At 54.1% G+C, this 57671-nt stretch carries 42 protein-coding genes (1 of these 42 running past the window's edge); 13 read left to right on the forward strand and 29 right to left on the reverse strand.

Annotation, left to right across the window (positions count from 1 at the left end):
- Positions 1 to 180 precede the first annotated feature (180 nt).
- Both asr and ABSH60_RS00010 read left to right on the forward strand, forming a co-directional pair.
- A complete protein-coding gene (gene asr, locus ABSH60_RS00005) occupies positions 181 to 609 on the forward strand; it encodes an acid resistance repetitive basic protein Asr (protein ID WP_056770436.1) in 429 nt (142 codons plus the stop codon).
- Between the two features lie 345 nt (positions 610 to 954).
- A complete protein-coding gene (locus ABSH60_RS00010) occupies positions 955 to 1827 on the forward strand; it encodes a serine protease (RefSeq protein WP_217203631.1) in 873 nt (290 codons plus the stop codon).
- Between the two features lie 87 nt (positions 1828 to 1914).
- On the opposite strand, the gene hrpA is transcribed toward ABSH60_RS00010, so the two are convergent.
- Positions 1915 to 5790, reverse strand: coding sequence for an ATP-dependent RNA helicase HrpA (hrpA, locus tag ABSH60_RS00015; RefSeq protein WP_390972143.1), 3876 nt, complete (start codon positions 5788 to 5790; stop codon positions 1915 to 1917).
- Positions 5791 to 6093: 303 nt separating this feature from the next.
- On the opposite strand from hrpA, the gene ABSH60_RS00020 reads away from it, so the two are divergent.
- Positions 6094 to 6711: an FMN-dependent NADH-azoreductase gene (locus ABSH60_RS00020; protein ID WP_056770427.1), complete on the forward strand. Its 618-nt coding sequence runs from the start codon at positions 6094 to 6096 to the stop codon at positions 6709 to 6711.
- Positions 6712 to 6849: 138 nt separating this feature from the next.
- Here ABSH60_RS00020 and ABSH60_RS00025 read toward each other — a convergent pair whose 3' ends face one another.
- The 3 genes from ABSH60_RS00025 to ABSH60_RS00035 are packed head-to-tail and all read right to left on the reverse strand — an operon-like array spanning position 6850 to position 10114.
- Complete coding sequence (locus ABSH60_RS00025) at positions 6850 to 7188, reverse strand: YdbL family protein (RefSeq protein ID WP_235533375.1); 339 nt, start codon at positions 7186 to 7188, stop codon at positions 6850 to 6852.
- 8 nt (positions 7189 to 7196) lie between these two features.
- Positions 7197 to 7391, reverse strand: a complete 195-nt coding sequence (locus tag ABSH60_RS00030) for a YnbE family lipoprotein (RefSeq protein ID WP_122095252.1) — start codon at positions 7389 to 7391, stop codon at positions 7197 to 7199.
- On the reverse strand, positions 7388 to 10114 hold the full coding sequence (locus tag ABSH60_RS00035; protein ID WP_390972146.1) for a YdbH family protein: 2727 nt from the start codon (positions 10112 to 10114) through the stop codon (positions 7388 to 7390). Before ABSH60_RS00035 ends, ABSH60_RS00030 begins: the two co-directional genes overlap by 4 nt.
- A gap of 236 nt (positions 10115 to 10350) precedes the next feature.
- Between ABSH60_RS00035 and ABSH60_RS00040 the strand changes: the two genes are divergently transcribed.
- Positions 10351 to 11343: a 2-hydroxyacid dehydrogenase gene (locus ABSH60_RS00040; protein WP_056770420.1), complete on the forward strand. Its 993-nt coding sequence runs from the start codon at positions 10351 to 10353 to the stop codon at positions 11341 to 11343.
- A gap of 80 nt (positions 11344 to 11423) precedes the next feature.
- Here the strand turns inward: ABSH60_RS00040 and ABSH60_RS00045 are convergent, their stop codons facing one another.
- The 5 genes from ABSH60_RS00045 to ABSH60_RS00065 all read right to left on the reverse strand — a co-directional run bounded on the left by ABSH60_RS00045 (position 11424) and on the right by ABSH60_RS00065 (position 16568).
- Entirely contained in the window at positions 11424 to 12353 is a 930-nt protein-coding gene (locus tag ABSH60_RS00045; protein WP_390972149.1) for a metallophosphoesterase, read from the reverse strand.
- 21 nt (positions 12354 to 12374) lie between these two features.
- Positions 12375 to 13190, reverse strand: a complete 816-nt coding sequence (locus tag ABSH60_RS00050; protein WP_122095627.1) for a carbohydrate ABC transporter permease — start codon at positions 13188 to 13190, stop codon at positions 12375 to 12377.
- Positions 13191 to 13201: 11 nt separating this feature from the next.
- Positions 13202 to 14113 (reverse strand): carbohydrate ABC transporter permease, encoded by a 912-nt coding sequence (locus ABSH60_RS00055; protein ID WP_056770412.1) that lies wholly within the window; start codon positions 14111 to 14113, stop codon positions 13202 to 13204.
- Positions 14114 to 14121: 8 nt separating this feature from the next.
- Complete coding sequence (locus ABSH60_RS00060; protein WP_390972151.1) at positions 14122 to 15402, reverse strand: extracellular solute-binding protein; 1281 nt, start codon at positions 15400 to 15402, stop codon at positions 14122 to 14124.
- A 65-nt stretch (positions 15403 to 15467) separates the two neighbouring features.
- Positions 15468 to 16568, reverse strand: coding sequence for an ATP-binding cassette domain-containing protein (locus ABSH60_RS00065; RefSeq protein ID WP_390972153.1), 1101 nt, complete (start codon positions 16566 to 16568; stop codon positions 15468 to 15470).
- A gap of 237 nt (positions 16569 to 16805) precedes the next feature.
- Between ABSH60_RS00065 and hslJ the strand changes: the two genes are divergently transcribed.
- Positions 16806 to 17228, forward strand: a complete 423-nt coding sequence (hslJ, locus tag ABSH60_RS00070; RefSeq protein WP_056770403.1) for a heat shock protein HslJ — start codon at positions 16806 to 16808, stop codon at positions 17226 to 17228.
- Positions 17229 to 17337: 109 nt separating this feature from the next.
- Here hslJ and ABSH60_RS00075 read toward each other — a convergent pair whose 3' ends face one another.
- Complete coding sequence (locus ABSH60_RS00075) at positions 17338 to 17622, reverse strand: DUF333 domain-containing protein (protein ID WP_056770399.1); 285 nt, start codon at positions 17620 to 17622, stop codon at positions 17338 to 17340.
- A gap of 304 nt (positions 17623 to 17926) precedes the next feature.
- On the opposite strand from ABSH60_RS00075, the gene nifJ reads away from it, so the two are divergent.
- The gene (gene nifJ / locus ABSH60_RS00080; RefSeq protein ID WP_390972156.1) at positions 17927 to 21451 is read left to right on the forward strand and encodes a pyruvate:ferredoxin (flavodoxin) oxidoreductase; all 3525 of its coding nucleotides are present in this window, start codon (positions 17927 to 17929) and stop codon (positions 21449 to 21451) included.
- A gap of 67 nt (positions 21452 to 21518) precedes the next feature.
- Here the strand turns inward: nifJ and ABSH60_RS00085 are convergent, their stop codons facing one another.
- The 7 genes from ABSH60_RS00085 to ABSH60_RS00115 form a co-directional block, all read right to left on the reverse strand.
- Entirely contained in the window at positions 21519 to 24176 is a 2658-nt protein-coding gene (locus ABSH60_RS00085; RefSeq protein ID WP_390972158.1) for a family 78 glycoside hydrolase catalytic domain, read from the reverse strand.
- A gap of 42 nt (positions 24177 to 24218) precedes the next feature.
- Entirely contained in the window at positions 24219 to 25517 is a 1299-nt protein-coding gene (locus tag ABSH60_RS00090; RefSeq protein WP_390972160.1) for an MFS transporter, read from the reverse strand.
- Between the two features lie 86 nt (positions 25518 to 25603).
- Positions 25604 to 26458 (reverse strand): helix-turn-helix domain-containing protein, encoded by an 855-nt coding sequence (locus ABSH60_RS00095; protein ID WP_217203635.1) that lies wholly within the window; start codon positions 26456 to 26458, stop codon positions 25604 to 25606.
- Positions 26459 to 27289: 831 nt separating this feature from the next.
- Positions 27290 to 28012 carry an FCD domain-containing protein gene (locus tag ABSH60_RS00100; RefSeq protein ID WP_390972162.1) on the reverse strand — a complete coding sequence of 241 codons (723 nt, stop codon included), beginning with the start codon at positions 28010 to 28012 and terminating at the stop codon, positions 27290 to 27292.
- 93 nt (positions 28013 to 28105) lie between these two features.
- Positions 28106 to 28882 carry an SDR family oxidoreductase gene (locus ABSH60_RS00105; protein ID WP_390972164.1) on the reverse strand — a complete coding sequence of 259 codons (777 nt, stop codon included), beginning with the start codon at positions 28880 to 28882 and terminating at the stop codon, positions 28106 to 28108.
- 13 nt (positions 28883 to 28895) lie between these two features.
- Positions 28896 to 31025 carry a heparinase II/III family protein gene (locus ABSH60_RS00110; protein ID WP_390972166.1) on the reverse strand — a complete coding sequence of 710 codons (2130 nt, stop codon included), beginning with the start codon at positions 31023 to 31025 and terminating at the stop codon, positions 28896 to 28898.
- The gene (locus ABSH60_RS00115) at positions 31022 to 32314 is read right to left on the reverse strand and encodes an alginate lyase family protein (protein WP_390975633.1); all 1293 of its coding nucleotides are present in this window, start codon (positions 32312 to 32314) and stop codon (positions 31022 to 31024) included. Before ABSH60_RS00115 ends, ABSH60_RS00110 begins: the two co-directional genes overlap by 4 nt.
- 291 nt (positions 32315 to 32605) lie before the next feature.
- On the opposite strand from ABSH60_RS00115, the gene ABSH60_RS00120 reads away from it, so the two are divergent.
- On the forward strand, positions 32606 to 34414 hold the full coding sequence (locus tag ABSH60_RS00120; protein WP_056770378.1) for a transporter: 1809 nt from the start codon (positions 32606 to 32608) through the stop codon (positions 34412 to 34414).
- Between the two features lie 80 nt (positions 34415 to 34494).
- On the opposite strand, the gene ABSH60_RS00125 is transcribed toward ABSH60_RS00120, so the two are convergent.
- Together ABSH60_RS00125 and ABSH60_RS00130 are read right to left on the reverse strand one after the other, a co-directional pair.
- Complete coding sequence (locus ABSH60_RS00125; RefSeq protein ID WP_056770375.1) at positions 34495 to 34722, reverse strand: YgdI/YgdR family lipoprotein; 228 nt, start codon at positions 34720 to 34722, stop codon at positions 34495 to 34497.
- A 33-nt stretch (positions 34723 to 34755) separates the two neighbouring features.
- On the reverse strand, positions 34756 to 34989 hold the full coding sequence (locus ABSH60_RS00130) for a YgdI/YgdR family lipoprotein (RefSeq protein ID WP_056770372.1): 234 nt from the start codon (positions 34987 to 34989) through the stop codon (positions 34756 to 34758).
- Positions 34990 to 35218: 229 nt separating this feature from the next.
- Between ABSH60_RS00130 and ttcA the strand changes: the two genes are divergently transcribed.
- Complete coding sequence (gene ttcA / locus ABSH60_RS00135) at positions 35219 to 36145, forward strand: tRNA 2-thiocytidine(32) synthetase TtcA (RefSeq protein ID WP_390972169.1); 927 nt, start codon at positions 35219 to 35221, stop codon at positions 36143 to 36145.
- A gap of 59 nt (positions 36146 to 36204) precedes the next feature.
- Here ttcA and ABSH60_RS00140 read toward each other — a convergent pair whose 3' ends face one another.
- The 3 genes from ABSH60_RS00140 to ABSH60_RS00150 form a co-directional block, all read right to left on the reverse strand.
- A complete protein-coding gene (locus tag ABSH60_RS00140; protein WP_390972171.1) occupies positions 36205 to 36882 on the reverse strand; it encodes a hypothetical protein in 678 nt (225 codons plus the stop codon).
- Between the two features lie 281 nt (positions 36883 to 37163).
- A complete protein-coding gene (gene zntB, locus ABSH60_RS00145; protein ID WP_056771922.1) occupies positions 37164 to 38147 on the reverse strand; it encodes a zinc transporter ZntB in 984 nt (327 codons plus the stop codon).
- 95 nt (positions 38148 to 38242) lie between these two features.
- A complete protein-coding gene (locus ABSH60_RS00150; protein ID WP_390972173.1) occupies positions 38243 to 39175 on the reverse strand; it encodes a LysR substrate-binding domain-containing protein in 933 nt (310 codons plus the stop codon).
- A gap of 101 nt (positions 39176 to 39276) precedes the next feature.
- Between ABSH60_RS00150 and ABSH60_RS00155 the strand changes: the two genes are divergently transcribed.
- Positions 39277 to 40482 carry an MFS transporter gene (locus ABSH60_RS00155; protein ID WP_390972175.1) on the forward strand — a complete coding sequence of 402 codons (1206 nt, stop codon included), beginning with the start codon at positions 39277 to 39279 and terminating at the stop codon, positions 40480 to 40482.
- Positions 40483 to 40552: 70 nt separating this feature from the next.
- Here ABSH60_RS00155 and ABSH60_RS00160 read toward each other — a convergent pair whose 3' ends face one another.
- Complete coding sequence (locus tag ABSH60_RS00160; protein ID WP_390972177.1) at positions 40553 to 42187, reverse strand: ABC transporter substrate-binding protein; 1635 nt, start codon at positions 42185 to 42187, stop codon at positions 40553 to 40555.
- A gap of 127 nt (positions 42188 to 42314) precedes the next feature.
- A complete protein-coding gene (ycjG, locus tag ABSH60_RS00165) occupies positions 42315 to 43292 on the reverse strand; it encodes an L-Ala-D/L-Glu epimerase (protein WP_056770353.1) in 978 nt (325 codons plus the stop codon).
- A 137-nt stretch (positions 43293 to 43429) separates the two neighbouring features.
- On the opposite strand from ycjG, the gene tpx reads away from it, so the two are divergent.
- Positions 43430 to 43933 carry a thiol peroxidase gene (tpx, locus tag ABSH60_RS00170; RefSeq protein WP_122095227.1) on the forward strand — a complete coding sequence of 168 codons (504 nt, stop codon included), beginning with the start codon at positions 43430 to 43432 and terminating at the stop codon, positions 43931 to 43933.
- 119 nt (positions 43934 to 44052) lie between these two features.
- On the opposite strand, the gene ABSH60_RS00175 is transcribed toward tpx, so the two are convergent.
- Positions 44053 to 49293: an RHS repeat-associated core domain-containing protein gene (locus ABSH60_RS00175; RefSeq protein ID WP_390972180.1), complete on the reverse strand. Its 5241-nt coding sequence runs from the start codon at positions 49291 to 49293 to the stop codon at positions 44053 to 44055.
- Between the two features lie 249 nt (positions 49294 to 49542).
- Positions 49543 to 51111 carry a transcriptional regulator TyrR gene (gene tyrR / locus ABSH60_RS00180; protein ID WP_390975636.1) on the reverse strand — a complete coding sequence of 523 codons (1569 nt, stop codon included), beginning with the start codon at positions 51109 to 51111 and terminating at the stop codon, positions 49543 to 49545.
- A gap of 257 nt (positions 51112 to 51368) precedes the next feature.
- Between tyrR and xthA the strand changes: the two genes are divergently transcribed.
- Together xthA and ABSH60_RS00190 are read left to right on the forward strand one after the other, a co-directional pair.
- Entirely contained in the window at positions 51369 to 52178 is an 810-nt protein-coding gene (gene xthA / locus ABSH60_RS00185) for an exodeoxyribonuclease III (protein ID WP_056771915.1), read from the forward strand.
- On the forward strand, positions 52178 to 52573 hold the full coding sequence (locus ABSH60_RS00190) for a pyrimidine (deoxy)nucleoside triphosphate diphosphatase (protein WP_390972182.1): 396 nt from the start codon (positions 52178 to 52180) through the stop codon (positions 52571 to 52573). The genes xthA and ABSH60_RS00190 overlap by 1 nt, the downstream gene beginning before the upstream one ends.
- Before the next feature lie 94 nt (positions 52574 to 52667).
- Here the strand turns inward: ABSH60_RS00190 and ABSH60_RS00195 are convergent, their stop codons facing one another.
- The 3 genes from ABSH60_RS00195 to ABSH60_RS00205 form a co-directional block, all read right to left on the reverse strand.
- On the reverse strand, positions 52668 to 52970 hold the full coding sequence (locus ABSH60_RS00195) for a DUF1496 domain-containing protein (RefSeq protein ID WP_390975638.1): 303 nt from the start codon (positions 52968 to 52970) through the stop codon (positions 52668 to 52670).
- Position 52971: 1 nt separating this feature from the next.
- Positions 52972 to 54921, reverse strand: a complete 1950-nt coding sequence (locus ABSH60_RS00200) for a DNA topoisomerase III (protein WP_390972184.1) — start codon at positions 54919 to 54921, stop codon at positions 52972 to 52974.
- A gap of 223 nt (positions 54922 to 55144) precedes the next feature.
- A complete protein-coding gene (locus ABSH60_RS00205; protein ID WP_056770338.1) occupies positions 55145 to 55696 on the reverse strand; it encodes an NAD(P)H nitroreductase in 552 nt (183 codons plus the stop codon).
- A gap of 190 nt (positions 55697 to 55886) precedes the next feature.
- On the opposite strand from ABSH60_RS00205, the gene sppA reads away from it, so the two are divergent.
- A protein-coding gene (gene sppA / locus ABSH60_RS00210; protein WP_056770334.1) for a signal peptide peptidase SppA crosses the window boundary here: on the forward strand, positions 55887 to 57671 show its 5' portion. Its footprint extends 69 nt past the window's final position; 1785 of the gene's 1854 nt are visible here — the first part of the coding sequence; it begins with the start codon at positions 55887 to 55889; its stop codon lies off the right edge, out of view.

Here is a 57671-nt window from a genome sequence, read left to right on the forward strand (position 1 = left end):
CTTAACCTAAAACCCCCACCGCCCCCACTAACTCCTTGATTTTATTAATCAGCCCCTCTGTACATTCCGTTACACGCCGATACCAATCACTCACGGACAACATGATCCCTTACGCCTATTATTCTTTCACCGGCCCCGCAGTGGGGTGGACACTTAAACAAAAATTCTGAGGAATTAAAGATGAAAAAAGTATTAGCTCTGGTTGTTGCCGCTGCAATGGGTCTGTCTTCTGTCGCTTTTGCTGCTGAAACTACAGCAACACCTGCACCTGCTGCTTCAACTACAACAGCAGCTCCGGCACCTGCTACCAAGCACGTTGCTAAACACAAAACTCACAAGAAAGTAGCCCAGAAAGCGCAGGCTGCTAAAAAACACAAAAAACACGCTAAGAAAGCAGCACCAGTGGCTCAGAAAGCGCAGGCCGCTAAAAAACACGTGAAACACGCTAAGAAAGCAGCGCCAGTTGCTCAGAAAGCGCAGGCTGCTAAGAAACACGTGAAACACGCTAAAAAAGCAGCGCCGGTTGCTCAGAAAGCGCAGGCTGCTAAAAAACACGTAAAACATGCTAAGAAAGCGGCTCCTGCTGCAAAAGCAACACCAGCTGCATAAGATGTACTAAGAAGTCTTTGTGAGCGTATCCACTCACCATTATCAAGACTGAAGAGTTAACACCCGGTTCGCCGGGTGTTTTTTTCTCCGGTTTCTATCTTGAGGTACTGATGGAAGATGCTGCGCCGCTACCTGTTCGAAATCACCCTGTGCTCTCTGATCCTCTGCGGTCTGATCACCTTGTTCTTCTACTTCTGAAGTGTTTATACCCGCGAAGATGACGCTCGTTATCTGCTCAAAAGATTGAATTATCATACAAAAATAGCCACCATCAATGATAACCGTCTATAATCGTTCAATAATAACGGGTTCTTGGGTTCTCCCTGTTTTCAAGGTCAGAATGTTATGCGCATCGCGTTACCGCTGTTTTTGTGCTTTTTCTGTTTTACCGCCAGTTCCCTTGTCCATGCAGACTCCCCGGATGATGCAGACGATGACGCACCTGCTATCTCTGTTAAAGAAAAAACTGCCCTGTTCTTTGGTCATGACCAGCGCCAGCCTGTGGCTGCCTCGTCGCACTGGCCCTGGCAGGCTATCGGACAGATAGAAACCGCCAGCGGTAATTTATGTACCGCGACCCTGATTTCAAAACACCTGGTGTTGACCGCCGGCCATTGCGTTCTCGCGCCTCCGGGCAACATCGATAAAGTCGTCGCCCTGCGTTTTATTTCCCATAATCAGAAATGGCGTTATCAGATCACCGCGTTGCAAACGCTGGTGGATCCTAAACTGGGTAAGAAACTCAAAGCCGATGGCGAAGGCTGGATTGTGCCACCGAAAGCGGCACCTTTTGATTTTGCGTTGATCCGCCTGACTGACGAGAAGCTGGCGTTGCCGATCAAACCCCTGCCGTTATGGAGTGGATCGCGCGACGATCTGACCGCCCTCCTTAAACAGGAAGGCCGGAAAGTGACGCAGGCAGGGTATCCGGAAGATCATCTGGATGATTTGTACGTCCATCAGGATTGTCAGGTCACCGGATGGGCGCAGCCAGGCGTGTTGTCGCACCGCTGTGACACGCTTCCGGGTGACAGCGGTTCGCCGTTATTGATAAAAAATGCCGACGGCTGGTCACTGGTGGCGATCCAAAGCTCGGCGCCCGCCGCGCAGGACCGCTATCTCGCCGATAACCGCGCACTGGCCGTTCCCGCCATCCGCGATGCCCTGAGCACGCTCTCTTCCGGGGTGATCAGCGCGAGCACAACGCCAGCGCCTTAAGCCAGACGCCAGACGCTCTGCGGAAATAAAAAAGCCGCCGGTTGTTCAACAGACAACCGGCGGCTTTTTATTGCACACGAAAATGAATTACACCAGCTGCTCCATGGTCTGCAAAATCCGTTTATCTGAGATCGGATACGGTGTACCGAGTTGCTGCGCAAAATAGCTGACGCGCAGTTCCTCTATCATCCAGCGCACTTCCTTCACGTCTTCACTCTGCTGGCGTACCGGCGGCAATTTATTCAGCCACTGCTGCCACTGTTTCTCAATACTCTCGACTTTCAGCATCTGCGCCCGGTCACGGTGCGGATCCATCGCCAGTTTGTCCATCCGGCGCTCGATAGCATTGAGATAACGCAGGGTATCCGGCAGACGTTTCCAGCCGTTTTGCGTCACGAAACCACGGTAAATCAGGCCGGACATCTGCGCTTTGATATCTGAAAGCGCCAGCGCCAGGCTGATATCAATACGTCCTTTCAGCCGTTTATTGATGTTGAAAACAGTCGTCAGGATCTGCTCGACCTGAATGGCAATCTGCACCACGGCTTCATTCAGGTTAGCGCGAACGTGCTCGTGTAATTTGGCGAAATCCTCTTCGCGCCACACCAGCCCGCCGGACTCAGCAATCAGCTTGTCGATGCCGCAGGAAATGCAGTCGTCGATCAGATCCAGCACTTTGCCGTACGGGTTGAAATACAGCCCCAGCTTGGCTTTATTCGGCAACTTATCGTGCAGATATTTGATGGGTGAAGGAATATTCAGCAACAGCAGGCGGCGCATTCCGCCCCACATTGCCTGTTGCTGTTCCAGTTCGCTGTCAAATAAACGGATGGCGATACTGTCTTTTTCATCAACAATCGCCGGGTAGGCTTTCACCTCATACCCGCCGCGCTTCTGTTCGTAACGCTCGGGCAGCGTGCCAAAACTCCAGACATGCAAGTCACGCTGTTCGATACCGTCGTCGGCGACGGCGGAAAGTGTCTGCTGCACCTGCTCTTTCAGGCCGGCTTTCAGCGCCGTCAGGTCTTTGCTTTCACGCAGTGTTTTGTTTTTGTCATCAACAATGCGGAACGTCATCTTAAGATGATCGGGCACCTGATCCAGCTGCCAGTCGTCACGTGACAACGTCACTCCGCTCATCTTGCGCAGCTCTTTTTCCATCGCATCCAGCAGCGGCATCTCGAAAGGTTTGATGCGCCCCATCAGGGCATCCGCGTAGTTTGGCGCGGGAACAAAGTTACGGCGTAACGGCTTCGGCAACGACTTGATCAGTGCCATGATAAGCTCCCGGCGAATGCCGGGGATCTGCCAGTCAAAGCCCTGTTCGCTGACCTGATTAAGCAGCGGCAGCGGGATATGCACCGTGACCCCGTCGGCATCGGTGCCCGGCTCAAACTGATAAGTGACGCGCAGTTTGATGTTGCCCTGATGCCAGAAGTTCGGGTAATCATGGGCGCTGATATTGCCTGCGCCCTCTTTGATCAGCATGCTTTTTTCGAAGTTGAGGCTGTCCTGCGGCTGTGTTTTCCACCAGGTATCAAAATGCCTCCCTGAAACCACTTCCATGCCAATACGCTGCTCGTAGAACAGGAACAGCGTCTCTTCATCGACCAGAATATCGCGGCGGCGGGATTTGTGTTCCAGCTCTTCGACCTCAGAACGCAGACGCAGGTTGGCGCGGAAGAACGCGTGACGCGTCTGCCAGTCGCCTTCCACCAGGGCATGGCGGATGAACAGTTCGCGCGACACCACGGGATCGATGGTGCCGTAATTGACGCTGCGCGCCGCAACAATCGGCAGGCCGTACAGCGTCACTTTCTCCGTCGCCATCACCGCGCCCTGGGCTTTTTCCCAGTGCGGTTCGCTGTAACTGCTCTTCGCCAGATGCTTCGCCAGCGGCTCGATCCATTCCGGTTCGATACGTGCAGCAATGCGCCCCCACAGGCGGCTGGTTTCCACCAGTTCGGCGACCATCACCCATTTTGGCGGCTTCTTGAACAAACCGGAACCAGGGAACACCGCAAAGCGGGCGTTGCGCGCACCGGTATACTCTTGTTTATCCACATCTTTCTGGCCGATATGCGACAGCAAACCGGTCAGCAGCGAGCAGTGGATTTCGCGATACTCTGCCGGTTCGCTGTTCACCGGCAGCCCGAGCTCTTTCACCACCTGACGCAGCTGGGTGTAGATGTCCTGCCACTCGCGAACGCGCAAATAGTTCAGAAAATCGCTGCGGCACAGCTTACGGAACTGCGCCGAGGTCAGCTCTTTTTGCTGCACTTTCAGGTGATCCCACAAATTGACGAACGCCTGGAAATCAGAGTCTTTATCGGCAAAACGGCGATGTTTCTCATCGGACGCCTGCTGTTTGTCCATCGGGCGCTCACGCGGATCCTGAATCGACAGCGCCGAGGTGATGATCATCACTTCGCGCACGCAGCCGTTTTTCTGCGCTTCCAGCACCATGCGCGCCAGACGCGGATCCACCGGCAACTGCGCCAGCTGTCGACCGAGCGGGGTCAGGGTGTAACGGCCATCGACGGCATTATTGATGGCGTTCAGCTCTTCCAGCAGACGCACGCCGTCCTGAATATTGCGCTTATCCGGCGCTTCGACAAACGGGAATGCGGCGATATCGCCCAGCCCGAGCGAGGTCATTTGTAAAATAACGGACGCCAGATTAGTGCGCAGAATTTCGGGGTCGGTAAATTCAGGGCGCGACAGGAAATCCATCTCAGAATAGAGACGTATGCAAATCCCTTCCGAGACACGGCCACAGCGGCCTTTACGCTGGTTGGCGGAGGCCTGTGAAACGGGTTCAATCGGCAGGCGCTGCACTTTGGTGCGGAAACTGTAGCGGCTGATACGCGCAGTGCCGGGGTCAATCACATACTTGATGCCGGGCACGGTCAGCGAGGTTTCGGCGACGTTGGTTGCCAGCACGATGCGCCGGCCCGTGTGCGACTGGAATACGCGGTTCTGCTCGCTGTTCGACAGCCGCGCATACAGCGGCAAAATCTCGGTATGCGGTAAATCCAGCCGGTTCAGCGCATCGGCGGTATCACGGATTTCACGCTCACCGCTCATGAAAATAAGGATGTCGCCCATGCTTTCGCGGCCAAGCTCATCGACGGCGTCAAAAATCGCCTGCAACTGATCGCGGTCCACATCGTCAGCGTCATCGACAATCGGCCGGTAACGCACGTCAACCGGATAGGTTCGGCCAGACACTTCAATGATCGGCGCGTTATTAAAATGACGCGAGAAGCGCTGCGGATCGATGGTGGCCGAGGTAATGATGACTTTCAGATCCGGGCGTTTGGGCAACAACTGACGCAGATAACCGAGAATGAAATCGATGTTCAGGCTGCGCTCATGCGCTTCATCGATGATCAGCGTGTCGTATTGCATCAGCATGCGATCCTGCTGGATTTCGGCCAGCAGAATACCGTCCGTCATCAGTTTGACCAGCGTGTTGTCACCGACCTGATCGGTAAAGCGGACTTTATAGCCGACCGTGTTGCCAAGCGTGGTGTCCAGCTCATCGGCAATACGGTTCGCCACCGTACGCGCCGCCAGACGTCGCGGCTGGGTGTGGCCGATCACGCCTTTTATCCCGCGGCCAAGCTCCATGCAGATTTTTGGGATCTGCGTGGTTTTACCGGAACCGGTTTCCCCGGCAACGATCACCACCTGATGGTCGCGAATGGCGTTAAAGATATCGTCTTTCTTCTGACTGACCGGCAGATTTTGCGGATAGCTGATTTTTGGTCGTGATGCTTCGCGGGAGCTGACTTTTTTCAGGCTCTCAGTGATTGCGTTTTGGATTTCAGCACTTAATGCCTCAAGGGCTTCAGGCTTGTTGATCTTGTTGGCACCCTGCAAACGACGTTGCAGGCGTTGCCGGTCACGTAGCATCAGCCCGTCTAACTGCGCTGATAGTGCCGCGAGCGGTGATTTCACGTTCGGAATTCCTTGTTACATGTCTGCTGACGGGGATCAGAGATGCCGTCAACTGAATCTGAATGGGTGATGAGGAAGGGTCACGCCTTACCTGCCTGGCGCTATGTTAGCACAAGGTGTTGAACATGCTGAAAATCGGGCGAGGAATGTTCGGTTTCTGATTTATTCAAAAAAACTGATGATAGATCTCTAAATATTGCGCTATCACTGCATAAGCTTTCTGAATAAAGTAAGTTCCATTCCGGGTACGTTCTGGTTATAAAAACCTGCACCCTATGTATCACACAGTTAAGGAACTCTCTAATGAGCAAAGTACTCGTCCTGAAATCAAGCATTCTGGCTAACTTCTCTCAGTCAAACCAACTGGCTGATTATCTTGTTGCACAGTATCAGGCTGCGAACAGCGGTTCTACCGTGACCGTACGTGACCTGGCTGCGGACCCGATCCCGGTACTCGACGGTGAACTGGTTGGCGCGCTGCGTCCTTCCGATGCTCCGCTGTCACCACGTCAGGAAGAAGCACTGGCGCTGTCCAACACCCTGATCGACGAACTGCAGGCGCACGACGTGATCGTTATCGCTGCACCTATGTACAACTTCAACATTCCTACACAGCTGAAAACCTATTTCGACCTGGTAGCGCGTGCGGGCGTGACGTTCAAATACACCGAGAAAGGCCCTGAAGGCCTGGTGAAAGGCAAACGCGTTATCGTTCTGACCAGCCGTGGTGGCATCCATAAAGACACCCCGAGCGACCTGGTTGCCCCTTACCTGTCTCTGTTCCTGGGCTTCCTGGGCATGAGCGACGTAGAATTCGTTTACGCGGAAGGCATCGCATACGGCCCTGAAGTGGCGACCAAAGCGCAGACTGATGCGAAAGCCGCCATCGACGCCGCGATCAAAGAACTGGCTGCTGCTTAATTTTCACAATCAGGGCGCGGGCTACTCTCTTTAAAATCTGTGTCTGAAAACCCGCTCTGATGTTGTTGTGAAAACCCTCTTGCGCGCTTAATAGCGCGCTTTTTTATTTCCCTGCCCCATGAATGAATACGTCTGTTTTTACTTCTGCAACCACTTCCCGTTGATGCCGCGCACCCATTCGCCCTTTCCGGCTCTGGCGACCAGTTTTTGCCCGGCCAGTTTGGCGACATCGTCGGTGGTGACCTGATTATCCTGCGCGACTTGCTGATACTGCTGTTTGCGGGCGTCGTTGATGCGCGTCGCGAAGGCGATACTTTCCTGATCGTCTCTGACCGGCGCCAGATAGCCGGAAAGCGTTTCCCCCACCAGACCTTGCTGTTTCGCTTCGCTGAGTGTTAACGCGAACGCCTGACTGCACAGCAGTAATCCGCTGGTCAGCAGCATAAGGCTGAATCTTTTGATAAATGCCCTGGGCATATCGGCTCCTAAAACAGATCGTTCTGGTTTTTAAGCAGATTTTCGACGTCTTTATCCACTTTGATGTGGATCTCATGCTCAATCTTGACGTTCATATTGATGGTGATCGGCTCTTTTGGCGCAGCCAGTTCGATGCGGGGAACGCAGCCGCTGAGCATCATAACGCCCAGCACCACGCACGGGCCGACAAGTCGCTGTTTCATTGTACCTTCCTCACTGATTGATCCTTTTTCTGCCCGGCGTCTGCGGGGCTTTTCGACAGCGCATTCGCGGGTAAGGAAACCTGCTGTTGCAGCCATTCCTGAAGATTGTCGCCAAAGCGCAAACTGCGCCACAGCTGATAGATATTTTCCTGATGGGTGTAATTGAGCACGACTTCCCGTTTCTCTTTTTCACCGCCGTGCGTCGTGTCGGTATAATTCACGCCGTCGATTTTTGCTGCCATCGTCATTTCACCGAGATTATCGAGGCTGACCTGCGCCTCTGACCGGCTGATTTCCATATATCGCAGCAGGCCAATCACCATACCATTGGCGAAGTTGCCGCTGGCCATCGCATCGGCAAATTGCTGATCGAGACGCAGGGTCAGGCCGCCATCATTTTTTATCCAGCCGTTGTGAATAATCCATTTGGGATTGTCCACATACAGCGGTAACTCTCCGTAAATCATTCCCGACATCGCCAGCTGTTTGGGTTTCAGGGCGGTGAATAACTCACTGAGACTGATTTTTTCCAGTTTGAGCACGGCCGCATCGTGTTGCGGCATACGCAGCGCCGACAAACTCAGGTGCCCGCGCAGCGCGTCCACACCGAGATTGGAGAGCGTCAGCGGTTTGTCTTCACTCCACGGATAATGGCCCTGCAAATCCGCCGTAATATTATTCATCGTGATCAGGTTATTGATTTCGCCGATGCGCAGCATCACCGGCTGTCTGACGCCCAGCTGCCAGACCGCATCCTGCAGGCGATACGGCAGGCTGAAATCCAGCCCGCTCAGGTCGCCGTCTTTCAGCCACATGCCGCCGTTTTTCACCACCCAGTGACCGCCCGCAATGAAACCCTGACCGCGCGCGGCGGAAAATGCCGACTGCGCGTAGAAAGATCCTTCACGTAATTTGATGTCGAGATCCGGTGTCAGCAGCGTCTGAAACGCCGTGAGCTGTTGTTTCGGCCACCAGCCTTCTCCGCGCAGACGCTCACCGTCCCAGCGCCCGGACAGGCGGATCGGGCCGATCGGTTTGGCATCAAGCGATCCGCGCAGGGTAAAGTGCGAGGGAGTATCGCCGCTGAGTTGCAGCGTCAGGGTTGCAGGCGGCAGATAACCGCCGTTGGTAAAGGCGATTTTCTTCGCCACCAGCCGGATGTCGCCTTTAAACACCGTAGGCTGATCCGGGTACTGTTTCCTGAAACGTTCAGGCACCGGACGTTGCCAGACAAACGGCTGTTCCAGCGTCAGGCGTGGTGCATCCACATCCACGATGCCGTAATGCAGCCGGGCAAAACCGGTCGACAGGCTGTTTATGCGGATCACGTTGTCATGCCACTGGCCTTTTCCGGACATATCCCAGCGGCCGCTGAGCGGCGGCAGATGCCCGTTGCCCCAGTAATTGAAATCCCACTGCCCGGCATCCGGCCAGAACGCCTGCGATTTTCCGTTCAGATGCAAATCAAACTTGCCCCAGTAGCTGTGCTGCGCTTTGAGGATCGCCTGTAAGGGGCCGCTGACGCCTTGCGCAGAGACTTTCACACCGGCCAGCGGCCAGCGGGCATCGGTAATGGTCAGTTCAGGCACAGGTTTACCCCAGGCCCGTAACAGGGAACCGCTGCGCAATAACAGCGTCGGGTTCAGCACCGATCCACTGAGCACGCCAGGCAGTGATGCGCTCAGCGAGGTCGCCTGCAAATTCGCCTGCCCGGTCAGCCGGAAATCAAGATTGCTGTCGAGCAGCCCGATACGGCCCGGCCCCATCGTCAGCACCACGTTGGCTTTGCCATTGTGACCCTGAGTCAGCACGTTCAGGCGCGCGGTGATGTTGGTTTGATCAAAGGTCTGCGTCCAGTCGCTGAGCGTCAGGTTGATGCCGCCCGCCAGCGGTTGCAGGGCGTACGGCCAGCGCCATTGTCCCTGAGTGATGTTCAGCTCTTTGTCATTGAGCTTCCACGGTAATCTCGCCAGTGGCGAGTCACTGCCTTTTTCGGTCAGCGTCAGTACGCCTTCGGTGGCCTGCCAGCTCAGCTGAATATCCAGCGGGTTGGGCACCTGCGCGGTGCGCATTTCCGCATGCAGTTCACCGGATTCAGGCAGCCTGTCGAAGGTGGCGGGAAGCAGCAGTTTTCCGCTCAGGGTGATGGGCTGATCGCTGCCCGGCGGTGTCAGGCTGAAGGTGTGGATCGCCAGTGTACGGTTGCCGTCGAGGATTGCATCCAGCGTCAGCGATTCGCCGTTAAAGGAAAGGTGCTGCACGCCGCCGGTATTATCGAGCTGTAATTTCCCCGCATAGCGCTGCCACGGTGTGACAGAGAAATGCGCAATATTGACCCGCCCTGCGGGAAGCACACTCTGGATGTCGGCCAGCGATAAGGTGGACTGGCCGTCACTGGCGGGCAGCTTCGTCAGGCAGGCGGTGTCAACGGTGAGGGTGTCCAGATCCAGCGCCCAGCGCCCGGTCTTTTTGCTCAGGCGCGCATCTTTTGCGCTGGCAAGCACGCAATCACCGGCGGCATAGCGCAGCCCCGGCAGTTGCAGACTGCCGCCCGACCAGTGCGGGGAACCGTTCAGCGAGAGCTGTGTTCCCGCGGGCAACCAGTGGCTGGCGAGAGGCGGCAGCCAGCGCGGCACGGTTTTCCATAACACCCAAATAAGCAGGACAAGAATCACCACTATACTCAGGATCACCTGTACGCTTTTCTTAAGTCCGTTCCGCATGACTTGCCTTGTTCTTCGCTAAATGTGTAACTGCCCGCAAGATAACATAATTAGCGTAACAACTGATGGTTGAAAAACCAGTACCCTGAGCCTGAATAGCACAGGAAAAATTGTCTGCCATCCCGCGCTCTGTTACTTTGGTCGTATTGCGCGAAGTGTTTCCAAAACGTTTTATTCCTTAGAAAACATAAGGAAACAACATCGCCACAGATTCAAACTCACTGCGGAGAAACACCATGAAAGTGGCTGTCTACAGTACTAAAAATTATGACCGGAAATATCTGGAACTGGTGAATCAGCATTATGGCTATGAACTTGAGTTCTTCGATTTTCTGCTGACCCCGCAAACGGCGAAAACCGCTATCGGCGCAGATGCCGTGTGCATTTTCGTGAATGATGACGGATCGCGTGATGTGTTACAGGAGCTGGCGACCCTCGGGGTGAAAACGCTGGCGCTTCGCTGTGCGGGCTTTAACAATGTCGATCTGGACGCCGCCCGGGAACTGGGCATTGACGTTGTGCGCGTTCCGGCCTACTCCCCGGAAGCCGTCGCCGAGCATGCGGTGGGCATGATGCTGTGCCTCAACCGTCACATTCACCGCGCCTATCAGCGTACCCGTGAAGCCAACTTCTCACTGGAAGGTCTGATCGGTTTTAACATGTATCAGCGTACCGCCGGGATCATCGGCACCGGTAAAATCGGCGTGGCGACCATGCGGATCCTGAAAGGGTTCGGTATGCGCATTCTGGCCTACGATCCGTTCCCGAGCCCGCTGGCACTGGAACTTGGCGCAGAATATGTCGATCTGGACACCCTGTACGCCGAGTCTGACGTGATTTCCCTGCACTGCCCGCTGACACCGGAAAACCACCATCTGCTGAATGCGCAATCTTTCGCCAAAATGAAAGATGGCGTGATGATCGTCAATACCAGCCGTGGCGCACTGCTTGATGCCACCGCCGCCATTGATGCGCTGAAAAAGCAGAAAATCGGCGCACTGGGGATGGACGTTTACGAAAACGAACGCGATCTGTTCTTTGAGGACAACTCCAACGAAGTCATTCTGGACGACGTCTTCCGCCGCCTCTCTTCCTGCCACAACGTGCTGTTCACCGGACATCAGGCATTCCTGACCAGTGACGCGCTGACCAGCATTTCAGAAACCACGCTGATGAATATTGATCAGCTGGGGAAAGGCGTGGCCTGTCCAAATCTGCTGACAGCGTAACTGCGGCGCGAAACGGTTTGTACGAAATCAGGCTCACTGCGGTGAGCCTTTTTTTTGGGGTAATCCGGCAGAACCTGCCCTTAAAAACTCAGCACCCGGCTGACTTCAGGCCCGTAGCCGGTGATCGTCAGGACATCACCGTCCAGCGTGACACTGGCAAACGGCAAACGGTTTTCGCCATCCACCATGCCTTTCAGGGTGATAAAGTCGGTGTTTTCGATCCGGTCGTAACCCCCGCGATGATCGTGCCCGGCAAAGAAGGCGCGCACCTGATAGCGGCACAGCAGTTCCACCAGCGTTTCACAATTCCACAGGTTATGGCTGTTCACCGGCGTCAGCGGGTAATGCCCGAACACCAGCACCGTTTCGCCCTGCGCTTTCGCCTGTTTCAGATGTTCTTCGATCCACGCCAGCTGTTTGCGCCCTACCGCGCCGTTCCACGGCTGCGCCTGCGATTGCTGACATTCGGTCAGTTCATCGAGCATGAATTCTGCCAGCTGATGATCGTCGCCGTTGGCGTGATTGCAGTACAGACTGACGTCGTTGCCATCGGTCACCAGAAAGCGGTAACCCGGCAACGTGAACGCGTAGTAGCTTTTCGGCAAGCCGAGCGCCGGTGTCTGCGCGCCCAAATGTTGTGAAATCACCTGCGCATCATGGTTGCCGATCAGCGCCGCATACGGATGGCGCAGCGCGGCGTAGGTGTTCAGTACAGGTTCGAAACTGCACCAGTCGCGATCGACCAGATCGCCCAGCGTGACCACGAAATCCAGCTTCAGATCATTGAGCTCAGTGATCGCGGTGGCCAGTTTATTCAGGCTGTTGCGGTAATAACGATCCTTTTCTGTCACGGCGTCGGCATATTGCGGGTCGGCAATCAGCCCGAAACGCAGGCGCTGACCGGAGACGCTGGCATCATGCATCTTCGGTGTCTGATAGAGCGCGCTGACCTTACCCAGCGCCAGTTCCTGCTCCGGGGACAAAGACGGAGAAGTGAGAATATCGGTCATAAGAAACTCCTGTCGGGCGAATTAACGGATGCCCGCCCGCATAAAGGATTGAACGAACTGACGTTGAAACACCAGGAACAACACCAGCAGCGGCAGCACGGTCATCAGCGTCGCGGCGCTGATCAGCGCCCACTGCACGCCCTGTTCCGGCGCGGAGAAAAGCTGCAAGCCCACGGTGATTGGCCGGACCTTCACCGAATCCGTGATGACCAGCGGCCAGAGGAAATCGTTCCAGTGAAAGCTTATCGACACCAGCGCAAACGCCACATAAATCGGCTTCGCCAGCGGAATGTAGATTTTGCGCAGAATGTAAAACCGGCTGGCGCCTTCCACAATCGCCGCCTCTTCCAGCACCAGCGGAATGCTTTTGAAGGTCTGACGCAGCATGAAAATGGCAAACGCCGAGGCGAAATACGGTAAGGCAATCCCCAGCAGGCTGTCGCGCAATCCCAGCGCGCTGATGGTTTTATAGTTATTCAGGATCAGAACGTCGGGGCTTATCATCAGCTGCAATAAAATCAGCGCAAAAATAAGGCCGCCGCCTTTCATTTTGAACCGCACCAGCGCGTAGGCCGCCAGCGTGGCCAGCACCATCTGGCAGACCACAATCATCAGTACCAGTAACGTGGTATTGAGAAAGTAGCGGGCAAACGGCGCGGCATGCCAGGCGTTGATAAAATTCTGCAACGTCAGCGGCGCAAACAGCGAGAAACTGCCCTGCTCGGACGCGGGATGAAGCGCGACCCAGATTGCCACCAGAATCGGCAAAAACCACAGTAAGGCCGCCAGCCAGGTGATCAGATTCAGGCCGTACTGGCCGAACGCGGTGTGACGCAGTGCATCAGGTTTCACTGATAATGTGCTCTTTTATCCATCAGGTTAAATTTGATCAGCGCAATGCTCGCCAGGATCACCAGCAGCACAACGGTCATCGCCGAGGCATACGGCAAATCCCAGTAACTGAAGGCGGTGCGGTAGATGTAAAACAGCAGCAAACTGGTGCTGTTGTTTGGCCCGCCGTTGGTCATGGCGATCACCTGATCGACAATACGGAACGCGTTCATCGAGGCGTTGATCAAAATAAACAGCGTGGTGGGCATCAGTAGCGGCCACTGCACGCGACGAAAATAATAGCCCCGCGACGCCCCTTCGATTTCAGCCGCCTCGGCAAGACGCGGATCGATTTGCTGCAACGCAGCGAGATAAAAAATCATGAAGAATCCCGCTTCACGCCATACCGAGACGGCCATCAGGCTGTACAGCGCGGTATCCGGCTGCCCGAGCCAGTTGACGGCGGGCAGCGAAAACAGCGCCAGCAGCTTGTTGAGCAACCCGAGCTGCGGCGTGTAGAAAAACAGCCACAAATTAGCTATCGCCACCATCGGCAGTAAAGAAGGAATGAAGAAGGCCGCGCGGGTGACGGCGTTGCCGCGCAGGCGGCGGTTAACCGCCAGCGCCATCAGCAGCGCCAGCACGACAGACAGTGGAATGGTGATCGCCGCGTACAACAGGTTGTTACGCAGCGACAACAGGAAAGTATCGTCGTCAAGCAAGGCGCGGTAGTTATCCAGCCCGACAAACTGCGCCGGATGCCCGTTACGCGCGGCGCTGAACACGCTTTCCCACAGCGTTGCCAGCATCGGGTAATGGGTAAACATCAGCAAAAAGCCCAGTGCCGGTAACAGCAGCAGGTAGCCATAAACCTGTAAAGACAACCCGCGTGTGCGGGGTGCCGGTGCGACAGCGTGCAGAGTGCTCATGCCGTTCCTTACTGGTACGGTTTCAACAGACGGTCAGCCTGTTTTTGCGCAGAGCTGAGCGCATCTGCCGGGGTTTTCGCCTGCGTCACGGCGGCTTCGATCGCATGGTTCATCAGTTCCTGGATCTGCACGCTGTTGTAGGTGGAAAGCTCAGGCTGGGAATATTTCAGCTGTTCACGGGCAACCAGCGCCTGTGGCACTTTTTTCACGTACTCCTGCATCACCGGTGTTTCCCACGCGGCAGGAGACGTCGCGACATAACCGGTCGCGATACTCCAGCGGGCAGCCTGTTCAGGCGCGGAGACCCAGCGGATAAACGCCATCGCCGCTTTCTGCTGTTCCGGCGTGGTATTTTTGAAGACGTACAGGTTACCGCCGCCGGTCGGGCTGCCGCGCCGGGTTTTCTCAGGCAGCATCGCCACGCCGAACGGGAATTTCGCGTTGTCGCGCACGGTTGTCAGGTTACCGGTGGTGGTGACCATCATGGCGCTTTTACCGTCGATAAAGTCCTGCGGCGTGGTACCCCAGGCAATCGCGCCTTTAGGCGATACCGCGTCTTTCTGTGCCAGATCGGTCAGCCACTGTAAGGCTTCGACGTTTGCCGGCGTGTCGAAGGTGACCGCCGTGCCTTTGCCGTTATCAAGATGGCTGCCGTTAGTGGCGGCGATCCCCTGGAAGTTCCAGTAGCCGTTTGGCGTGGAAGGGATCTCGATGCCCCACTGTTTGACGTCGTTACCGTCGCGGATCACCAGTTTCTTGCCGAAATCCACCACCTGCTGCCAGTTGGCCGGTGGTGTGTCGCCGTTCAGACCGGCTTTCTCAAACGCCTGCTTGTTCCAGTACAACACCACGGTCGAACGCTGGAACGGAATGCTCCACACTTTGTCCTGAATGTGGCGGATAAACGCCGGATAGAAACCGTCGATCCACTTTTTGCCCTCGGCGTCATTGGCCAGATCGCTGACCGGCAGGATCGCGCCCGCGTCAATCAGGGAATAGGCTTCGATATCACCGATCACCGCGATTTGCGGCGCATTGCCACCGCGAAACGCGGTCAGCGCTTTGGTGACGGTGGTGGCGTAATCGCCGGTATACACCGGCTGAATGCTGATGTCCGGATGAGTTTTCTGGAAGTCTTCCACCAGGGTATCTACCGTATGGCTGATTTTGCCGCCAACGGCGATCGGGTAATACATTTGCAATTTAACCGGATCAGCCGCAAATGCGGAGGTGCCGGTGATCAACAACAATGCAGTGGCAAGGCGTGAGAAACGATGAGCAGGTGACATGATTTTCCCTTTGGCATTTAACCGTGTTGTGAAGTCAAAAAATGAATAAAAACAAAAGGTACAAATTACACAGCGACTTTATTTTCTGAGGGTAAACAGGCACGTTCAGCGCGATAACAGCGCTTGCCGCCCGCAGTGAAGAAAAAATACTGTGCGCCGGTTGCCCATTGCAGCCCGACCGCCTGGCCTTCGGCAAAGCGGCGCATACCGGCGACTTTCACGGTCAGCGGCTCCGGGTATCCGGCCAGCGCGCACACCACCAGGGTGTCGGCACCCATGTATTCATGGCTGATGACCTGCGCGGTAAGACCGGCGTGCGCTGCGTCGGTCAGCTGAATATCTTCAGCCCGCAGCCCGAGACTGAGCGCCTCGTCCGGATGTTCCACCACCGGTACCGGCATGCTGGCGAGATAATGATGCGCACCGCGATGCACCAGCGGCAGGATATTCATCGGCGGCGCACCAATGAACTGCGCAGCGAAAATGCTGGTCGGGTTGTTATAGAGGTTGTCCGGCGTGTCGTGCTGCTCGATGCAGCCGTCATTAAGCAGAATGATTTTATCGGCCATGCTCATGGCTTCTGTCTGGTCATGGGTGACATAAACCATCGTCAGACCGAGCTTTTTCTGAATCGCACGGATTTCGCGGCGCATGCTCTGGCGCAGTTTGGCGTCAAGATTAGACAGCGGTTCATCCATCAGGCAGAGCTTATTATTGGCGATGACCGCCCGCCCGAGCGCCACGCGCTGCTGCTGTCCGCCGGAAAGCTGCGACGGCAACCGGTCAAGCAGTTGATCCAACTCCATCAGTTTACCGACCTCAGCCAGACGGGCGGCGAAATGGCGCTTGTCTTCCCCCCGTGCACGCAGGCCGAACAGCAGATTTTCGCGCACGCTCATGTGCGGGAAAAGCGCATAGGACTGAAAGACCATCGACAGTTTGCGCTGCGACGGCGAGAGTGCGGTGACATCCTCCTGACGGAAATAAATCGTCCCGCTGTCAGCAGATTCCAGCCCGGCGATAGTGCGCAGCATGGTGGATTTACCGCAGCCCGACGGCCCCAGTAACGCAATGAAATCGCCCTCTTCCACATCAAAACTGATGTCGTTAAGTGCGACCTTGTTTCCCCATGATTTCTGGATGTGATGGAGTGATAAATAGCTCATGCCCGTAATGCATCTCTGTGACCGAGGATGGGCATAACCTAGCGGGGTAAAATGACGGTTTTATGATGTGCAGATGACAGGAGGAAGACGGGCAGAACGGGCGCAGTGGCTCTCCCAGGCCAATCTGGCCTTTAACATCCTTATTCATTCACGCTACAATAGAATTGAAAATTACGCATTATCCAGATGAATCTATTGCATCGGAGAATGTGAATGGAATATTTCTCAGGAGAGAAGATGAAAAAGGCACTGTTTATTCTGGCGACAGCCATCACACTGAGCGCATGCAGCATGGGTCAGGACACCACCGTGAAACAACACGATTTACAGCATCACCGGTTTGAACTGCTGAGCGTTGACGGGCAGACCGTTCCGGCGGCGCAGGGGCGTATTCCGGAGATCGAGTTTGGCGAGAAAATGCACGTTTCCGGCAAAATGTGTAATAACTTCTTCGGCCAGGGCGAGTTGCAAAACAACGTTCTGACCGTGAAAGGTCTGGCCTCCACCCGGATGCTGTGCAGCGACGAGAATCTGAACAAATGGGATCAGGTGATAGGTGATGTGCTCAGTCATGGCGCAGCAGTGACCTTGCAGGATCACAAAATGATCCTGACACAGGGCAAACATACGCTGATTTATCGCCTCAAAGACCGGATGTAATCCCGTTTGGGATCAGGTCTGAGCAACAAGTAACATCATGCCCCGGAAGCTCACCAAGGTCAGTGACTGGGGTAAAAGCTTAGCCTGCGGTACATTAGCCTGCGGTACATTAGCCTGCAGTACAACGGCCCTGCATCAACGCGCTTTCAGAGCACTGACGGCCATTCGCCATTGAACACATCCCGACGCGGCTGCCGTCAAGCTGAGGAGCCAGTCGCAATTGTCCGCCTGCCATAGAACAGGCAGCAAACGCCGGGCTGTCCATATTCACGGTGCGCTGGCCAACATTCACGCTGTTGCCTTTTTGTGGAACATCAGCCGACTCTTCGTGGCTGCTGCATGCGGATAACACCAGCACGCCGGTGGCCAGTAACACGCGAAACGCAGTGATCATCTGTCCTGCTCCTGAATAGTGCGATATAGCGGGGAATTATAGAACGGTCATCATATCCGACGTTTTTCGTCTGCGTCGAGCCTTCCGGCGAAAGAACATCAACTTTTTCCTAAAAATCGGGGTTTTGTTCATAAACAGAAACACTTTCGCTTCCCGCACGGCCCATTCATTCACCTGACTAATAAAAAACCTTGCACACAATCAGGATAAATTGATTATTCCGCCCTCTGCTAAGCTTTTATCATTCTTGCCGGTAAAACCGCATATTTACCGGCCTGTTTTGTGAGCAAGCAAAGGGTATTCCATGATCACCACTGACGGTAATAACGCAGTCGCTTCCGTGGCTTATCGCACTAACGAAGTCATTGCCATCTATCCGATCACGCCGAGTTCTACCATGGCCGAAATTGCCGGTGCCTGGTCAGGCGAAGGAAAGAAAAATTTGTGGGGCGATGTCCCGACGGTAATGGAAATGCAGTCCGAGGCCGGCGCGATTTCCACCGTCCACGGCGCGTTGCAGACCGGCGCATTATCGACCTCTTTCACCTCGTCGCAGGGTCTGTTGCTGATGATCCCGGTTCTGTACAAACTGGCCGGTCAGCTGACGCCGTTTGTATTGCACGTCGCCGCCCGTACCGTGGCGACGCACGCGCTGTCGATATTTGGCGATCACTCCGACGTTATGGCGGTACGCCAGACTGGCTGCGCCCTGCTCTCTGCCGCCAGTGTGCAGGAAGCCCAGGATTTCGCGCTGATTTCGCAGGTCGCCAGCCTCAACAGCCGCGTGCCGTTTATCCATTTCTTCGACGGTTTCCGCACCTCGCATGAAATCAATAAAATTGCCCCGCTGAGTGACGATACCCTCCAGCAGATGCTGCCGCAGGCGCAGATTGACGCCCACCGCGCCCGCGCACTTTCACCTGATCATCCGGTGATCCGTGGCACCTCCGCTAACCCGGACACGTATTTCCAGTCGCGTGAAGCCACCAATCCTTACTACAACGCCACCTGCCAGCATGTTATTGACGCAATGAATGCATTTGCCGCCCTCACCGGCCGCGAATATAAGCCGTTCGACTATGTCGGCGATCCGCAGGCCGAACGGGTGATCGTCCTTATGGGCTCCGGCATTGGCACCGCAGAAGAAGTGATCGAAACCCTGAATGCGCGTGGCGAGAAAGTCGGCGTGCTGAAAGTGCGTTTGTACCGCCCGTTCAGTGCCGGACATCTGTTGTCCGTGCTGCCGCAAACGGTGAAAAGCATTGCGGTGCTCGATCGCACCAAAGAGCCTGGCTCGCTGGCTGAGCCGTTGTACCTCGACGTGATGACCGCGCTGGCCGAAGCCTATTCGCGTGGCGAACGTGATTCGCTGCCGAAAGTGATCGGTGGCCGTTACGGATTATCCTCGAAAGAGTTCGGCCCGGACTGCGTGATGTCAGTATTTCGCGAACTGTCGCTGAGCCAGCCGCGCCCGCGCTTTACTGTCGGCATTTATGACGACGTCACCGGCTTGTCCCTGCCGGTAACCGAAGAAGAGTTGCCGGAGCGCGCCTCTCTGGAAGCGTTGTTCTACGGGCTGGGCAGCGACGGCTCGGTGTCGGCGACCAAAAACAACATCAAAATCATCGGTAACAGCACGCCGATGTACGCGCAGGGTTATTTCGTTTACGACTCCAAAAAGGCCGGAGGCCTGACGGTGTCGCACTTGCGCGTCAGCCACACTCCGATCAAGTCTGCCTATCTGGTGACGCAGGCGCATTTCGTGGCGTGTCATCAGTGGCAGTTTATCGATCTTTACCAGATGGCAGAGCGCCTGCGTCATGGCGGTATTTTCCTGTTGAATACGCCGTTCAGCGCCGATGAAGTCTGGGCGCGGCTGCCGCTGGAAGTGCAGGCAAACCTGCATCAGCGAGAAGCCCGTTTCTACGTGATCAACGCCGCCAAAATTGCCCGCGAATGTAAACTCGGCGCACGCATTAATACCGTCATGCAGATGGCGTTCTTCCACCTGACGCAGATCCTGCCGGGTGACGAAGCGCTGAAAGAATTGCAGGGTGCAATCGCCCGCAGCTACAGCAGCAAAGGCGAAGACGTGGTGACCCGCAACTGGATGGCGCTCGGGGCAACGCTGGAAGAACTGGTTGCCGTGCCGTTACAGCCCATTCCTGAAAACCCGCGCAAACGCCCGCCGATCGTTTCCGATGCCGCACCGGACTTTGTGAAAACGGTGACCGCCGCGATGCTGGCAGGTCTTGGCGATGCGCTGCCGGTTTCGGCGTTCCCGCCGGACGGCACCTGGCCGACCGGCACCACGCAGTGGGAAAAACGCAACATTGCCGAAGAAGTGCCGATCTGGAAACCGGATTTGTGTACCCAGTGCAACCACTGCGTCGCCGCCTGCCCGCATTCGGCGATCCGCGCCAAAGTGGTTCAGCCTGAATACCTGGACGCTGCGCCGTCTGCCCTGCAATCGCTGGATGTGAAATCCCGCGATATGCGCGGCCAGAAATACGTGTTGCAGGTCGCACCGGAAGACTGCACCGGCTGTAATCTGTGCGTCGAAGTCTGCCCGGCGAAAGACCGTCAGGATCCGTCGATCAAAGCCATTAACATGGCGGATCGCATTGAGCATCTGGAGGAAGAACGTGAAAACTACGACTTCTTCCTCAAACTGCCGGAGATTGATCAAAGTACGCTGGAACGTATCGACATCCGCACCTCGCAGCTGATCACGCCGCTGTTTGAGTATTCCGGTGCCTGCTCCGGCTGTGGCGAAACGCCGTACATCAAACTGATTACCCAGCTGTATGGCGACCGCTTGCTGATCGCCAACGCCACCGGTTGTTCCTCGATTTACGGCGGTAACCTGCCGTCCACGCCTTACACCACCAACGCCGAAGGCCGTGGCCCGGCCTGGGCGAACTCGCTGTTTGAAGATAACGCCGAGTTCGGTCTGGGCTTCCGGCTGACGGTTGATCAGCACCGCCGCCGCGTGCTGCGCTTAGTCGCCTCGCTGGAAGAACATATTCCGGCGGAGGTCTTAGGCGGCCTGCGCGATGACACCTCCACGCCGGAAGTGAAACGCGAACATGTCACGGCGCTGCGTAAAATTCTGGCTGATATTGACACGCCGGACGCACGGCAGCTGGCAACGGACGCCGATTATCTGGTGGATAAATCCATCTGGCTGATTGGCGGCGACGGCTGGGCGTATGACATCGGTTTCGGCGGGCTGGATCACGTATTAAGCCTGACGGAAAACGTCAACGTGCTGGTGCTCGATACCCAGTGTTATTCCAACACCGGCGGACAGCAGTCGAAAGCCACCCCGCTCGGCGCGGTGACGAAATTCGCCGAACAGGGCAAACGCAAATCGCGCAAAGATCTGTGTGTCAGCATGATGATGTACGGCCATGTTTACGTCGCGCAGATTTCCCTCGGTGCGCAGCTCAACCAGACCGTCAAAGCCATTCAGGAAGCCGAAGCCTATCCGGGGCCGTCGCTGATTATCGCGTACAGCCCGTGCGAGGAACACGGCTATGATCTGGCACTCAGCCACGATCAGATGAAACAGCTGACCACCACCGGTTTCTGGCCGCTGTACCGCTTCGACCCGCGTCGTGTGGAAGAAGGGAAACCGGCGCTGGCGCTCGACTCAAGGCCGCCATCCAGCGGGCTGACTGACACGCTCAATAACGAGCAGCGTTTCAGAAGGCTGAATGCACAGCAGCCGGAAGTCGCGGAAATGTTGTATGCCGCAGCGGAGAAAGAGTTGCAGCAGAAATATGATTTTCTGGCGATGCTGGCAGGGAAGAAAACGGAGTCTTAAGTCTCGCGATAATAACCGGAGCCGCTGGTGGAATATAGCCCGCCAGCGGCAGCGCACGACCTCAATCTCAAACTAACGCATATTTCACCCGATATTCCCCCGACCCCACTTCCGCCGTATACCCTTGCACGCAGGGCACAAAATCAATGCCATCGGTTTCATGCAATGTTTTGCCGTCCGTCAGCAGGAGCGTCGCGCAGGTGTTCGCCGGAATGCTGACCCGAAGATCCACTGTCTGACCACTCACTTCCCAGCGCACGCCTATCGCGCCGTAAATCGACTGATAACGGGCATCGAGCCAGTCAAGGCCGCCGCCGGGCCGCGGCTGAATGATCGCATGTTTGAATCCGGGCTGATCTTCGTCAGCTTCAATGCCAGCCGCTACGCGGTATAACCATTCACCCACCGCGCCATAGGCGTAATGATTGAATGAATTCATGTCCGCGCTCCACATTGAGCCGTCGGGTTTGATGCCATCCCAGTGCTCCCAGATCGTCGTCGCACCGGCTTTGACCTGATACAGCCATGACGGGAAATCGTCTTTCAGCAATAACTGCCAGGCCTCCTTCAGCCGGCCATTCTGGCTGAGGGCATGACAGAAATAAGGTGTGCCGACGAAGCCGGTCACCAGATGGCCGTCGTGTTCGTTTAACAGTTCGACCAGCGTCTCTGTTGTTCTCTGGCGGAAGGCCTCCGGAACCAGATTAAAATAGAGCGCCAGAATATGTGCCGTCTGGGTTCTGGCCGCCAGCCTGCCAGCGGGAGTGAAGAACTCCTGTTGGAAGCGGTGGACGATTTTGTCATGCAGATCGGCGTATTTCCGGTGATCCGCGGTGCGGTTTAATACGCTGGCGGCCTTAGAAAACAGCAGCGTGGAATAAGCAAAGTAGGCCGTGCAGGTCAAATCGTTGGGCGTTGCTCCGAAATAGCTGCCTTCTTTTGCGTCCAGCGCCACCCAGTCGCCAAACTGGAGTTTATAGCGCCAGAGGTGATGCTCTGAATGCGCCTCCATGAAATCAATCCAGCCTTTCATGCTGTCGTACTGATCTTCAAGCACCCGCGTATCGCCGTACATCAGATACATCGTCCAGGGGTTGATCACCGCCGCATCGGCCCACGCAGAAGCCGAATGGGTACCGCCATCGGCCAGCAAACGATCTTTGCCGCAATGGTTGGTCAGAATGTCCGGGACAACATGCGGCACGCCACCTTCAGGCGTCTGGTCATAACGCAGGTCGGTCAGCCATTTGGCGAAGAAATTTCGCGTCTGCATCAGATAACTGGCGGTGCGGCAGAAAATCTGCGCATCCCCCGTCCAGCCGAGCCGCTCATCGCGCTGCGGGCAGTCCGTTGGCACATCGATAAAGTTGCCTTTCAGTCCCCACAGAATATTGTGATGCAACTGATTGAGTTCCGCACTGGAGCAGGAGAATTCGCCGGTTTGTTCCATCGCAGAGTGCAGGACAATGGCGGTGAAATTATTCAGATCCACGTCACCCGGATACTCCTCGACTTTTACGTAGCGGAATCCCTGCCAGGTAAAGTGCGGATGCCAGCACTCTTCCCCTTCCCCCCTGAGCACATATTCGGTGCGCTGCTTCGCGGAGCGCAGATTATCGAGATAGACATTTCCCGCGGCGTCCAGCACTTCGAAATGGCGCAGTATCACTTTCTGCCCCGCGCGGCCTTTAACGCAAAATTCCACCCAGCCGCTGAGGTTTTGACCGAAGTCGATCACGCGGTCACCCTGCGGCGTGGTGATCATCGCGACCGGCTTCAGCCTTTCTGTCTGCTTGACCGCGCCGCTTGCCTGCGCTTTAAGCACCGTTTTATCGCCTGCCATCACCCTGACCGGCCGCCAGACCCGCGGGGTGAATTTCTGCGAGCTCCAGCCGGTTTGTTCCTGCCGGGCGTCGTAAATTTCGCCGTCATAAATTTCCGCAAACAGAATGGGAGAATCGTCCCCTTCCCAGCTTTCGTCAGTGTTAATGATGTCTTGTGAGCCGTCGGTATAGGTAATGACAACCTGACAAATAAGCGCGGTATTTTCGCCATAATAATTACGGTCGCGGGTGAACCCCATATCGCCCTTATACCAGCCGGCACCTAACATCGCGCCGATAACATTTAGCCCGCCGCAAAGGATATCCGTGAGATCATACGTCTGATAAAGCAGATGATGAGCGTAACTGGTCCATCCCGGCGTCAGTTCATCCGTGCCGACTTTATTCCCGTTCACATACAACTGATAAATACCCCACGCACTGACATGCGCAAACGCGGAAGAAATGGATTTATGACTGTCGGCTTCGAAGGTTTTTCTTACCAGTGTGGCTTTTGAATTATCTTTGTCTTCTGGTTTCTCCGCCGAAATAAACTCTGCGCGCCATCCGCTATCAAGCAGACCGGTAATAAACCCGGCAGGTTCGCTCCATGCGCTGGTTTCAGCATAATTATCCTGTACACGTACGCGGACAAAATAGCGGGCAGAAGGTATTAATGCGACATTCGCTAAAACAATATTGTTCGACTGTTCACTGTGCTGGACGCCGCTGTCGAAAACGATCTGGTTAAAACAAATATCATGACTGATTTGCAGCTGATACGAGGTTTGTCTGACATTGCGATGACGGCTTTCGATTTTCCATCCCATTACGGGTAACCGTTCCACGCCCGATAAAGCCGGTTCGTGATCTAACGTCAGTTTGCTCACTGATAACATCATTTCGCATTCCTTATGTAAGGGGATCCTTTCACTGTGAAAGAATTAAATTTTTGCTGCGGGCGTATCAATATGAAATACCGGTGAATCCTCAAAGAAAGGTTCAGCCTCACTTTTAAATTCATTACGGGGTTTACCGCGGAAACACAGCCAGCCAATCAATAATCCGAGTGCCACGACCGTGGATAAAATCGAGTACAGCGCAATCGGCCCGGCATCAAGTAATAACGGGGTGACAAAGGCCAGCAAACCACAGGATAAACGGGAGATCGCTACAATAATGCCCTGCGCCGTTGAGCGGAGCATGGTCGGGAATGATTCCTGCGACCAGACTTTCATAATGCCTTCAAACGCCAGCCCGCTGCCCAGCGCGGTAAAGAACAAACAGCTGAACCAGGAGATGGGAGAGAAATTAAATATCACCGGCAGGAAAAATCCCCCGGCAAAACAGAAGGCGCCGAGAATAAATGTCGGCATCCGTTTTTTCGTATCGACAAACCGCATAAACATAATTCCCGCCACCACGCCTACCGGCATGGTCATCAGGTTCCACAGAGAATTTTTCTCCACGCTGATGCCTACCACGTTCACCGCAATATATGTTCCAAACTGCCCGCCTGTATTCGCAGCAAGATTGGTGAAGCTGTAGAAAATACACAGCGCGACGAAGGGCCAGAGATATTTTCCCCGGATCAGATCCTTAAATGCTGTTTTTTGGGCACGAACGCTGGAAATGCCTTTTTCACGATCTTGTTTAGCACTCAGCCATAACCCCGATTCCGGTATTGTGCAGCGTAATAACAGTAATATCGCCGCGACCACGCAAACATGAAGGTACATGATTTGCGCCCCAGCCTGGCCCCAGCCGCCCACCATGGCGGAAATCGCCATGGTCATCACGATGCCCAGAAACCATAAAAGATTCGAAAGCCCGATAATTTTGCCCCGGTTTTTATCGGTAGCCGCTTCGGCAATGGTGGCTAATGAAACCGGCAGATCGGCCCCCGTTCCCAGCCCGACAAAAAGAGTGCCGATCAGCAGCATCTGGAAATTAATGCCAAATGCCAGTAACAGAGTGCCGGTAATAATCATCGCCATGGTGGTGATAAAGACTTTACGTCTGCCATAGCAATCTCCCAGCCTGCCGCCAAGAAGTGCCCCGAGCGCAATACATAACGTTAATACACCGGAAAGGATCCCGATTTCCACTGACGTTGTTCCGATGGCTTTCTGATAAATAACCAGCGCCGTTCCGTTTGATACAATTGCCGAAGAATCAATATAAGAGGCCATGCCAGAGACTCCCCCCACATACCAGGGATTTGTCCGTTTGATGATTGACATAATAATTACCTTTATGAGTTATCGTTAATTTTATCTCTCACTGTTTTTTGTTTTGCAGAGGAATGACTTATTTTTATCCGTGACGTTCAAATAACACTATTACTCACCCGCGCACGTTCCTGAGAAGGTGTGCGTTGAAACTGTTTTTTATAGGCTTCGGTTAAGCGCGGGGCGTTATTAAATCCGCACAGCGTGGCAATTTTGCCAATCGGATAATCTGATGTGCGTAATAACTCCTGCGTTTTTAACAGGCGATACCGGCTCTGAAACTGTTCAGGCGTATAACCGGTTATTTCTTTAATAAAGCGGAACATGGTTCTTTTCGCGACGCCGCTTTCTTCGCATAAATAGTCCCAGTTAATGCTGCTGGCGTAATTCTCGCGTAAATAATTGAGCAGGTGTCGCTTGCCGCTATCAGTGTTGTGGATGCGGTCCCCCTTTCTGCTGGCGCACTGAAAGAGCGTCACGATGATCGACAGCAGGCCGGACTCCGCGCAGGCAAAGTAATGGCTGTCAAACTCTGCGTCGCACTGTGAATTAATCATGTCAGCCACGCTGCCTATTTTATTCAGTTCCTCATCGGTAAGGCTTACGTGATGTTTTTTCATCGTACAGGGAGGTTCGGCGATTGGATGAATTAACGCATCAATGTTTTGAATGAATTTAAATTCCCTTTCTTTATGCAGCAAGACATTTATCACGGACAATTTATTGGTTGACTGATAGCAGTGAATATCATTAGCCGCCACCAGAAAGAAGTCCCCTTTATAGATAAACTCCACCTGATCGTTGATAATATGAAACCCGCTACCGTGACGAACAATAACCAACTCATCAAATTCATGCCGGTGGACATCTTCCATCATTTGGTGATTCATATCGAATAAACTGAAAGCGTGCTGTTCTGAAAGAAAGAAATCCCTGACCTGTAATGTCCTCATAAAATCACCGAGTTAATTCCTTATAAGGGATTTAATTATTCATCCTGTTCCCTGAATGATTATTCCGCTCCGATGGCATGATTAAAGCGTAATAGTGATGACAAGTCTATAAGGCGGGTTGGCACTGGGGCGTAAGTAATAGTGATATTTGTGTCATAAATGACAATAGAGTGAGATGGGTATTTCAGCTTTAGGTCAAGGTCAACACCGTGGGTTGCCACCCACACTGGCCTTAGCGGCTGCGAATGCGTTTTAACGTCAAGACCTTGGGCTCGCCGCCCAAACGGGCCCAAAGGGTTTTAAACGAAACCCTTTGGAATCCTGCGTTTTTTTAACTGCGCGCTACCGCTCGCGGGCTATGTTTCAGAAACTCCTCCTATTGCCGCAAAATCCCGCCGCTGTGCGGTGCCCTCCGCTCGGGTTACAACCCGCGCAAAAACACGCGCGGTTTTCCACCACTCCCTCCGGCGTGATTTTTGAGCGCGGCCACTGGCATTTTTAAAGTCGAAACGATGTGTTTGGTTTTGCTTTCCTCCTTTAACATCGCAGGGGGAGGAGAAAAACCTTCGTTTTACATAGCCTTTGGCCGCGCTCAAAACGACGTCGAATGAACGGTGAGAAACCGCGAGGGGTTTTTTCCGAGCGGGTCCGAACCTGAAATGAGAGGACCGCGCAGCGGCGGCGTTTGCGGCAATAGCGGTAGCCGCTGGAATATAGCTGGCGAGCGGCAGCGCGCAGTGAAAGAGCCTGGGATTCTTAAGGGGGGCGGCGATAAGCCCCCCTTAAGGCCGGTGTGGGTGGCAACCCACGGTGTTGACCTTGAAGTTAGCTTTAAACCCTTTTATCCCCGCGACTCAACCTATGTTTATGCCCTTTCATCAGCCCCAGCGATGCTGAATACGCCGCGCCTTCGTCTCCTGCCATGATCGCTTCATAAATTCTTTTATGCTCATTGAGGCACATGCCGCCTTCTTTGGAGGAGTATTCAAAGAACCATTTGAAAATGGTGGTCAGCACATTGCCGAACGGAACATAGAAACAGTTGCCGGATGAGATGAAAATCATCCGGTGGAACTGGGTGTCGATCTCCACCCAGGCCTGCGCGTCGAAGTTCTCCGAGACGTGGCACATCTGGCGATAAATACGCGACAGTTCAATGCGCTGCTCTTTGCTGGCATTCACGGCCGCCAGCGCGGTGGCGTGCGGTTCGATGGCTTTGCGAAACTCCAGAAACTGGTGATAAATCTCTTCCGTCGCTTCCATGCCCTGCATCCATTCCAGCAGTTGCGGGTCGAGCATGTTCCATTGCGCACGCTCTTTTACCCTGGTGCCGATTTTTGGACGTGATTCCAGCAGCCCTTTAGACGTGAGCAATTTCAGCGCTTCACGCAGGGCCGTGCGGCTGACACCGAACTGTTCGCCGAGCTCGATTTCACTCGGCAAAATGGCACCGGAAGCCAGTTCGCCGGAGAGAATTTTACGGGCGATATCGCGGGCAATGTGGGTGTTCAGCCCACGCGTCATGCCTGCGGCGGTTTCAAACTGCATCGTCATACTCTTCCCTTTTTCAGTGCAGATTGCCGACAGCATAGTTCAGGCGGAGGCACGCTGCATGCGCCCTCCGCTTTGAAACTGAAGAACTGTGCGCTACGGCGCCATCTGCCCGCCGTTAATGTCTAAGATCTGGCCGGTGATGTAGCCGCTGCACGCGTGCGATGCGAAAAACAGGAAGCTGGGTGCCAGCTCCTCGCTGGTGCCAAAGCGCCCCATGGCGATCGAACCGGCGATTTTCTCCCGCACTTCGGCGCTTTTATCCGCGTGGAAAACGGTGTCGATGGTGCCCGGCGAAATCACGTTGAAACGGATGTTATCTTTGGTGAACTCTTTCACCCAGTTACGGTGAACGTTGTGCAGCCAGGCTTTGGACGCCGCGTACAAACTGGCACCGGGGCCGCCGCCTTCACGCCCGGCGATGGAACCGGTGCTGATCACCGAAGTGGTTTTACCGCTTTCTTTCGCCGAATGACGCAGATGCGGAATGGCGTATTTCGTGACCATCAGCGCCGAGCGGGCATTGAGATCCATGACATGGTCGTAAAAATCGTCGTCAATGCTTTCCAGCCCCTGACGTCCGCCCAGACCGCCCGCGTTATTGATGAGAACGTCAAGGCCACCAAAATGTTCGACGAAGCGCGATACCAGCGCCTCGCACTCGGCGGACCGGGTGACGTCTGCGCCAAAATAGACCACTTCGCCGCCGTGACTTTCAATTTCCGACGCCAGCTGGTTGAGGCTGGCATCGTGGCGATGGCCGTTAATGCCGACCTTAGCCCCCGCCGCCGCAAAAGCTTTGGCCGCCGCCAGACCGATACCTTTGGTTGAACCGGTAATCAAAACTCGCTGACCTTTTAAATCGTTAAACATGATGACTCCTTCATTATTCAGGGATGTTCAGAGGTGTGTCGGGTTGCCACGCCACGCTGAACGCGTTGGCAGACGTCGGCGCGGCGCGGTTGTTGATGCGAACGTTCAGCGTCCGCTGTGAGGCAAAGCCGATAGTCAGTGCCGTGTGCTCATCGTCATGGCTGACCACGCTGACGCGTTCAACCTTTCCGCGCGCGTCCACCGAGGTTTCGCTGGCCTCGTCGAAATAGCCATGCGTTTCAAATACGCTGGCGAAAATCGCCCGGCTGCCGTGGGTTCGCAACAACAGTGCCGGTTCATTACGCAGGTTAAAATGAGGATCCTGCGCTCCCGTGCGGGCGACAATCAGCTCGCCACCGTCCGGGAAGGCGCTGATCATCGTGCGGTAGGCATCGCCGTCGAGCCAGCTGAATAAAGCCGACTCTCCCGCCGCCACCTCGCCGCGGGCGCAATCCCACAGATGCTGATAACCGTGGCTTTCACCCAGCGGTTTCAGGTGCTCTGCCACCGTCAGCGTCACGTCGCTGCGCACAAACTGGCCGAGATGATGCAGGCAGTAATCATAGCGATGCGCCTGCGCACTGGTCAGACGGAAAACATCGACGATAAGCGGCGCACTGCACTCCGGCAGTTGCAGCATCAGCACGGTGCGCTGCTGATCCACGCCGGGGTAATAGTCATGCAGCCGCGCACTCATGCCCTGTCCTGCCGGGTTATCGGTCACAAAGAAATGCTGCTCGCCCCAGCGGGTTTCGGCCTCCAGGCTGTGTCCGCCGTTCTGGCTCTGCTCATCCACCACTACGGTGTTGTGCGCGACGGTTTGTTTGCAGTAGCTGTTGTTCTCGGGAATGTAGCGACCGCCGAATTTCGGCTCGACGTTGACCCAGCGGCCAAAGCCGTAGTCACGTAAATATTCGCGCCCGCGGCTGAACAGGCTGAGATGCAGGCCGTCGAAATGGCCGTGGTTGAGCGCCGAATGCAGACGCGGAATGCTGCCATGCTGGCCGTACCACATCAGCGCCATCTCCTGACCGGGAGTGCGCAAAATCCCTAGGCCGCCCTGCGTACCTTGCGGCCCGTCGCGCAGGGCAACACTTCCCCAACTCACCGGTACGGCTGGCGCATTTTTCAACGCCGCCGATAAATCGAGCGCCGCCGGGCTGACCCAGACGGTGTTTTGCTGCCGGGCGACGGCCAGCCACTGCGGGTTGTGCGCATAACGGTGATAACAGACGCTGGCGGCGATCACCGCGCCCTCGTCGCCAATACCCATGGTTTTGGAGGCGTCATTGAGCGCAGGCCAGATGCCATCGGGAAACGCGGTCTGCATCAGCGCTTCGCAGGTTTTACGGATGATCTGATCGCGGAAGGCGTAAATCTGTAATTCCGGCTGACGGCGTTCGATCACTTCCGCCAGCATCAGCAGCGGGCGCAGCGCAAAGCGGTGATAATACGGCCCTTCGATGTAATAGCCGTCCGGTGAAAACAGCTGGCCGAGCTGGGCGAAAAAACCGCCGCTGTCGCTGTCGCCTTTCAGCCCGTAAAGGGCTTTTTCGACCAGTGACGGAGAGTCAAGGGCATAGCCGCTGAAAGCGGCAGCGGCCACCGACCAGATGCCGTGGTTGTGCACGATATCGAAATCTTTGCTGTGCCGGTTCAGCGCATCGTCGGCCATCACGCGGAACAGACCCGCTTCGATGTGTTCACGCTGACCGGCGTCAAGCGTGGGGATCAGGCAGTGGTAGCCTTCGACGGTGTACAACCAGAACATGTTTTCGTTCAGCGTCTGGTGGAACAACCGCCCCGGCGCATTACTGTCTTTGCTGGTGGCGCTGCCGAGAGAGGGGTAGATATCGGCATAGCCGGTCAGCAGCGCCAGCGCGAAATCACGGTAACGCGGCTCGCCGGTGATCAGAAACAGGCGACCGGCGAGATGGATATAGAGATAATTTTGTTTGTGCTGCGCGTGCTCCGGGCCGCCCGCCTCGCCCTGGCCGGGGATCTGCGGTGCGTTCAGCATGTAATGCTCCAGCGCGGAAATCTGCCCGCGCAGTGCCGCGCCCGCCAGAGAATCCGCGTTAATTTCCGCACGCAATTTTTCCGCTTCATCAGCGGATATCAGCAAAGGCAGCCAGGGTTTCATTTTCCGCTCTCCTGTGGCTGAGGTGCGACATACCCGGTGGCAAACGACGGCAGCGAAAGCAGCCAGGTTTCGCGTTCAGCCTCCCGCACGGCGCCACGGGTGACGTCTTCGTGATATCCGCCCGCCATTTTTTTAGTGTTATCCGCTGGCGGTAAAGTGAAGGTCGCGCTGCGGATTTGTTGCTGATAACGCTGCTGGCCGTTGGCGTTATCTGCCCAGGAAAGTAACGGCAGCGGGCGCACACGGATCTGATCGATGGATTTGTACGGCCAGGGCACAGCGGGATCGCTAAAGCGCGCCATGAAATCCAGCGAGGTGAGCACGCTGCCGCCCTGCGGGGTTTTGTAATGCCAGAGATCGATGCCGTTTTTCTGCGCCAGCACCGCCATCATGCTGATCGCCTGCAGGTTGAAATAGCTGTAATGGAAGGAGCGGGTCCGCGCCAGTTCGGCGGGCTGCGTACCGTCGGGGCGAAGTTGTACGTCGAGTTTGCTTTTCATCAGCGTCGCCATCTCGCCAATCACCGCTTTATCACCGAGATACCAGGCGATGCCGGAAACCTGCGTAACGTACCAGTTGCCGTGATTGTTCTCAGTCCGCCCCTCTTTTTTGGCGATTTTGCTGCCCTGAAGCCAGTGCAGATACTCCGTCATCCACGCCCGTAACTGCTGATCATCGTTGTCGCTCCACGCCGGATTACCGCGCAGCAGCACCAGCGAATCGACGATGCGGGTGGAGAAATAGCGCCCGTCCAGCACGCCCGCGTTGCGGCCCGGCGAGATCCCCGGCACGCCCTGCGCGAAATTCAGGTTCGGGTTCATGCGGGTTTGCGGGGTGATAAACCAGGTGCGCAGCAGGCTGGCGGCTTTGTCAGCGTATTTTTGTTCGCCGGAGAAATACCAGGCCAGCGTCAGGTTCTGCACCCGTGCGGTGAAATCCGCCAGCCGCACACCGTCGCTCTGATCATTTTTGCTGGCCGGATTGACGTGACCGTCTTTGCGGATCCACGGCAATCCGTCGGATTTACTCTCGTCGGGCCACCAGTAGGCGCTCAGGCTGAGATAGTCATGTTTCGAACCGCCGGGCGGCGTCATGCCTTTATCAGTGACGCTGAGGTTGGGTTTTTTCAGCGCCGAATCCGCTGCCGCCAGCAACTGCCGATAGGCCTCAGAGGTCTGCGGGGCGGCGGTGTTGTCATGCAGTTGCTGACGCACAACGTCCATCTGTGCGGTATTCAGAAAGGCCGGTTCTGCCGCCAGTGCGCCTGCGCTGCAAAATGTCATCGCCATCGCGGCGGCGAGCTTTTTTACCCCAAGGGTACGGCACTGAAATAACATCATGCGTTCTCCGGATTACAATGAATGTTCGCTTTAGTACTACAAATAAAGCAATGAATGCTGAGAAGCGCCAGTCAGAATTGGCTTAAAAAGCCACAATACGCCCAACAAGTGACCCGCTTCACAAATCGATAACAAATTAAGCATTTCTTATTTGTCGGACTTTTAATTTCATCACCCTCTTCTACGCTTGCTCAATACATAACCAAAAACACCTCACCTGCAAACGAGAGAGTAACGACAATGGATATCAATGTTCTGGTCATGATCGGTTACTTCGTCTTAATGATTGCCATCAGTTATGCCTTCAAAAAAATGGCATCCGGCTCCTCGAGCCATTACTTTCGCGGCGGCGGACGCATGCTCTGGTGGATGGTCGGCGCCACCGCGTTCATGATCCAGTTCAGCGCCTGGACTTTTACCGGTGCCGCCGGACAGGCTTACCGTTACGGCTTCAACGTGGTCAGCGTGTTTGCCGGTAACGTGTTCGGTTACCTGATCGCCTGGTGGTGGTTCGCCACCCGCTTTCGTCAGTTACGGGTCGATACTGCCACAGAGGCGATCAACCATCGCTTTGGCAAAGGTAACGAACAGTTTTTCACCTGGATGATCATTCCGCTGAGTATTCTGAGTGCCGGTGTGTGGCTGAACAGTCTGGCGGTGTTTGCCAGCGCAGTGTTCAAGCACGACATTACGCTGACGCTGTGGGTGACCGGCGTGGTGGTGCTGGTGATTTCATTGCTGAGCGGCGCATGGGGCGTGGTGGCGAGCGATTTCGTGCAGACGCTGGTGGTGGCGATCATTTCCATCGCCTGTGCGGTGGTGGCGCTGTTTAAAGTCGGCGGACCGGTCAAACTGGTGACCGAATTCCCTTCCGGCTTCTTCACCGGGCCGGACGTCGGGCCGCACTACATCTCGATTCTGGTGGCCTGCTTCCTGTTCTTTTTCATCAAAAATGTGCAGAGCATCAATAACCTCCAGGATTCCTATCGTTTTCTGAATGCCAAAGACAGTTTCAATGCGAAAAAGGCCGCGCTGTTTGCGCTGCTGCTGATGCTGGTCGGCACGATTATCTGGTTTATCCCGCCGTGGGCGGTGGCCATCCTTTATCCGGACGCCGCCACCGCACACCCTGAACTGGGGAAAAACGCCACGGATGCGGTGTATCTGATTTTCGCCGAACGCGCGATGCCGCTCGGCACCGTCGGCCTGCTGATGGCCGGGCTGTTTGCCGCCACCATGTCGTCGATGGACTGTGCGCTGAACCGTAACTCGGGGATCTTTGTGCGCAGCTTCTGGACACCAATCGTCAACCGCAACGGCGAGCGCAGCGACAAATATCAGCTGCGCGTCGGCCAGATCGCCTGCGTGGTCAACGGCGTGCTGGTGATTCTGGTGGCGCAATATATGCACACGATGCAGACCGTCAGCCTGTTCGACCTGATGATGAAAGTCGGTACGCTGATGCAGGCGCCGATTGTGGTGCCGCTGTTCCTCGGGGTGTTTATCCGTAAAACGCCGGACTGGGCGGGTTGGGTCACCGTACTGTTCGGGTTGTGCGTGTCTTACATCGTCGCCAATGTATTCACCGCGCCGGACGTCGCCCGGCTCGCCGGCATTACGCTGACCGCACGTGAGCTGCTGGATGTGGCGATCATGTGGAACATCTTCTCGCATCTGGTGTTTACCGGCGGCTTCTTCTGCCTGACCACCCTGTTCTATCGCGAAGCCAACACGGCGCGCGAAACTCAGCGCAAACAGTTCTTCATCGACATGGAAACCCCGGTGTATGCCGACAACGAACAGGATGAATTCGACCGCCTGCAACGGGATAAAATCGGGCGGATCTCCATGTACATGGGTGCCGGATTACTGCTGATGGTCCTGGTGCCAAACCCGCTGTGGGGACGGATTCTGTTCCTGCTCTGCGCCCTGTCGATTCTTGTTTTCGGCTGGATTTTGCACCGCAGCGCAGAAAAAGGCATGAATGCCGCTAAAGCAGAGAAAGCAGCGGCGGCAGATAAGGTCAAAATCGTGGCGTCGCAACGGTAAGGCGTGGCGTGTTTAATCCATAAAAAAACCCGCCTGGTGAGGCGGGTTCAGATTTCGGAAAAAACAGACATAAAGCGATATTACTTTGGCAGTTCCGTCACTTGTTTGACTTCAGTTTTACTGATTTGCTGTTTCACACCATTTGCATCGGTATATTCCAGTAAGCCAGTTTCAGCTTCTTTCGGTTTTCCGTCGCTGATGATGGTACGGGCATCATTCGTCTGAATGGCATAACTCGTGCGGGTGCAGCCTGACAACGCTGCGACACTGATTAATGCGGCAAGTGGCAAAATCAATTTCCTGTTCATCGTTCTCTCCTTTGTCATTGTTGACCTGAAAAATTAGTTATCCAGTTCGCTCATGTTTTTAACCTGATCACGGTTAATCTGCTCTGTCTTACCTGTCTCTGCATTTTTGTACGACACCAGACCGGTATCGTCATCGACCTGTGGTTTTCCGTCCGTTACGATGGTTTTTCCGTCCGTCGTTTTTATTGCCTGATTCGAGGCGCAGCCTGCAACAAACAGTATTGAGACGGCGGCCAGCGATGCGGCAATAAGGTTTTTCCTTTTCATATCTTCCCTCCTGAATTGGGGTTTTGACTTAACAATTAGTCTATTAACTATAGTCACGAATTTCACATTCAGCCCAAAATCAGACAAACGGAAGTTTTTTGGCTGTTTTTTGGACGCAAAAAAAGCGGGTTTTCACAAAAATCCACCTGACAGCAGGCACCAAAATCCGTACCCTACTGCGCATAGACACTGGCGGCCTGTGCGCCGCGATTTTGCGAAAGAGAAATTTGTGACAAGTCCAATTCAGAAAGAAAAATACAACATTGATAAACTGCAAAAGCGCCTGCGTCGTGACGTGGGTAAAGCGATTGCGGATTTCGGAATGATCGAAGAAGGCGACCGCATTATGGTCTGCCTGTCAGGCGGTAAAGACAGTTACACCATGCTGGAAATTTTGCGCAATCTGCAAAAAAGCGCCCCGGTGAATTTCTCCCTGATTGCCGTCAATCTTGACCAGAAACAACCGGGTTTCCCGGCGCATATTCTTCCGGAATATTTGCAGGAACTGGGCGTGGAATATCAGATTGTCACCGAAGACACGTATGCGATCGTCAAAGATAAGATCCCGGAAGGCAAAACCACCTGTTCCCTCTGCTCACGTCTGCGCCGCGGCATTTTGTACCGCACCGCCACCGAGTTGGGGTGTACCAAAATCGCGCTCGGCCATCACCGCGACGATATTCTGCAAACGCTGTTCCTCAACATGTTCTACGGCGGCAAGCTGAAAGGTATGCCACCGAAACTGATGAGCGATGACGGTAAACATATCGTGATCCGCCCGCTGGCGTACTGCCGCGAGAAAGACATCGAACGTTTCGCGATTGCCCGTGAATACCCGATCATTCCTTGTAATCTGTGCGGTTCGCAGCCAAACCTGCAACGCCAGGTGATCGGCGACATGCTGAAAGACTGGGACAAAAAGTATCCGGGTCGCATCGAAACCATGTTCAGCGCGATGCAAAATGTGGTGCCTTCACATCTTAATGATATGAATCTTTTTGATTTTAAAGGGATTCAGCACGGCAGTGACGTGGTAGACGGCGGGGATCTGGCGTTCGACCGGGAAGAGATCCCGATGCAGCCGGTGGGCTGGCAGCCGGAAGACAATGACACCGTCGCGGTGGTTGAGCGTCTGAACGTGCTGGAAATTAAATAATCTTCAGGCGTTAACCGTTTACTGTCGAAAGCCCGCCGCCTGTGCGGGCTTTTGCATTTTCAGCACAAATCGACGGTGTCGGTCCAGTTGTAATTGGTCATCACCAGTTTCACCGGCAGGCTGATTCCGCCGAACCGCTGATGTTGATTTTCGTGGAAAAAATCCCGCAGGGTGGAAGGTACATATTGAGCGCTGTAGCGCAGCAAAGTGCTGTGCCAGAATATTTGCGGAATGGCCGCGCCCGGATAGCGATCTTTAATCTTTCCCGCCCACGGCGTCCCCAGTAAATGTTTCACCAGCGACTGCCTGACCCGCAAACTTTCCTCATCGGGAATGCCCGCCAGCAAAAGCTGATCCGGCAATGCGACCAGCCGCAGATCGCTTATACGCATCACATGCCCCGCACAATGCTGCCTGAAAATGTCAGTCAGTTCCGCCAGACCTTCTGCCTCTTCCGGCCGGTCATACAACGCCTGTGTGATGGCAAAAAAGGTAAAGTGCATACCCTCGGGCGGCGCGATATCGGCCAGCGGATCGCCTTGCGCTGCGTGTTCTGCGCGGGCTAATAACCCCGCCATCGATGCGCCAGCCCGGTTGCCGCTGGTAATCGCCAGCCGGGTGGGATGATAGAAAGGCGCGGATCTGACCTCTCCCGTCTGCGGATGTGCCTGCCATAAACCCAGCGTCCGCCGGGTCGTCTCTTCGTATGCCTGATGGATCATTTTTCCGGTATGCAAGACAAACTCCTGACCGCAAGTGTTGAGAGCCCTGTGGCAAAAATGCCCTCTGAAAAAGCTAACCGCACATAAACCTCAAAAAGATTGAGCCAAATCAACATTGGAACTGCTGAATCGGTGCACTATCCATTCCGCAGGTGAATGCAACGTCAAGCGATGGGCGTTGTGCTCCATATTGTCTTATTTCCAAATTTTTAGAATTAATGCATAGCACTTTTTGATTCGAACGACGCCGGTCTTATGACCGGCTTTTTTTTGGTTTTTTTTCAGCAAAACACGCACTACAGCCAGCGGCTTTTCTTCAGCCACCAGGCCACACCGCCCACCAGCACGACCAGCGACACGCAGAAAATCGTAAAGCCTAAATGGGATTCATTGCCGGGGATCCCGCCAAGGTTGACGCCAAACAGCCCGGTCAGGAAGGTGGTCGGCAGGAAAACCATCGCCAGCATCGACATCGTGTAAGTGCGGCGGTTAAGGGAATCGGCCATCAGGGAACTGATTTCGTCAGAAAGCACGGCCGTGCGGGCGATACTGCCGTCGAGATCGTCCAGCCCGCGCCCCAAACGGTCAGAGATTTCCTGCATCAGACGGCGTTCGTCATCATTCATCCAGGGTAAACGCTCGCTGGAAAGACGGGAAAACACATCGCGCTGGGGAGCCATATACCGGCGCAGAACAATCAGTTGTTTACGCAACAGCGCCATCTGGCCGCGCTCCGGCACCTGTTGTTCCATCAGGTCATCTTCAATATCAATGATTTTGTCGTGCAAATCTTCGATAAAATCGCTGGTGTGATCGGTCAGCGCATCACACATTTCCACCAGCCAGCTGCCGGTATTCTTCGGCCCGCTGCCCTGCTGCATGTCATTGATCATCTCTTCCATGGAGAACACTTTGCGGTGACGCGTGGAGACGATCATTTTATCGGTGAGATACACGCGAATGGTGACCAGCTGATCAGGCCGCGAATCCGCGTTGAGATTGATACTGCGCAGGGTGATAAGCGTCCCCTCGCCCATACGAATGACTTTCGGACGCACGCTGTCACCGGCCAGTGCCTCGCGGACGGCGTCCGGCAAGACAGGCGTGGTGTTGATCCAGTTTTCACTCTGCGGGCGGGTATAATCCAGATGCAGCCAGCACGGTTTTTCCTCCGTGGCAACGCACTGCGCGCTGATATCATTCACACCGCCCTGACCGTCGAGCTGGAAGGAATACACAGCATCGGGTACCTGTAGTTCTTTTCCCTTGATGACTTCCACGATGTTCCTCGCCTTCATTCTCAAATTCTGTTCAGTGTAACGTTAAGTGCCTGAAGTTCAAAAACTCAACCCTGCGGTGATTTATCCACGTTACGTTACAGGGCCACCCGCATTTCTGCCAGTTCGGGCATCACACTGCGCATGACGTCGAAGAACTTGCGCAACCGCGCCGGATAATACGTGGCGTAGGGATAAACCAGATAGACCGGCAGCGGCAAGGCATTCCAGCCCGGCAGAACCCGTTGCAACCGCCCTTCGGCAATGTCGTCATTCACCACCCACGCGGAGACGATTGCCGCCCCCAGCCCGGTGAGCGCGGCTTTGCGAACAGCATAAAGGCTGTCTGTCGCCATTCGCGGTGAAATGACACAACTTTCGGTGATGTCATCGCTGTCGTGGCACAGCGTCACCTCATTGCGGTAAAAAGTGCTGAACGCGATCCACGGCAGTCGCCCCAGCTCGCTCACCTGCGTCACCGGATGCTGCTGCAATAATTCCGGCGTGGCGACCACAATCCGCGGAACTTCTGCCAGCAGGATCGCCACCATCGACGGATCCGCTACGCTCCCCACCTGGATCGCGCAGTCGATATCTTCTGACAGGAAATCCGGCGTGCGGTCATTGAGCATCCAGTCAATCGTCACGTTGGGATAGCGCTGTAAATAGCGCGTCAGCGGTTCAATCATCTGATCCTGACCAAAGGCATGGGGCGCACGAACGCGCAGCGTGCCCACGGGTTCATCACCCGCGCCGCTCAGCTGATCTTCCAGCGCCGCCCAGTGTTCGAGTAATAATTTTGCCTGCTGATAACAGCGTTCGCCGTCGTCGGTGAGTTTCATCGCATGGGTGGTACGCAGGATGAGTTTCGCGCCCAGCAGGCGTTCCAGCGACTGCAACCTGCGGCTGACGGTCGGCTGGCTGGTGCTCAGTTGAATGGCCGCCGCCGAAAGGCTGCCGCTTTCGACAATCCGGATAAACGTTTGCATCAGATCGATGCGGTCAATGCCGCTGGTGAGAGGTGTATTCATACGTCCCGCGTATAACAGTTTTACCTTACTGCAGCCTACCACTCATAACCATTCAGGTGAAGAATGCATTCCTGGTTACCTCATTCACTCAGGAATACATAATGTCCGATATTATTGCTGCAAAACCGGCAGAACCCGAATCTGCCCTGTCAGGCAAAATCATTTTTACTCTGGCGGCGGGAGCCGGTCTGAGTGTGGCTTCGATTTATTATAGCCAGCCGATGCTGGGGATTATGGGCAGCCATCTGAATGCCAGCACAACGTCAGTGGGCCTTATCCCCACGCTGACGCAGGCAGGGTACGCGCTGGGCATTTTGTTTCTGATCCCGCTAGGTGACCGCCATGACCGCCGCACCATCATTTTGCTGAAAAGCATTTTGCTGGCCGCCGCGCTGCTGCTGTGCGGGTTTGTGCCCGGCATTCACGGGCTGCTGGCGGCGAGCCTCATCACCGGCATTGGCGCGACCATGGCACAGGATATTGTACCCGCCTCCGCGCACCTCGCGCCGGCGGCACAGCGGGGTAAAACGGTGGGCACGGTGATGACCGGATTGCTGGTCGGGATCCTGCTCTCCCGCGTGGTCAGCGGGTTTGTGGCTGAATATTTTGGCTGGAGGGTGATGTACCAGCTCGCGGCAATCAGCGTGGCGCTGATAGGTTTTGCGCTGTGGCGCGTGCTGCCCCGCTTTACCCCTGCGACGCGCATCAGCTATGCCGCGCTGATGCACTCGATGTTTGGTCTGTGGAAACACTACAAAACGCTGCGCCGTGCCGCGCTGGCTCAGGGTTTGCTCTCCGTGGCGTTCAGTGCGTTCTGGTCCACACTCGCCATCATGCTTAATGACACGTATCACCTGGGCAGCGCCGTTGCCGGAGCTTTTGGTCTTGCCGGTGCCGCCGGTGCGCTGGCAGCGCCGCTGGCCGGGGCGTTAGCGGACAAAAAAGGCCCGGCCAGGGTGACACAAATCGGCGCGGCCCTGGTGATGGTTTCCTTTGCCGCGATGTTTCTGCTGCCCTTGTTGTCGCCCCATGCGCAACTGGCGTTAATTGTGCTCAGCGCGGTCGGCTTTGATTTAGGGATCCAGGCCACTCTGGTGGCCCATCAGACCCTGGTTTACGGCCTTGAACCTGCCGCGCGTGGCCGTCTTAATGCCCTGCTGTTCACCGTGGTGTTTATCGGCATGTCGGCGGGTGCGGCGCTCGGCAGTAAAGCCCTTGAGGCGGGCGGCTGGGCGGGCGTCGTGCTGCTGGCAACGGTGGCCGCCGCCGCGGCGCTTATCGTGCGTTTGATCAGCCGCAACGGGTAAAGTGTTTGCTTGCACATAAAAAAAGCGCCCTGATGTCGGGGCGCTTTTGGCATTTCTGAAGGCTCAGTCATCAGTGTTTGATGATGTACATTTCCTGGCTGTAAGCCACGTCTTCAGGGTTTTCAATCGGATAACCTTTCACCCAGGGTTTGATCAGGCGACCGTTGGTGTACTGATAAATCGGCGCGATCGGTGCCTGTTCGGCGATGATTTGTTCGGCTTTGTTGTAATCGTCATTACGGCGCGCGTCGTTAGTTTCACGGCTGGCGTCAGCGATGGCTTTGTCGTAGTCGGCGTTGCTGAATTTGCTGATGTTGCTGTTGTGCGTTGAGGTTAACAGTGACAGGAACGTCGAGGCTTCATTGTAATCCCCCACCCACGAGGCGCGGATCACGTCGAAATTGCCGGTGTTACGGCTGTCGATGTAGGTTTTCCATTCCTGATTCACCAGTTTAACATCCACACCCAGCGTCTTTTTCCACATTGAGGCGACGGCAATCGCAATCTTCTGATGACTTTCTGAGGTGTTGTACAGCAGCGTCAGATGCAGCGGTTTGGCCGGGCCGTAACCCGCCGCCGCCAGCAGCGCTTTAGCCTGCGCATTCAGTTCTTCCTGCGAATATTGCTGCATTTCGCTTTTCACCGGTGTAAACCCGTTCGTCACATCTGGCGTAAAATGCCATGCCGGTTTTTCGCCGGTGCCCAGCACCTTATCGGCAATCACGCTGCGATCAATGCTCATCGACAGCGCCAGGCGCACACGGGCGTCATCGGTCGGGGCGCGGCGGGTGTTAAAAGCGTAGTAGTAAGTGCCGAGCTGATACGGCGTGTACACCTGGCCCGGAATATCATGCATCAGTTTTTTATACTGATCTTTCGGGAAGGACTCAGTGATGTCGATATCATTGGCCAGATAACGTTTGGTGGCGTTGGACTCTTTGTTGATGGGAACAAACGTCACTTTGGTCAGCACCGTGCGGGCGTGATCCCAGTAATGCGGATTGGGTTCGAGTTCCAGCTTTTCATTCACCACGCGCGCTTTCAGTACGTAAGCGCCGTTCCCCACCAGATTGCCGGGCTTGGTCCAGTCTTCGCCATATTTCTCCACCGTGGCTTTATGCACCGGGAACAGGCTGAAGTTCGCCAGCAGGCTGACAAAATAAGGCACCGGTTTATCCAGCGTGACGCGCAGCTGCGTCGGGCTGATGGCGGTCACCCCGAGCTTATCGGTCGGCATTTTACCGGCGATGATTGCATCCGCATTCTGTATTCCGGCAAGCCCGGCGAACCACGCGCCGCTCGACAGGCCTTTGGGATCCACCAGACGCTGCCAGCTGTAAACGAAATCCTGTGCGGTCACCGGATCGCCATTAGACCATTTAGCGTCTTTGCGCAGGTTGAAGATAAACACCTGATTATTTTGGTTCTGCCAGCTTTGGGCGACACCCGGAATGTTTTTTCCGTGAGCGTCCTGGCTGACCAGCCCTTCGAACAGATCTCGCACCACCTGCGCTTCCGGCAGGCCGATCACTTTGGTCGGATCCAGTGAGGCAGGCTCGTCTTTGATATGCCGGACGATTTCTTGTCTGGCGGCCAGTTGTGTTCCGGCGGGAACGTCTGCGGCGTTAGCCGGACCGAAGCTCAGTGCGACTAACGCTGCACAGACGGAATATGAGAGACGCGGAAGCGATTTTCCCTGCGGCATGAATTTCTCCTGACATTCATAAAAACTATGAGCAATGAAGGAGTTGTATCATTTCTTCAATTCATCCCCTATAAGAATTCGCTCCAGTTTTGCCCCCGCGCACAAAAGTGCGACATCCGCCGTAAAATCAGGCAGATCCCGCGACGTCGATCCCGCCACAATGGAACTTCATGGGCGGCTCAACGTCCTGCGCCAGCCAGGTCGGACCGTCGAGGTCGATAAACTTCGCGCCAGCCGTCAGCGGTAAAGCGGCGCGAACCGCGCGGGACGTGCACAACATGCAGCCAAGCATGATTTCAAAGCCCAGCGCGCGTGCCTCCTGCGCCAGACGCAGTGCGCCGGTCAGCCCGCCGGTTTTATCCAGCTTGATGTTGACCATTTCGTAGCGCCCTTTTAGCGCTGGTAACCCTTCGACGGTATGGCAGCTTTCATCGGCGCAAATCGGCAGCGGATGGATGAAGTTTTCCAGCGCCGAATCTTCCCCCGCAGGCAGCGGCTGTTCGAGCATCAGAATATCGAGATCGGCCAGCAGCTGGCAGCGCTCGGCCAGCCCGTCACTTTGCCAGGCTTCGTTGGCATCAACAATCAGCGACGCATTGGGCACGGCGGTACGGATAGCCACCAGACGCTCGGCAATCAGCCGGTCATCGAGTTTGATTTTCAGCAGCGTCGCGCCCTTTTTCTGCAATGCCAGCGCGGCTTCGGCCATCTCTTCCGGCGTACCGATGCTGACGGTTTGCGCCATACTCACCGACGCGAGAGGCTCCGTACCGGTGAGCTGCCACAAATTCAGGCCGCTGGTTTGTGTTTCCAGATTCCATAATGCCGAATCGAGCGCATTTCGCGCGGCACCGGCGGGCAGTAAATGTTGCAACTGTTCGCGATGCGCACCCTGTTCGATGGCGGTCACAACGCTGGCGATTTGCGCCATCACCGACGCCTCACTTTCGTCATAACGCGCATACGGCGTGCATTCACCCACGCCGCGAATGCCGTTTTCTTCAATTTCAACCGCTACCACCCGCGCTTCAGTGCGGCTGCCACGAGAGATAACAAAGGCGGTATGTAACGGCCAGGCTTCCGGATAAAAGCGAACACTTCTCATAGAGGCTCCCTAAATGGATCAATGCCCGACGGCATACATTCAATGTATACAACTATTTAGCAAATAATCTATATCCAACCTACAATTGTTACCCTAAACTGAAAGCCGTTTGACTCCAATGGACATAGGAATACATCATGACCCAGACAGTACACTTTCAGAGCAACCCGGTTACCGTAGCAGGTAAAATCCCGCAAAAAGGCGACGTCGCCAAGCCTTTCACTCTGGTCGCTAAAGACCTTTCTGATGTCAGCCTGAGCAGCTTCGTGGGCAAGCGTAAAGTCCTGAACATTTTCCCGAGCATTGATACCGGTGTATGCGCCGCGTCCGTGCGTAAATTCAATCAACTGGCAGGCGAAATCGACAACACCGTTGTGTTGTGTATTTCTGCCGATCTGCCGTTTGCACAATCCCGCTTCTGCGGTGCGGAAGGCCTGACCCACGTGGTCACACTTTCCACCCTGCGCGGCGGCGACTTCAAATCCGAATACGGCGTGGCTATCGCTGAAGGCCCGCTGTCTGGCCTGACTGCCCGTGCGGTTGTGGTTCTGGATGGTCAGGACAACGTGCTGTACAGCGAACTGGTTAACGAAATCACCACCGAGCCAGACTATGAGTCTGCGCTGGCAGTATTAAAGTAATAAGCCTGATTTAAAAAAAACGCACCGACATTATATTGTACGGTGCGTTTTTATTCAGACTACCCTGCCGTTACTTCATCCTGATATCGGGAAATAACGGGCTGGTTTTTTTTAGATATTCACGCCAGCGGTAACATAGGTATGGCATTCCCCCCCGCAGTGACCGGGCTGAACAATTTAGGTTTTGCAAACCACGGTACGCCATAATAGGTCACATTCGCGTCAGCCATAGATCCCTGAATATGGGAGGAAACCACACCTGACGGAAATGCATAAACACGTCGGTTCATACAATTAGCCAAACTTTGGGCGTTACTATTCGCACCGGCTTGTGAGCCACCACAGGCGGTTATAAAGAGTGCGCTATCGTTGTCCCTCAGTTCATTGACCAAAATATTTTTGGTGAATTGTGCAAACTGATCGACAGAAACCGGTTTGTCGACCCATTGACCCGGATGAGACGTATTTTCGACGGCATGAGATAACAACCCTCTATCGCCATTCCCATGGGCATTCACGAGCCTGACTGACTGATTGTTATATTTAAACGGCATAGATACACGATAACTGGCACCAGGATAAAATCTGACATTCTGCAACCTTGCCTGAAAGACCCGGCCCTTTGAGAAGGCTTGCATTAATTTCCACGATAATTTATGACCGCCAAATAATAATGCCGGGAATAAACCTAATGCCAAAGATGCCCCTGTGAAGACCCCGCTCGCGATAGATAATTTTTGCGAGAGTTCCTCATCTTCGACCGCAGCAGCAGCCACACCCAGCGCACTGCCTGTCGTGCCCAATACTCCGGCAGCCACCGCAATTCCACCCAGCAAGAGTGCCGCCCCACCCAGTAGTGCCAACACGCCCAGCCCCAGGAACAGCAACGAAAATACCAATCCCATTGCGGCGAACATAATCGCCACATCACGACCATGCCCGGAAGGGTCAGAGAACGTAACAGGGTCACCGCCACAATAGCTGTAAGGGTTTATGCCCCCCTCGCCAAAGGGACTCATCGAATCGTACTGCATGAAACGCATGAGGAGTGGATCATAGGAACGGGTTCCGTTTCCTAAATGATATAACTCGGTAAGATCATCATATTTTTCTCCGGCAAAACGTACGGGATCATAAGCAGGTATCGCTGCACCGTTTAACAAATGGCCATAAGGCGTATAGGTTAAGGGCGTAATATTGTCCGTACCGGAATCCTTCAGTTCAGCATAGACAGAGCCAAGACGATCGCTTAACAATAAATTTTGTTCTTTTTTATAGGCGCCAGAACTGCCACTGAGAATATTGATGGCCTCTGTACCCACAGGACTTTTAATATAGGTCGCAATATCCTGACTACGTGCATCAGGTGATTGCTTTCTCTCTGACACATCAAAAACACCATTACTGTAATGATAGTGACTTTTGCGGGACTGAGCCTCGCTGCTGCCTATGCTCAGCCCAAGGCTTTGCATATTACCGCTGCCATCATAACGTAAAGACGTGGTATTACTGGCGGCGGTGGATTTCATTAATTTATTAAACGCATCGTATTGGTATTCCACTGCCTCCATATTACCTGCTTTTTTCTTAATCACATTTCCGGAAGCATCATAGGTGAGTAGCAAAGGGCTACGGGGACTCTTCCCGTTCAGTAACGCAGAAGTCATTTCAAAGGGATTTTTCCCCGCGTAGGAATAGCGGGTTTCATTGATGTATCCCGAGTATCTTTCGGTGGCTTTGCTGGACGTCATATTGTCAAAGTTATCGTACTGATAATCGAACTGACTGACCTCTTCCGCATTCAGATCCAGAGGATATTGAGTGGATGAATCTTCTATTGCCGCATGGATTAAACGCCCAAGGTAATCAAACTTAAAGTGAGTCATGCTTTTTTTATCAGGCTTAACAAAAACCTCTTTGCTTGTGACTTTTCCTGCACCATTGAATTTTTCAGCATTTTTAGAGATAAGATTTCCGGCACTGTCATAGTAACGTTTTTCACTTATTCTAAACTTATGGTCATAATTCAATTGCATACTGTATTTTACAATTTTTCTGTCAGACTGAATCAACTGATACCTGATGAGTGAAGGATAATTGCCTGCAAGGTATGACACTTCTATTTCAAGATCGGCTTCATTGTCATGCCCTGCGGAAAGCGCGGCCAGACGTCCATTATCATCATACCGGTAGCAGGTTGTCTGAGTCGGCTGCCCCGTGAATAAATTAGTGACCGAGGTTAAGCGGCCACCACAGGTATACGTGAAAACATTCCGACCACTGATCTTCCCTGGATTATCTGAAAACACTTCGCTAATAAGTCTTTGCTGGTTGTCATACTCAAGCGTGCGAATGGATTCACCAGAGGCTGTCTTATGCATTTCCTCCACCAGTTTGACCGTGTCTTTGTCATAGACATAACTAAAACTTTCCTTATTTCCCGGCATGGTTATTTCAGCAGGAAGAAGATCCAGTTCAGGGATGTAGACATAGTTAATCACGTCGCCGTCAGGCGTGATTTTTTCATAAGCTGACGTGCAGTTGTCTTTATATTTGTAGCGAGTGGTGAATGCGTTTTTCTTCGCCGGGTTACGATCCTGCTCTATCAGGCGACCTAAGGTATCAAAGGTCTGATAACCAACAGGGACATTATCGATAGAAATTTTCGTCAGCTTACTTTCCTGACCATAATTCCAATACTGCATTGCCGTTGTCCGGTAAGCGCCCTCTTCCCCGCTTTCTATTCGTGTTATTGGCCGGTCGAAAAAATCATACTCATAATTTTCAACGAACGTGGTGCCATTGACGGCATCTTTGGAGGAGATTTTGTTTACCCGATGGAAAGCATCATAATAATAGTTCTTCTGCAATGCTCTGGTTTTTCCATCTTTATTGTAATCTGTAGAACTGAGAGGGAGCCCGCATCTGCGATCATATTCATTTTCTTCATAACAGTAATAACCATTTCTGTCAGGCGCTTTTATATATTCCGTCAGTACTGCATCTCCGATGTTAAATCGACTAAAGTGGACAGTGGCATCATTTTTTCTCACTTCACGCACATTACCCAATGCATCATAGAGATAATTTTCAGTCATCCTCAGTTCAACGTATTTATTATTTAACAGGGGGACATCATAGTCATAATTTACTTCTGATAATAACTGCGACCGGGTGTTAAAATCAGCAATATAGACGACGTTGTTGTCTATGACCTGTTTAACCACATTACCGAGCGCGTCATAGGTTTCAGTCACCCTGCCCGACATAGGGGCCTGCGTGGTTTTCGAGAAAAAGTTTTTTATGGGATCATAAGCATAATTGTAATTCGTTGTGCTTTCATAAGGGGTTCCTTCGGCTCTGGTCGCAGAGACGATGCGCCCGACATTATCGTAAGTCAGGGTCGTCGTCACTCCCAATGCATCAGTCATGCAAACCGGCCACCCGGTCCGGGTCATCGCAGTTTCTGAATACACGAACTGTTTACCGTCAGCCCCTTTTTGCGTCGTACTTATAATGAATTCATTCCCAGTCTTACTCAGCGAATAATCATGGCTTATGGTCATGCATTCCTGACCATTTATAATTAACGTTGTATTTTTTAACTTACCCCGGTTGAACACATTCTTTTCATCTATGCCATAGTAAGTTTTAACCACTTTTTTAGAGTTATCGCTCCAGTGCGTGGAAATTATTTTTCTTTCTGTTTCACTGTTCTCCACAACATAGTCATACCCCTCTTTTACCTGTAAAGAGAGATAGGTGTAGGTGTTTTCCACCGAATCCACTGACAAATCATTCCGATATTTATTACTGTAATACAGATGGCGAACAAAACCATTCTTATCCTTTGGGCATTTACCTGTCATACCTGCGGCAGGATAATAGATGTAATCTATTGACACCCCGCCACTGTCGCTATGGGTTTCTATATTACCGTATTGGTCATAGGTGAACGAAGATGTTTCCGATCTCATATGGCTGTCCTGATCATCTTTCTCGACATAGTCTTTTCTGATTGAGACAGGAAGTTTATAGGTGGCGGGCAGTGAAAAATAGGTTTCTGAAACGTTACCTGAGTATGTGTATTGAGTGGTAATAGTTTGCGCTACGACAGGGGCGACAACACGTGAAGCGGTGATCTCCTCTCTGATAACGCGGTGGAATTTATCATAGGTAAATTTGCTTTTACACTCTTCTACATTATCGAGAAATAAAGTTTGCTGCGTAAAATATGTATAATCTGCCCGGCAGGAATAAATATTATCGATAGCATTCTTATCCCATGCCGCCACACCATTATTGCCTAAAAAATTATTAGACCAAATATTTTCACCATAACTGTATTTATACTCCTCTGTACTGATTTTTCCTGTTGCCGGGGAAACCATAGTGAACTGGTAGGCACTCACCGCAGGTAATGTCGCGAAAGTTGAGCCTTTCGGCGCCGCAAGTTGAATATCATAACTGATGATTTCGGTCGCGGGCCCGAAGAAATTACTCTCAACCTTTTCTATCAGCCTGAAATATTCCCCCTGCTGATAAGTAAATGTTAATATATTGGTGGTTTTATCAGAGATGGCGAGACAGGACTCAATGGAATTACTGGTTGTTTCTTTTATTGTCAGGTTAAGTTTACTGGCCAGATTACTGATGCTTTTGAAAATTTCAATGATAACGTTATATCTTATGTTGGTGCCGTTACGGGAGACAGAGATTAACTCTTCTCCTGACTCATCATAAATTCGTCTGACAAAGGGCTCCAGAGAAACAGATTCTTTGAAATCATAGTCAATAGTTAATTTATAGCCATCCTCCTGTATTATTTCCGTCACATAAACAAATTTATTATCTGATGTAACGGGTTTTAATATCTCTGTTGAACCGTCTTTATACGCTATTTTGTAACCGCTGTCTGAACCGGTAAGCTTAGTCAATATGAAGTTCTTCAGATCAACGGTCTCGACTAGGTAAGTCCCATTTTTTTCTTTAAGATCGATAATTCTTCCGTCTTTTAACAGCAGTTTCATCCGGTCATTATCTTTGAAAAACTTACTCAACCCCAGCGACCAGCCGGCACCAAAACCTTCATTTCTGCTGGAGAAATGATTATGTTTCAATGAAAGTTGCAGCGACGGCCCTCTCCGGCTATTTCCGGTGATCCTGGCGACAGGAATTGTATAATTAAAACTTCCGGTGCGCGGGTCAACACTGCCCCGGCGGAAACTGGCAAATGACAGAGCATCCGACTGACTAAATTCCTGTCCGTCGTTTGTGCCCTGTAATACGTGTTTATCTGATGCAGGAATATGACTGTTTTCTTTTTCTGCCGATATCACTGATGTTGATGAGGTATCCATTATAAATTCCTTTTATTTAATAAATGATTGAGGCAATGAATTGTCATTTATTACTTTAAGGAGAAATGTCATGATCACGATATTTTCGATATCGCCTGTCAACCACACAACATACTGTGAATATTCTGATGAAGAACGCCGGAGATTCCGCAGGTTAATGAATAAAAAAAACCTAAGTAAGAAGCTTACTTAGGTTTAATTTGCGGTGAATAAGAATGTGATCTTATTAGCGATAAAGAGACAACCGGGTCACTCCTCGCTGCTGTCAGACCTTTTGCTGCTTAAACCGTATTCCCGCAGTTTATTAGCAATCGCCGTGTGCGAGACGCCCAGACGTTTCGCGAGTTTTCGCGTACTTGGATAAGTACGATAAAGACGGGTCAGCACCGAACGCTCGAAACGCTTGCTGATGTCGTCAAGTGAACCGTTCAACGCTTCCTCGCCGATGGTCACCTCGGCATCAAAGTCCGGCAGGACGATATCCTGCGGGCGAAGTTCTCCGCCTTCCAGCTGCGTCAGCGCGCGGTAAATGGCGTTTTTCAGCTGACGGACGTTGCCCGGCCAGCCGTAGTGCGTCAGATAATTCGCAAGCTGTGAAGAGAGTTTCGGGCGCGGCATACCCTGTTCATCTGAGAAACGCGCGACAAACAGTTCGGTGAGCGGCATCACGTCTGCCGGACGATCGCGCAGCGGCGGGAGCGTCAGGCTCAGCACATTCAGGCGGTAATACAGATCTTCACGGAATTCTCCGCGCTGCACCAGTTCCACCAGATTCTTCTGCGTGGCGCACATCACGCGCACATCCACTTTCACTTCATGCTCTTCACCCACGCGGCGGAAAGTCCCGTCGTTGAGGAAACGCAGCAGTTTGATCTGCATTCTCGGCGACATTTCACCGATTTCATCAAGCAGCACGGAACCGCCGTTAGCCTGCTCGAAGAAGCCTTTTTTGCCTTCCAGCGCATTCGGGTAGGCACCGGCGGCATAGCCGAACAGTTCACTTTCCACCACGTCATCCGGCAGCGAGGCACAATTGAGGCCAAGGAACGGTTTTTTGCCGCGGGCGCTGCGCAGATGGCAGGCGTGTGCCAGCAAATCTTTACCCGTACCGGTATCGCCGACAATCAGCAGCGGCGCATCGAGCATCGCCAGTTTGCGTGCCTGATCCAGCACCTGACGCATTTTGCCGCTTACCGCGACAATATGGTCGAATTCACTGTCGTCATTGACAGTGAGATCCTGCAACTGCCGGCCCATGCGCGCGGCGGATTTCAGCATGATCACCGCGCCGGCCATCACGCCGGTCTGCTCTTCGTCATCCATATGAATAGGGGTGAGATCCATCAGGAAATCCTGACTGCGGATCACCACACGCTCGCTGTGAGGCTGGGTGCTGTCGCTTTCCAGCCAGCGCGTGACGTTGTAACCGGTAATCAAATTCACGGCGTTGTAAGTGCGGATTTTCTCTTCATCCAGTTCGAACAGCGCGATTGCAGCGGGGTTGGCCTGCTCAATTTTTCCTTTCATATCAATGGAAAATACCGGTTCCGGCATGGACACCAGTAAAGCACGCAGTGCGCGGTGCTCACGCTCGGAAGGCATGAACGGCACGGTGCGGACGTCGGTCACGCCATCAATTCGACGGATTTCAGCCATCAGGGCGCGAAAAGTATCAAAATCCAGTTGGGAAAAATTCAGGTAAATGCGGCCAATCGAGGCAATCTCGATACCGCGCAAATCAATACTGCGTAAAACCAGTAAATCAAGGAGTTCACGGGTAAGACCCAGGCGGTCTTCGCAAAAAACTTCCAGACGCATCAGTGTTGACCTTTTTCTGCCGGTGCGGAAATCGCTGAGTGGCATAATACTCTTTCATGTACAGTGGCAGAAGAGACTGTCACGAAAAGTTGACAAATTAATTGTACAACTCAATCCGGATTGTCACAAAGTTTGGGCAGACTGTTTGCCCCGCAATGCGCCTTTGCTGGCTTTTTCATCAGCGCAGCGGTTTCGCCATCTGCCCCTTTATCTGCTACTATCGCCCTTCTGATTTCATCGCCAAATGGTTCCCGACTATGAAGTTTGTCTCCTTTAATATCAACGGATTGCGCGCCCGTCCGCATCAGCTTGCGGCAATTATCGAACAGCATCAGCCTGACGTCATTGGTTTGCAGGAAACCAAGGTCCATGACGATATGTTTCCGCTCGAAGATGTCAGCCAGTATGGCTATCACGTTTTCTATCACGGGCAAAAAGGCCATTACGGCGTTGCCATGCTGACCAAACAGGCACCGCTGGCTGTACGCCGTGGTTTCCCTGGTGATGACGAAGAGTCTCAGCGCCGCATTATCATGGCCGACATCGAAACGCCGCAGGGCGTGCTGACGGTCATCAACGGGTACTTCCCGCAGGGCGAAAGCCGTGACCATCCGACCAAGTTCCCGGCAAAAGAGAAGTTTTACCGCGATTTGCAGGATTACCTGAACACCAGTCTGTCGGTGAATAATCCGGTGGTGGTGATGGGTGACGTGAATATCAGCCCGACCGATCTTGACATTGGTATCGGCGAAGACAGCCGTAAACGCTGGCTGCGCACCGGTAAATGCTCTTTCCTGCCGGAAGAGCGTGAGTGGATGGAACGCCTGAAAGGCTGGGGGCTGATTGATACTTTCCGCGCAGCCAACCCGGAAACCGCCGACAGATATTCATGGTTTGACTACCGTTCACGCGGCTTCGATGAAAACCGTGGCCTGCGTATCGATCTGATCATGGCCAGTACGCCACTAGCCTCACGCTGCATCGAAACCGGTATCGATTACGATATCCGTGGAATGGAAAAACCTTCAGATCACGCGCCAATCTGGGCGACGTTCGACCTGAAATAATGAAGATTGTCGATGTGGTGGCCGCACTGATTGAGCGCGAGGGGAAATTGCTGCTCGCCCGTCGTGATGCCACCGGCGATCAGGCCGGTTTGTGGGAGTTTCCCGGCGGGAAAGTCGAGGCAGGTGAGAGCCAGCAGGCCGCGCTGATCCGCGAATTGCAGGAAGAGCTGGGGATCGACGCAAAGGTTGAAGAATTTGTCGCGACCAGCGAACTGCAACAGCCCGCGCGGCTGATTCGCCTGCACGGCTGGCGGGTCAGCGATTTCAAGGGAGTGATAACGTTACAGTGTCACTCAGAAATCCGCTGGGTAGTGCCTGCCGACGTGCACTCTTTTGAGCTGGCAGCGGCAGACGTTCCGCTGATCGACGCCTATCTGCGCGCGTATTGCAGCTGACGGTAACGCATTAAAAAAGGCGCGGACTGAATACAGTTCCGCGCCTTTTTACTGTCTGAAAATGAGTGTCTGAACATTCACGTCAGGCTGAACACTACTTCTTCAGCACCTGCCACTTCAGTTCATTGGTGCCCACCACCAGCGGATCGCGCACGCATTGCAATACCACGCTGTCGGCGGTCACCACCGCGCCCTCGCTGTAGCTCTGATTATTGTAAATACAGCAGTTGTGACAGGCCGGTGCGCTGTTGTTATTACTGTTGCCGCTGTTCTCCCAGATTTGCGGCGGCAGCGGCACCACGACGTCAGCACCATTGTTATAACCGGTGCGGTTCGCCAGCGCCGGGGCAGACAGCAACGCCGAACCCGCCAGTAAAATCATCAGCACGTTTTTCATATTATTCATCACTGCTTGCTTCCTTACCTTTGGTGCTCGCTTTACGTCGTTTAGGGGCGCTTTTGCCTTTCGCCGCTGCGCCCGCCGGTTTGGAAGGCAGACTGCGGAATGCCGAAGACACCCGGTTCGTTTTCGCCTGCATGATGAGATCCTGCAACGTCGCGACCAGCGGCTGCATGAAATCCTGATAACGGCAGTTCTTTTCACTGATGCGCGTCAGGGTCGATTCCCAGTCGGCGGTCATGTCCGGCCTTCCGGCGATGTCCGGCAGCGAGTGGATTAACGCACGGCCTGTATCACTGGAATGAATGTAGCGCCCTTTCTTGTACAAAAATTCACGGCGGAACAGCAGTTCGATGATCCCGGCGCGCGTGGCTTCCGTTCCCAGCCCGTCGGTCGCACGCAAAATTTTCTTCAGCGCTTTGTCCTGCACAAATCGCGCAATACCGGTCATGGCGGAAAGCAGCGTGGCATCGGTGAAAGGCCGTGGCGGCTGGGTCTGACGCTCCACCACTTCACCCCGTTCACAGAGTAATTCGTCGCTTTTCGCCACCACCGGCAGCGGTGTGCCCTCATTCTCTTCATCACGTTCTTTACTGCCCAGCAAGGTGCGCCAGCCCGCCTCGGCCAGAAAACGCGCCTTGGCGATAAACTTGCCACCGGCGATATCGAGATCAATCACACATTTGCGGTAAACCGCATCCGGGCAGAACTGCATCAGATACTGACGCGCCACCAGGCCGTAAATCTTTTGTTCATTGTCTGTCAGGTGCACTTTGCTGCTGCGGGCGGTCGGGATGATCGCGTGGTGGGCATCGACTTTTTTGTCATCCCAGCAGCGGTTACGAATATCCGTATCCATGACCGGTTGCGGCATCAGGTCCGGCTGATGCACGCCGATGGCGTTAAGCACCGCATGACGTCCGGCAAAATGCTCCTCAGGGAGATATCGGCTGTCTGAACGCGGATACGTAATCAATTTGTGCGTTTCGTATAATTTCTGACAGATATCTAAAATCTGCTGCGCACTCAGTCCGAAGGCTTTGGAGCCTTCAATCTGCAAGGTGGAAAGCGAAAACGGCAGCGGCGCAATGTCATTCTCACGCTTGTCATTATAGCCGGTGACGATGGCAGGCTGGCCGCCGATGCGCGCCACCACGTGATCGGCCAGCGGCCGGTGCAGCAGACGCCCTTCTTCATCCTGGTAAGGTTCACAGGATTCGCTCGGCTGCCACAGGGCGACAAAACGCTCGTCGGCGGGCGTCACGATATGCGCTTTCACTTCAAAGAAATCTTTCGGCACGAAGTTTTCAATGTCTTCGTCACGACGCACCACCAGCCCGAGGACAGGCGTCTGTACACGTCCTACGGAGAGCACGCCGTTGTACCCGGCGTTGCGACCCAGAATAGTGTAAGCGCGGGTCATGTTGATGCCGTACAGCCAGTCTGCGCGGGCGCGGGCCAGCGCGGAAACGCACAGCGGGATGAAATCGCGGTTATCCCGCAGCCGTTCAATGGCGCGTTCGACGGCCTGCGGGTTGAGATCGTTAATCAGGCAGCGCTGGGTGGCGTGACGTTTTTCCGGCGTCAGCTCAAGGTAATCCAGCACTTCATCCACCAGCAATTGCCCTTCGCGATCCGGGTCACCGGCATGGACGACCTGAGAGGCCTCGAGCAATAAGCGCTTAATGACGTTGAGTTGTTTAGCCACGGAGGAACGCGGCTGGAGTTGCCATTTTTCGGGAATGATCGGCAGATCGGCCAGCGACCAGCGCGCAAAGCGGCTGTCGTAGGCGTCCGGCTGAGCCTGCTCGAGCAAGTGACCTACGCACCAGGTGACCACCTGATCGTTACCACAGGCAATATAGCCGTCACCGCGACGATGAGGTTTCGGCAGAACATCCGCAATGGCGCGGGCAAGGCTGGGTTTTTCCGCAATGAACAGACGCATCAGACAGCGCCCGTCAGAGTGTTAACGGCTAACATTTTCATTGTCCCATCCTTCATTCACAACGTCCTCATCATCCAGAGGGGGCTATGTTAGCCGCTGGCGGCACATTTAGTAAGACGGTTAAAGGTATCTGAGATGACGGTCGCTCATTAAGGCAGCAAAAAACCGGTTTAATCAGAAAGCACTGAGAAAAACCGGCCAGTGATGACGTTGTGCGCCCTGCTTAAAAGTGGCTGACGAATGGCGTGCTGTCGACCGGAATGATTTGAAGACTGGCTTTTAACTGCGGCGTGCCCAGATAGAGGAACCCGACAATTTTATCATTTTCACCGCATTTAAATGCCTTGCGCACGTCAGGATGATCGGTCCACGCCCCGCTGCGCCAGATACCGTTGAAGCCCTGAGCCAGCGCCGCCATCTGCATCGCCTGAACCGCGCAACCGGCAGAGAGTAACTGCTCCCACTGTGGCACTTTCGCGCTTTCTTTGCAGGCGGCAATCACGGTGATAATTTGCGGCGCACGAAGCGGTGCCTGAGTGGCTTTTTCAATGGCCTTTTCATCCGCGCCGTCTTTAATCGCTGCCGCACGCAGCAGTTCGCTAAAACGCACCAGCCCGTCGTTTTCCGCAATGACAAAGCGCCACGGCTGTAAGGCACCATGATCCGGTGCGCGCAGACCGGCATTAATGATGTTTTGCAGCGCCTCACCGGACGGAGCTGGCGCGGCCAGACGGGAAGCAGAACGGCGGTTGAGTAATAAATCTAAAGCATCCATTGAAAACTCCTGAGCAGAACTGAGAATAATTGCTATTAACCGTACGTTAACATAGGCACGAGGCCTTTTTCCAACCGGCTGATGGCTTTCAGATAATCTGTCACCGGTAAATTCTGAAATGATTTAAAGCTGACTTTTCTCCGGCGGGTCATTAGGATAGCGATACTTTTCCCGTCTTGTTGGAGAGACCATGCGCACATTGTGGCGAATAATCGCCGGTTTTTTTAAGTGGACCTGGCGTCTTCTTAATTTCGTCCGAGAATTTATTCTCAACGTATTTCTTATTGTGATCATTCTGGCCGGGGTCGGCATCTGGTATGCCGTGCAGGATAAACCCGCTGACACCACCAAAGGCGCGCTGCTGGTCGACCTCAGCGGATCCGTGGTGGATAAGCCTTCGGTCAATAATAAAGTGCGCCAGTGGGGCCGCGAACTGCTGGGCACTTCCAGCAGCCGCCTGCAGGAAAATGCCCTGTTTGACCTGGTAGATACCATCCGTTCGGCGAAAGATGACAAAAACATCACCGGTATGGTATTGCAGCTGACTGACTTCACCGGCACCGATCAGGCCTCCATGCAATATATCGGCAAGGCGCTGCGGGAATTCCGCGACGCGGGCAAACCGATTTATGCCATCGATGACAGCTACGACCAGTCGCAATATTATCTGGCCAGCTACGCCAACAAAATTTACCTCTCGCCACAGGGCGCGGTCGATTTACACGGTTTTGCCACCAACAATCTGTATTACAAATCGTTGCTGGATAAGCTGAAAGTCACCACCAATATCTTCCGCGTCGGGACATACAAATCCGCTGTCGAGCCGTTGATCCGTGATGACATGTCTCCTGCTGCCCGTGAAGCAGACAGCCGCTGGGTTGGCGGATTGTGGACAAATTATCTGAATACCGTCTCCGCTAATCGTCAGATTACCCCTGAGCAACTGTTCCCGGGTGCGGCAGGCGTTCTGGCCGGGATGCAGGCCACCGGCGGCGACATGGCGCAGTACGCGCTGAAAGCCAAACTGGTCGATGCTCTGGCATCACGCAGTGAAACAGAAAATGACATGGTCAAAGCGTTTGGCTGGAATAAAACCACCAAAGACTTTAACTACACCAGCATTTACGATTACTCGCCAAAACCAAAAGCTGACAACAACGATCCGCAAATTGCCGTGATCTTTGCGACCGGTGCGATCAACGACGGTGAAGAACAACCGGGTGCTGTCGGCGGGGATACCACCGCACAACAAATTCGCGATGCCCGTCTGGATCCGAAAGTGAAAGCGATTGTATTTCGCGTGAACAGCCCTGGCGGCAGCGTCAGTGCCTCCGAAGTGATCCGCTCTGAACTTGCCGCCGCGAAAGCTGCCGGTAAGCCAGTGGTGGTGTCAATGGGCGGCATGGCGGCGTCAGGCGGTTACTGGATCTCCACGCCGGCAAACTACATCATTGCCAGCCCGAGCACCCTCACCGGTTCTATCGGTATCTTTGGCGTGATCAACACGTACCAGAACACGCTCGATTACGCCGGTGTGCATACTGACGGCGTGGCCACCTCCCCGCTGGCAGATATCGCGTCCACCAAAGCATTGCCGCCGGAGTTCTCGCAGATGATGCAGCTGAACATCGAGAATGGTTACAAAACCTTCCTCGGCCTGGTGGCTGATGCGCGCCACAAAACGCCTGAGCAGATCGACCAGATCGCCCAGGGGCACGTGTGGATCGGTTCTGATGCCAAAGCCAACGGCCTGGTGGATGAACTGGGTGATTTCGACGATGCCGTGAAGAAAGCCGCAGAGCTTGCGAAACTGCCGAAATGGCAGCTGAACTGGTATGTCAGCCAGCCAAGCCTGAGTGATATGGTGTTTTCACAAGTGAGCGCGTCCGTTCACGCCATGCTGCCGGCGGTGGTTCAGGCTTATCTGCCTGCACCGGTGAGCAAAATGGCAATGGAGCTGAAATCACAGGCCGAT

This window comes from Rahnella sp. R3(2024) (assembly GCF_042920125.1).
Lineage (GTDB): Bacteria > Pseudomonadota > Gammaproteobacteria > Enterobacterales > Enterobacteriaceae > Rahnella > Rahnella rivi.

What these genes read in the sequence shown, in the direction of transcription:
- asr (WP_056770436.1), top strand. Translation starts at nt 181, where the DNA reads ATGAAAAAAGTATTAGCTCTGGTTGTTGCCGCTGCAATGGGTCTGTCT.
- ABSH60_RS00010 (WP_217203631.1), top strand. Translation starts at nt 955, where the DNA reads ATGCGCATCGCGTTACCGCTGTTTTTGTGCTTTTTCTGTTTTACCGCC.
- ABSH60_RS00020 (WP_056770427.1), top strand. Translation starts at nt 6,094, where the DNA reads ATGAGCAAAGTACTCGTCCTGAAATCAAGCATTCTGGCTAACTTCTCT.
- ABSH60_RS00025 (WP_235533375.1), bottom strand. Translation starts at nt 7,188, where the DNA reads ATGCCCAGGGCATTTATCAAAAGATTCAGCCTTATGCTGCTGACCAGC.
- ABSH60_RS00030 (WP_122095252.1), bottom strand. Translation starts at nt 7,391, where the DNA reads ATGAAACAGCGACTTGTCGGCCCGTGCGTGGTGCTGGGCGTTATGATG.
- ABSH60_RS00035 (WP_390972146.1), bottom strand. Translation starts at nt 10,114, where the DNA reads ATGCGGAACGGACTTAAGAAAAGCGTACAGGTGATCCTGAGTATAGTG.
- ABSH60_RS00040 (WP_056770420.1), top strand. Translation starts at nt 10,351, where the DNA reads ATGAAAGTGGCTGTCTACAGTACTAAAAATTATGACCGGAAATATCTG.
- ABSH60_RS00045 (WP_390972149.1), bottom strand. Translation starts at nt 12,353, where the DNA reads ATGACCGATATTCTCACTTCTCCGTCTTTGTCCCCGGAGCAGGAACTG.
- ABSH60_RS00055 (WP_056770412.1), bottom strand. Translation starts at nt 14,113, where the DNA reads ATGAGCACTCTGCACGCTGTCGCACCGGCACCCCGCACACGCGGGTTG.
- ABSH60_RS00060 (WP_390972151.1), bottom strand. Translation starts at nt 15,402, where the DNA reads ATGTCACCTGCTCATCGTTTCTCACGCCTTGCCACTGCATTGTTGTTG.
- ABSH60_RS00065 (WP_390972153.1), bottom strand. Translation starts at nt 16,568, where the DNA reads ATGAGCTATTTATCACTCCATCACATCCAGAAATCATGGGGAAACAAG.
- hslJ (WP_056770403.1), top strand. Translation starts at nt 16,806, where the DNA reads ATGAAAAAGGCACTGTTTATTCTGGCGACAGCCATCACACTGAGCGCA.
- ABSH60_RS00075 (WP_056770399.1), bottom strand. Translation starts at nt 17,622, where the DNA reads ATGATCACTGCGTTTCGCGTGTTACTGGCCACCGGCGTGCTGGTGTTA.
- nifJ (WP_390972156.1), top strand. Translation starts at nt 17,927, where the DNA reads ATGATCACCACTGACGGTAATAACGCAGTCGCTTCCGTGGCTTATCGC.
- ABSH60_RS00085 (WP_390972158.1), bottom strand. Translation starts at nt 24,176, where the DNA reads ATGATGTTATCAGTGAGCAAACTGACGTTAGATCACGAACCGGCTTTA.
- ABSH60_RS00090 (WP_390972160.1), bottom strand. Translation starts at nt 25,517, where the DNA reads ATGTCAATCATCAAACGGACAAATCCCTGGTATGTGGGGGGAGTCTCT.
- ABSH60_RS00095 (WP_217203635.1), bottom strand. Translation starts at nt 26,458, where the DNA reads ATGAGGACATTACAGGTCAGGGATTTCTTTCTTTCAGAACAGCACGCT.
- ABSH60_RS00100 (WP_390972162.1), bottom strand. Translation starts at nt 28,012, where the DNA reads ATGACGATGCAGTTTGAAACCGCCGCAGGCATGACGCGTGGGCTGAAC.
- ABSH60_RS00105 (WP_390972164.1), bottom strand. Translation starts at nt 28,882, where the DNA reads ATGTTTAACGATTTAAAAGGTCAGCGAGTTTTGATTACCGGTTCAACC.
- ABSH60_RS00110 (WP_390972166.1), bottom strand. Translation starts at nt 31,025, where the DNA reads ATGAAACCCTGGCTGCCTTTGCTGATATCCGCTGATGAAGCGGAAAAA.
- ABSH60_RS00115 (WP_390975633.1), bottom strand. Translation starts at nt 32,314, where the DNA reads ATGGCGATGACATTTTGCAGCGCAGGCGCACTGGCGGCAGAACCGGCC.
- ABSH60_RS00120 (WP_056770378.1), top strand. Translation starts at nt 32,606, where the DNA reads ATGGATATCAATGTTCTGGTCATGATCGGTTACTTCGTCTTAATGATT.
- ABSH60_RS00125 (WP_056770375.1), bottom strand. Translation starts at nt 34,722, where the DNA reads ATGAACAGGAAATTGATTTTGCCACTTGCCGCATTAATCAGTGTCGCA.
- ABSH60_RS00130 (WP_056770372.1), bottom strand. Translation starts at nt 34,989, where the DNA reads ATGAAAAGGAAAAACCTTATTGCCGCATCGCTGGCCGCCGTCTCAATA.
- ABSH60_RS00150 (WP_390972173.1), bottom strand. Translation starts at nt 39,175, where the DNA reads ATGAATACACCTCTCACCAGCGGCATTGACCGCATCGATCTGATGCAA.
- ABSH60_RS00155 (WP_390972175.1), top strand. Translation starts at nt 39,277, where the DNA reads ATGTCCGATATTATTGCTGCAAAACCGGCAGAACCCGAATCTGCCCTG.
- ABSH60_RS00160 (WP_390972177.1), bottom strand. Translation starts at nt 42,187, where the DNA reads ATGCCGCAGGGAAAATCGCTTCCGCGTCTCTCATATTCCGTCTGTGCA.
- ycjG (WP_056770353.1), bottom strand. Translation starts at nt 43,292, where the DNA reads ATGAGAAGTGTTCGCTTTTATCCGGAAGCCTGGCCGTTACATACCGCC.
- tpx (WP_122095227.1), top strand. Translation starts at nt 43,430, where the DNA reads ATGACCCAGACAGTACACTTTCAGAGCAACCCGGTTACCGTAGCAGGT.
- ABSH60_RS00175 (WP_390972180.1), bottom strand. Translation starts at nt 49,293, where the DNA reads ATGGATACCTCATCAACATCAGTGATATCGGCAGAAAAAGAAAACAGT.
- tyrR (WP_390975636.1), bottom strand. Translation starts at nt 51,111, where the DNA reads ATGCGTCTGGAAGTTTTTTGCGAAGACCGCCTGGGTCTTACCCGTGAA.
- xthA (WP_056771915.1), top strand. Translation starts at nt 51,369, where the DNA reads ATGAAGTTTGTCTCCTTTAATATCAACGGATTGCGCGCCCGTCCGCAT.
- ABSH60_RS00190 (WP_390972182.1), top strand. Translation starts at nt 52,178, where the DNA reads ATGAAGATTGTCGATGTGGTGGCCGCACTGATTGAGCGCGAGGGGAAA.
- ABSH60_RS00195 (WP_390975638.1), bottom strand. Translation starts at nt 52,970, where the DNA reads ATGAAAAACGTGCTGATGATTTTACTGGCGGGTTCGGCGTTGCTGTCT.
- ABSH60_RS00200 (WP_390972184.1), bottom strand. Translation starts at nt 54,921, where the DNA reads ATGCGTCTGTTCATTGCGGAAAAACCCAGCCTTGCCCGCGCCATTGCG.
- ABSH60_RS00205 (WP_056770338.1), bottom strand. Translation starts at nt 55,696, where the DNA reads ATGGATGCTTTAGATTTATTACTCAACCGCCGTTCTGCTTCCCGTCTG.